Annotated in this window: 57 protein-coding genes (2 of these 57 only partly in view); 22 read left to right on the top strand and 35 right to left on the bottom strand. The window is 71.8% G+C overall.

Annotation, left to right across the window (positions count from 1 at the left end; genetic code table 11):
• The 5 genes from BXA11_RS13290 to BXA11_RS13270 all read right to left on the bottom strand — a co-directional run.
• Positions 1 to 240, bottom strand: partial view of a ThuA domain-containing protein gene (locus tag BXA11_RS13290; RefSeq protein WP_076434752.1) — the 5' end (the start) only. 549 nt of this gene lie to the left of the window's left edge; 240 of the gene's 789 nt are visible here — the first part of the coding sequence; it begins with the start codon at positions 238 to 240; its stop codon lies beyond the left edge, outside the window.
• A gap of 270 nt (positions 241 to 510) precedes the next feature.
• Entirely contained in the window at positions 511 to 1761 is a 1251-nt protein-coding gene (locus tag BXA11_RS13285; protein ID WP_076434751.1) for an epoxide hydrolase family protein, read from the bottom strand.
• Between the two features lie 3 nt (positions 1762 to 1764).
• Positions 1765 to 2280, bottom strand: coding sequence for a MarR family winged helix-turn-helix transcriptional regulator (locus BXA11_RS13280; RefSeq protein WP_239104975.1), 516 nt, complete (start codon positions 2278 to 2280; stop codon positions 1765 to 1767).
• A gap of 122 nt (positions 2281 to 2402) precedes the next feature.
• On the bottom strand, positions 2403 to 5372 hold the full coding sequence (locus BXA11_RS13275) for an AAA family ATPase (RefSeq protein ID WP_076434750.1): 2970 nt from the start codon (positions 5370 to 5372) through the stop codon (positions 2403 to 2405).
• Positions 5373 to 5385: 13 nt separating this feature from the next.
• Entirely contained in the window at positions 5386 to 6054 is a 669-nt protein-coding gene (locus BXA11_RS13270; protein WP_143734232.1) for a hypothetical protein, read from the bottom strand.
• 515 nt (positions 6055 to 6569) lie between these two features.
• On the opposite strand from BXA11_RS13270, the gene BXA11_RS13265 reads away from it, so the two are divergent.
• Positions 6570 to 6896: a carboxymuconolactone decarboxylase family protein gene (locus BXA11_RS13265; protein WP_051761129.1), complete on the top strand. Its 327-nt coding sequence runs from the start codon at positions 6570 to 6572 to the stop codon at positions 6894 to 6896.
• Between the two features lie 76 nt (positions 6897 to 6972).
• The gene (locus BXA11_RS13260) at positions 6973 to 7722 is read left to right on the top strand and encodes an SDR family NAD(P)-dependent oxidoreductase (protein ID WP_076434748.1); all 750 of its coding nucleotides are present in this window, start codon (positions 6973 to 6975) and stop codon (positions 7720 to 7722) included.
• Position 7723: 1 nt separating this feature from the next.
• Here the strand turns inward: BXA11_RS13260 and BXA11_RS13255 are convergent, their stop codons facing one another.
• Entirely contained in the window at positions 7724 to 8971 is a 1248-nt protein-coding gene (locus BXA11_RS13255; RefSeq protein ID WP_076434747.1) for a nucleotide sugar dehydrogenase, read from the bottom strand.
• A gap of 166 nt (positions 8972 to 9137) precedes the next feature.
• Here BXA11_RS13255 and BXA11_RS13250 point away from each other — a divergent pair, with 166 nt between their 5' ends.
• The gene (locus BXA11_RS13250) at positions 9138 to 10307 is read left to right on the top strand and encodes a glycosyltransferase (protein ID WP_076434746.1); all 1170 of its coding nucleotides are present in this window, start codon (positions 9138 to 9140) and stop codon (positions 10305 to 10307) included.
• Positions 10304 to 11398, top strand: a complete 1095-nt coding sequence (locus BXA11_RS13245; protein WP_076434745.1) for an MraY family glycosyltransferase — start codon at positions 10304 to 10306, stop codon at positions 11396 to 11398. Before BXA11_RS13250 ends, BXA11_RS13245 begins: the two co-directional genes overlap by 4 nt.
• A gap of 6 nt (positions 11399 to 11404) precedes the next feature.
• Here BXA11_RS13245 and BXA11_RS13240 read toward each other — a convergent pair whose 3' ends face one another.
• Complete coding sequence (locus BXA11_RS13240) at positions 11405 to 12625, bottom strand: ABC transporter ATP-binding protein (RefSeq protein WP_030505322.1); 1221 nt, start codon at positions 12623 to 12625, stop codon at positions 11405 to 11407.
• 124 nt (positions 12626 to 12749) lie between these two features.
• Between BXA11_RS13240 and BXA11_RS13235 the strand changes: the two genes are divergently transcribed.
• Positions 12750 to 13754: a LacI family DNA-binding transcriptional regulator gene (locus tag BXA11_RS13235; RefSeq protein WP_030505323.1), complete on the top strand. Its 1005-nt coding sequence runs from the start codon at positions 12750 to 12752 to the stop codon at positions 13752 to 13754.
• Here BXA11_RS13235 and BXA11_RS13230 read toward each other — a convergent pair.
• Positions 13744 to 14232 carry a glutathione peroxidase gene (locus BXA11_RS13230; RefSeq protein WP_030505324.1) on the bottom strand — a complete coding sequence of 163 codons (489 nt, stop codon included), beginning with the start codon at positions 14230 to 14232 and terminating at the stop codon, positions 13744 to 13746. The two genes, BXA11_RS13235 and BXA11_RS13230, sit on opposite strands and share 11 nt — an antisense overlap.
• Positions 14233 to 14551: 319 nt before the next feature.
• Here BXA11_RS13230 and BXA11_RS13225 point away from each other — a divergent pair, with 319 nt between their 5' ends.
• Positions 14552 to 15073, top strand: coding sequence for an aggregation-promoting factor C-terminal-like domain-containing protein (locus BXA11_RS13225; RefSeq protein ID WP_076434744.1), 522 nt, complete (start codon positions 14552 to 14554; stop codon positions 15071 to 15073).
• 23 nt (positions 15074 to 15096) lie between these two features.
• On the opposite strand, the gene BXA11_RS13220 is transcribed toward BXA11_RS13225, so the two are convergent.
• Entirely contained in the window at positions 15097 to 15789 is a 693-nt protein-coding gene (locus tag BXA11_RS13220) for a TetR/AcrR family transcriptional regulator (protein ID WP_051761130.1), read from the bottom strand.
• A gap of 105 nt (positions 15790 to 15894) precedes the next feature.
• Here BXA11_RS13220 and BXA11_RS13215 point away from each other — a divergent pair, with 105 nt between their 5' ends.
• From BXA11_RS13215 to BXA11_RS13205, 3 genes are all read left to right on the top strand, one after another.
• On the top strand, positions 15895 to 17007 hold the full coding sequence (locus tag BXA11_RS13215) for a ferritin-like domain-containing protein (RefSeq protein WP_030505327.1): 1113 nt from the start codon (positions 15895 to 15897) through the stop codon (positions 17005 to 17007).
• Positions 17008 to 17124: 117 nt separating this feature from the next.
• Positions 17125 to 17688, top strand: a complete 564-nt coding sequence (locus BXA11_RS13210; RefSeq protein WP_143734230.1) for a hypothetical protein — start codon at positions 17125 to 17127, stop codon at positions 17686 to 17688.
• Entirely contained in the window at positions 17688 to 18542 is an 855-nt protein-coding gene (locus BXA11_RS13205) for a hypothetical protein (protein ID WP_076434743.1), read from the top strand. Before BXA11_RS13210 ends, BXA11_RS13205 begins: the two co-directional genes overlap by 1 nt.
• Positions 18543 to 18658: 116 nt before the next feature.
• Here the strand turns inward: BXA11_RS13205 and BXA11_RS13200 are convergent, their stop codons facing one another.
• The 4 genes from BXA11_RS13200 to BXA11_RS13185 all read right to left on the bottom strand — a co-directional run bounded on the left by BXA11_RS13200 (position 18659) and on the right by BXA11_RS13185 (position 20648).
• The gene (locus BXA11_RS13200; protein ID WP_076434742.1) at positions 18659 to 18985 is read right to left on the bottom strand and encodes a DUF202 domain-containing protein; all 327 of its coding nucleotides are present in this window, start codon (positions 18983 to 18985) and stop codon (positions 18659 to 18661) included.
• A complete protein-coding gene (locus BXA11_RS13195; RefSeq protein WP_076434741.1) occupies positions 18982 to 19317 on the bottom strand; it encodes a YidH family protein in 336 nt (111 codons plus the stop codon). The genes BXA11_RS13200 and BXA11_RS13195 overlap by 4 nt, the downstream gene beginning before the upstream one ends.
• Positions 19318 to 19418: 101 nt before the next feature.
• Positions 19419 to 19784 carry a hypothetical protein gene (locus BXA11_RS13190; RefSeq protein WP_030505332.1) on the bottom strand — a complete coding sequence of 122 codons (366 nt, stop codon included), beginning with the start codon at positions 19782 to 19784 and terminating at the stop codon, positions 19419 to 19421.
• A gap of 150 nt (positions 19785 to 19934) precedes the next feature.
• Entirely contained in the window at positions 19935 to 20648 is a 714-nt protein-coding gene (locus BXA11_RS13185; RefSeq protein WP_076434740.1) for a ferritin-like domain-containing protein, read from the bottom strand.
• 124 nt (positions 20649 to 20772) lie between these two features.
• Here BXA11_RS13185 and BXA11_RS13180 point away from each other — a divergent pair, with 124 nt between their 5' ends.
• Positions 20773 to 21033, top strand: a complete 261-nt coding sequence (locus BXA11_RS13180; RefSeq protein WP_030505334.1) for a ubiquitin carboxyl-terminal hydrolase 14 — start codon at positions 20773 to 20775, stop codon at positions 21031 to 21033.
• An 18-nt stretch (positions 21034 to 21051) separates the two neighbouring features.
• On the opposite strand, the gene BXA11_RS13175 is transcribed toward BXA11_RS13180, so the two are convergent.
• Both BXA11_RS13175 and BXA11_RS13170 read right to left on the bottom strand, forming a co-directional pair.
• The gene (locus BXA11_RS13175) at positions 21052 to 22641 is read right to left on the bottom strand and encodes a Na+/H+ antiporter (RefSeq protein WP_076434739.1); all 1590 of its coding nucleotides are present in this window, start codon (positions 22639 to 22641) and stop codon (positions 21052 to 21054) included.
• A 50-nt stretch (positions 22642 to 22691) separates the two neighbouring features.
• Positions 22692 to 23966, bottom strand: a complete 1275-nt coding sequence (locus BXA11_RS13170; protein WP_076434738.1) for a hypothetical protein — start codon at positions 23964 to 23966, stop codon at positions 22692 to 22694.
• 225 nt (positions 23967 to 24191) lie between these two features.
• Between BXA11_RS13170 and BXA11_RS13165 the strand changes: the two genes are divergently transcribed.
• On the top strand, positions 24192 to 26288 hold the full coding sequence (locus BXA11_RS13165; protein ID WP_076434737.1) for an ATP-dependent DNA helicase: 2097 nt from the start codon (positions 24192 to 24194) through the stop codon (positions 26286 to 26288).
• Between the two features lie 159 nt (positions 26289 to 26447).
• Here BXA11_RS13165 and BXA11_RS13160 read toward each other — a convergent pair whose 3' ends face one another.
• Complete coding sequence (locus BXA11_RS13160; RefSeq protein WP_076434785.1) at positions 26448 to 27185, bottom strand: hypothetical protein; 738 nt, start codon at positions 27183 to 27185, stop codon at positions 26448 to 26450.
• A gap of 238 nt (positions 27186 to 27423) precedes the next feature.
• On the opposite strand from BXA11_RS13160, the gene BXA11_RS13155 reads away from it, so the two are divergent.
• Entirely contained in the window at positions 27424 to 27915 is a 492-nt protein-coding gene (locus BXA11_RS13155; protein ID WP_076434736.1) for an NUDIX hydrolase, read from the top strand.
• Positions 27916 to 28011: 96 nt separating this feature from the next.
• On the opposite strand, the gene BXA11_RS13150 is transcribed toward BXA11_RS13155, so the two are convergent.
• The 9 genes from BXA11_RS13150 to BXA11_RS13110 form a co-directional block, all read right to left on the bottom strand.
• A complete protein-coding gene (locus tag BXA11_RS13150) occupies positions 28012 to 28806 on the bottom strand; it encodes an SGNH/GDSL hydrolase family protein (protein ID WP_076434735.1) in 795 nt (264 codons plus the stop codon).
• A gap of 14 nt (positions 28807 to 28820) precedes the next feature.
• Positions 28821 to 29255 carry a type II 3-dehydroquinate dehydratase gene (gene aroQ, locus BXA11_RS13145; RefSeq protein WP_030505341.1) on the bottom strand — a complete coding sequence of 145 codons (435 nt, stop codon included), beginning with the start codon at positions 29253 to 29255 and terminating at the stop codon, positions 28821 to 28823.
• Positions 29252 to 30328 (bottom strand): 3-dehydroquinate synthase, encoded by a 1077-nt coding sequence (gene aroB, locus BXA11_RS13140; protein WP_076434734.1) that lies wholly within the window; start codon positions 30326 to 30328, stop codon positions 29252 to 29254. Before aroB ends, aroQ begins: the two co-directional genes overlap by 4 nt.
• Positions 30325 to 30837 carry a shikimate kinase gene (locus BXA11_RS13135; protein ID WP_076434784.1) on the bottom strand — a complete coding sequence of 171 codons (513 nt, stop codon included), beginning with the start codon at positions 30835 to 30837 and terminating at the stop codon, positions 30325 to 30327. Before BXA11_RS13135 ends, aroB begins: the two co-directional genes overlap by 4 nt.
• A 14-nt stretch (positions 30838 to 30851) precedes the next feature.
• Positions 30852 to 32030, bottom strand: coding sequence for a chorismate synthase (gene aroC, locus BXA11_RS13130; RefSeq protein ID WP_076434733.1), 1179 nt, complete (start codon positions 32028 to 32030; stop codon positions 30852 to 30854).
• Positions 32031 to 32122: 92 nt separating this feature from the next.
• Entirely contained in the window at positions 32123 to 32821 is a 699-nt protein-coding gene (locus BXA11_RS13125) for a prepilin peptidase (protein WP_083744197.1), read from the bottom strand.
• A 189-nt stretch (positions 32822 to 33010) separates the two neighbouring features.
• Positions 33011 to 33580: an SseB family protein gene (locus BXA11_RS13120; RefSeq protein ID WP_076434732.1), complete on the bottom strand. Its 570-nt coding sequence runs from the start codon at positions 33578 to 33580 to the stop codon at positions 33011 to 33013.
• 151 nt (positions 33581 to 33731) lie between these two features.
• Positions 33732 to 34838 carry a barbiturase gene (gene bar, locus BXA11_RS13115; protein WP_076434731.1) on the bottom strand — a complete coding sequence of 369 codons (1107 nt, stop codon included), beginning with the start codon at positions 34836 to 34838 and terminating at the stop codon, positions 33732 to 33734.
• Complete coding sequence (locus BXA11_RS13110; protein WP_076434730.1) at positions 34838 to 35773, bottom strand: carbamate kinase; 936 nt, start codon at positions 35771 to 35773, stop codon at positions 34838 to 34840. The genes bar and BXA11_RS13110 overlap by 1 nt, the downstream gene beginning before the upstream one ends.
• Positions 35774 to 35999: 226 nt before the next feature.
• Between BXA11_RS13110 and BXA11_RS13105 the strand changes: the two genes are divergently transcribed.
• Positions 36000 to 36641, top strand: coding sequence for a TMEM175 family protein (locus BXA11_RS13105; protein WP_051761134.1), 642 nt, complete (start codon positions 36000 to 36002; stop codon positions 36639 to 36641).
• Here BXA11_RS13105 and BXA11_RS13100 read toward each other — a convergent pair.
• From BXA11_RS13100 to BXA11_RS13090, 3 genes are all read right to left on the bottom strand, one after another.
• On the bottom strand, positions 36625 to 37005 hold the full coding sequence (locus BXA11_RS13100) for a type II toxin-antitoxin system death-on-curing family toxin (protein ID WP_076434729.1): 381 nt from the start codon (positions 37003 to 37005) through the stop codon (positions 36625 to 36627). The genes BXA11_RS13105 and BXA11_RS13100 overlap by 17 nt on opposite strands.
• On the bottom strand, positions 37002 to 37205 hold the full coding sequence (locus BXA11_RS13095; protein WP_076434728.1) for a ribbon-helix-helix protein, CopG family: 204 nt from the start codon (positions 37203 to 37205) through the stop codon (positions 37002 to 37004). The genes BXA11_RS13100 and BXA11_RS13095 overlap by 4 nt, the downstream gene beginning before the upstream one ends.
• A gap of 71 nt (positions 37206 to 37276) precedes the next feature.
• Positions 37277 to 38452: a pyridoxal phosphate-dependent aminotransferase gene (locus BXA11_RS13090; protein ID WP_076434727.1), complete on the bottom strand. Its 1176-nt coding sequence runs from the start codon at positions 38450 to 38452 to the stop codon at positions 37277 to 37279.
• A gap of 1139 nt (positions 38453 to 39591) precedes the next feature.
• Here BXA11_RS13090 and BXA11_RS13080 point away from each other — a divergent pair.
• The 6 genes from BXA11_RS13080 to BXA11_RS13055 are packed head-to-tail and all read left to right on the top strand — an operon-like array spanning position 39592 to position 44478.
• Complete coding sequence (locus BXA11_RS13080; RefSeq protein ID WP_076434725.1) at positions 39592 to 41277, top strand: RyR domain-containing protein; 1686 nt, start codon at positions 39592 to 39594, stop codon at positions 41275 to 41277.
• Between the two features lie 13 nt (positions 41278 to 41290).
• Positions 41291 to 41767 (top strand): hypothetical protein, encoded by a 477-nt coding sequence (locus BXA11_RS13075; protein ID WP_076434724.1) that lies wholly within the window; start codon positions 41291 to 41293, stop codon positions 41765 to 41767.
• A gap of 16 nt (positions 41768 to 41783) precedes the next feature.
• A complete protein-coding gene (locus BXA11_RS13070; protein ID WP_076434723.1) occupies positions 41784 to 42839 on the top strand; it encodes a DUF418 domain-containing protein in 1056 nt (351 codons plus the stop codon).
• Positions 42769 to 43560 (top strand): carbon-nitrogen hydrolase family protein, encoded by a 792-nt coding sequence (locus tag BXA11_RS13065; RefSeq protein ID WP_076434722.1) that lies wholly within the window; start codon positions 42769 to 42771, stop codon positions 43558 to 43560. The genes BXA11_RS13070 and BXA11_RS13065 overlap by 71 nt, the downstream gene beginning before the upstream one ends.
• A 10-nt stretch (positions 43561 to 43570) precedes the next feature.
• Positions 43571 to 44029 carry a hypothetical protein gene (locus BXA11_RS13060; protein ID WP_076434721.1) on the top strand — a complete coding sequence of 153 codons (459 nt, stop codon included), beginning with the start codon at positions 43571 to 43573 and terminating at the stop codon, positions 44027 to 44029.
• On the top strand, positions 44026 to 44478 hold the full coding sequence (locus BXA11_RS13055) for a hypothetical protein (protein ID WP_030505359.1): 453 nt from the start codon (positions 44026 to 44028) through the stop codon (positions 44476 to 44478). The genes BXA11_RS13060 and BXA11_RS13055 overlap by 4 nt, the downstream gene beginning before the upstream one ends.
• Here the strand turns inward: BXA11_RS13055 and BXA11_RS13050 are convergent.
• The 6 genes from BXA11_RS13050 to BXA11_RS13030 all read right to left on the bottom strand — a co-directional run bounded on the left by BXA11_RS13050 (position 44457) and on the right by BXA11_RS13030 (position 52211).
• A complete protein-coding gene (locus tag BXA11_RS13050; protein ID WP_076434720.1) occupies positions 44457 to 45959 on the bottom strand; it encodes a carboxyl transferase domain-containing protein in 1503 nt (500 codons plus the stop codon). The two genes, BXA11_RS13055 and BXA11_RS13050, sit on opposite strands and share 22 nt — an antisense overlap.
• Positions 45956 to 47137: a CaiB/BaiF CoA transferase family protein gene (locus tag BXA11_RS13045; protein ID WP_076434719.1), complete on the bottom strand. Its 1182-nt coding sequence runs from the start codon at positions 47135 to 47137 to the stop codon at positions 45956 to 45958. The genes BXA11_RS13050 and BXA11_RS13045 overlap by 4 nt, the downstream gene beginning before the upstream one ends.
• 156 nt (positions 47138 to 47293) lie before the next feature.
• Entirely contained in the window at positions 47294 to 47449 is a 156-nt protein-coding gene (locus tag BXA11_RS43100) for a hypothetical protein (protein WP_156080693.1), read from the bottom strand.
• A gap of 122 nt (positions 47450 to 47571) precedes the next feature.
• Positions 47572 to 49419, bottom strand: a complete 1848-nt coding sequence (locus tag BXA11_RS13040; protein WP_076434718.1) for a hydantoinase B/oxoprolinase family protein — start codon at positions 49417 to 49419, stop codon at positions 47572 to 47574.
• A complete protein-coding gene (locus tag BXA11_RS13035; protein WP_076434717.1) occupies positions 49409 to 51454 on the bottom strand; it encodes a hydantoinase/oxoprolinase family protein in 2046 nt (681 codons plus the stop codon). The genes BXA11_RS13040 and BXA11_RS13035 overlap by 11 nt, the downstream gene beginning before the upstream one ends.
• A 94-nt stretch (positions 51455 to 51548) precedes the next feature.
• Positions 51549 to 52211, bottom strand: coding sequence for a DsbA family oxidoreductase (locus BXA11_RS13030; RefSeq protein WP_076434716.1), 663 nt, complete (start codon positions 52209 to 52211; stop codon positions 51549 to 51551).
• A gap of 127 nt (positions 52212 to 52338) precedes the next feature.
• Between BXA11_RS13030 and BXA11_RS13025 the strand changes: the two genes are divergently transcribed.
• Both BXA11_RS13025 and BXA11_RS13020 read left to right on the top strand, forming a co-directional pair.
• On the top strand, positions 52339 to 52986 hold the full coding sequence (locus BXA11_RS13025; protein ID WP_076434715.1) for a PadR family transcriptional regulator: 648 nt from the start codon (positions 52339 to 52341) through the stop codon (positions 52984 to 52986).
• A 139-nt stretch (positions 52987 to 53125) separates the two neighbouring features.
• Positions 53126 to 54304, top strand: coding sequence for an FAD-dependent oxidoreductase (locus BXA11_RS13020; RefSeq protein WP_076434714.1), 1179 nt, complete (start codon positions 53126 to 53128; stop codon positions 54302 to 54304).
• A 133-nt stretch (positions 54305 to 54437) separates the two neighbouring features.
• Here the strand turns inward: BXA11_RS13020 and BXA11_RS13015 are convergent, their stop codons facing one another.
• Positions 54438 to 55142 carry an SRPBCC family protein gene (locus tag BXA11_RS13015; RefSeq protein WP_076434713.1) on the bottom strand — a complete coding sequence of 235 codons (705 nt, stop codon included), beginning with the start codon at positions 55140 to 55142 and terminating at the stop codon, positions 54438 to 54440.
• Positions 55143 to 55638: 496 nt separating this feature from the next.
• Here BXA11_RS13015 and BXA11_RS13010 point away from each other — a divergent pair, with 496 nt between their 5' ends.
• Positions 55639 to 56072: the 5' end (the start) of a cytochrome ubiquinol oxidase subunit I gene (locus tag BXA11_RS13010; RefSeq protein ID WP_076434712.1), read on the top strand. The gene runs 1036 nt beyond the window's last position; 434 of the gene's 1470 nt are visible here — the first part of the coding sequence; its start codon is at positions 55639 to 55641; the stop codon falls past the right edge of the window.

Below are 56072 nucleotides of genomic sequence, written 5' to 3'. Positions count from 1 at the left end.
CTCGTCGGTGAACTGGGCCGCATCCTCCGTCACGTCCACCGCGAAGCCGTTCTCCTGGCCGAGCTTCTGGATCGCCGCCTCACCTGCGGGGATCGAGTCGTGCCGGAAGGCGGTGGTCTTGCCGAAGACGAGCACACGGAACTCGGGGTCCGCGGGAGCCGCGAGGGCGCTGGTGCCGGCGAAGGCCGACGCAATGATCGCGGACAGCGCCGCCAGAGCGAGCAGTCGCTTACGAGACATGCCGACAGTCCTCCAACTCATGCGTCATGGAGGTCGGCCCACTGGGGGGCGGTGGGCCGGCCTCCATGACGGAAGACAGGGCCGAGCACCGCCGAAACGGTTTTCACGGCCTCAAGTGGGCGCCAAGTTACCCTCTTTGGTCATGAGTTGGAAGAAGTTAAATCAAAGTTTCTACGACTTTCGTTTGTGGTAGGACAAAGTCGTGCGCGACCCAGAAGTATTGCCGGACAGTCCGTTCGCCCAGGTCCCAGCCACGACCGTACGGACTGGTCAGCGCCGGCCGCGGAAGGTGCGCCGCAGGTCGTCCACCCACTCGCCGGGGATCTCCCAGGGGATGAAGTGACCGCCGCGGTCGTGGGCGTTGAGGTTGACGAGGTTGTACCAGCCGGCGCGGTCGCTATCGAGGAAGTGCCGCACCCGATCGTCCGTGCTCACGCCGGGCGGGTTCTCGTAGCCGACGAAGGTGAGGCCGGTGGGGGCCTCGACGACCGGCTGCCGGTCGTGGGACGGCGTCCAGGGGTAGCGGTTGTTGTTGGCGTAGGTCCGCATCGAGGTGCCGATCGAGTTGGTCGCCCAGAAGATCATGGCGTGCGTGAGCAGGTCGTCCTTGGTGAAGACGGTCTCGACGTCGCCGCCGTTGTCGCTCCAGTTGACCCAGCGCTCCAGCACCCAGGCGAGCATCCCGGCGGGTGAGTCCGACAGCCCGTGGGCGAGCGTGCTCGGGGCGAGCACATGCGCGGCGAGGTGGACGGCGAACCGCCTGTCCATCGCGACGACCTGGGCGTGGACGTCAGCGGGCAGGCCCTCCGGGATGGGCTTGCCGCCACTGAGGTCCCAGCCGCGGTCGCCGTTGAACAACGTGAGCTTCTGGCCCGACCCGATATGGATGGCGTGCAGCTCGCCGGCGTACTTGTGGCCGAGCTGCCCGGTCACCAGGGCGCCGGCGTCGCAGCCCGCCGCGCCGTACCTCTCGTAGCCGAGCGTTTCGGTCATCAGGGTGTGCCAGAGGTCGGCGACCTTCCAATAGTTCATGTCGGGATGGTCCGGTAGCGGGGTGGAGAACCCGAAGCCGGGGAACGAGGGCACGATCACCTCGAACGCCTCGGCCGGGTCGCCACCGTACGCGCCGGGGTCGGCCAGCGGATCGACGACCTTGGACCAGTGCCAGAACGTCCAGGGCCAGCCGTGGGTGAGAATGAGCGGCGTGGGGTCGGGACCCACGCCGGGCCTGCGCATGAAGTGGACCGGCACGCCCTCGATCTCGATGCGGTAGTGCTCGTAGGCGTTGATGGCGGCCTCGGCCGCCCGCCAGTCGTACCCGTCGCGCCAGTAGTCGACGAGCTCCCGCAGGTAGGCGGCGTTCACACCGTAGCGCCAGTCGTCGTTGCCCGCGTCGTCGGGCAGGCGGGTCAGTTCCAGGCGCCGCCGCAGGTCGGTGAGCACCTCGTCGGGCACGTGAATCGGCGCGGGCTCCAGCGGGAACGGCCGGGGTGTGGCGGACGGGGTGATGGTGGGGCGCATCGTTCATCTCCTCGCACTGTCGCGCGGTGTGTCCATGCCGGAGTCGCCCTCGCCGTCTCCCCGTTCGATCGGCGGGTCCCCGATCGCGGCGGAGTGCAGTTCGACCATGCGGGCCAGCGCGGGCAGCGCCAGCGCGATGGCCGCCCGCTCCGGCTCCGTGAGCCGGTCGGCGAGGTCGGTGAGCCGGGCCACGCGCTCGGCGCGCCGTCCGTCCACGATCGCGGCGCCCGCGGCCGTGACCTGGACGAGGACCGCCCGGCCATCCGACGGATCCGGGTGACGCTCGACCAGGCCCTCGCGCTCCAGCTTGGTCACCATCTGGGTGATCGCCGACTGCGTGACCTGTTCGCTGCCCGCGAGTTCAGTGAGCCGCTTGGGGCCGTCGCCCGCCAGTGTGTGGAGCACGGACAGGGTCGTGAAGCTCAGCCGCCGCCCCGCAGGCAGCCGGATGTGCATCCGGGTGAAGTCTTCGAGCACGCGGGTCAGGGCGGCGATGCTCAGCTCGCTGATCTCAGGCACGGCCGAACTGTATCAGTAACTTAATTAAGTTTCTAATGAGTCTTATCGCCCGGGAAAACGCCGATCCCCGGCGGACGCCGCCCGCCGGGGATCGGATCGAAGGGCCGGATGGCGAAGACGCCTCAGGCCTCCGGTCCTCGCCTGCCGTCGTATCCCAGCAGCCGCATCGCGACCTCGGGGTCCATGGCCGCCGCGAGCAACTGCGCTCGTTCGGCCGCCTGGTCTCTGGCCTCCTCGGCCCGCCGCCGCCCCGCCTGGTGGGAGCGGACCAGCAGGACCGCGACCGCGATGCCGCCGATCACCGCGACCAGCGCGACGGCCAGCAGGACGGCCGTGCCCGCGGGCACGCCCCCGACAGCGGCGCCCGCGGCGCCGGCCGCGCCCCGCGGCGAGGCGAAGAGCAGCACCCCCAGGAGCGTGAGCAGCACCACCGCCACGACGACGCCGACGACCGCCCACAGCGCGCCGTACGACGTGCGGGCAGGCTTCGCCGCCGACAGTCCGAGCGGCGGAGCCGGGGCGACCGGTGGCGGCGAGCCGGTCCACGGCACGAAGTCCGGCTGGGCGGGCGCGACCGATTGCACCGCGGGGATGTGCCCGTTGCCGCCGGCCAGGCCGTTCGGCGGCGGGGCGACCAGCACCGGCGCGGCGCCGCCCGAGGACGCAGGCACGACCGACGCCTCGATCACCCGGGTCCGGGGCAGCGGGAGCTCGACCGGGACCTCGCTGTGCGCCTTGTGGGCCGCCACCGCGGCGGTGTGGTAGGTCTCGATCTCCTCGTAGAACTCATCAGAGGTGTAGGCAGTGCCGTCGATCAGCGGGCCCATCCTGCACTCGATGACCGCGACCACGTCGTCGCCGTTCAGCGTCTTGTGCTGCTCCAGCGCGTGCGCGACCGACAGCACCTCGCGGCGGTTCTCGCGCAGCAGCTCGGCCGTCTTCTCCAGCAGCCTGCTGAGGTTGAACTCGATCCGCTCGGGGAGCATGTCGGGCACCATCTCGTCGCGCCGGCCCGCCGGAGTGCCGGTGAAGCCGATGCCGCCGCCCCCCGGCTGCGGCTGGGCCGCCTTGCCCTCGCGCAGGCCGAGCTCCTGCAGCGCCGGCAGCGAGGCCACCCCGATGCCCATGCCCCAGTGGGCCTCCATCAGCCCGGTGATCGCGGTCGCGCTCTGCAGGTCGCCGGAGACACCGGAGGAGTTGTCCTCGCCGAAGAACATCCGCTCCCCCGCCAGCGAGGCGAGCGACACCATGATGTCGGCCTCGTACTCCGACTTCCACCGGGTGAACTGGTCCTCCGGCTTGATGCTGGCCACCATGCCGAGGTAGTCGGCGCCCTTCTCGATCGTCGCCAGGTCGATTTCCAGGTGGTGGCGGGTGCGGTAGGCGGCGACCGCGTGGCAGGCCTCGTGCACCGCGACCGCGTGCCGCTCACGCTCGATGTACTCGACGTCCTCGGGCGGCCCGAGCTGCTTGAGCCGCTTGGCCCGCATGACGTCCGACCAGGTGATGGTCTCCCGGCCGTCGCGGATCGCGGTGATCAGCGACTCGTTGACCAGGTCCTTGATCGTCGCACCGGTGGCGTACGGCGTGATCGTGGCGAGTTTGTCGACCTGCTCGTCGGTGAGCTGGTGGCTGACCTTGTCGAAGTAGCCCTTGTAGGTGCGGATCCGGCCCGCCTTCGAGGGATAGCCGACCTTGTAGATGCGGTCGATGCGGCCGGGCCGCAGCAGCGCCTCGTCCAGGGCCTCGGGCAGGTTGGTGGCCATCATGATGAGGATGCGGTACTTCGGCGGCGGCTTGGGCCGCATGCCGAGCAGCCTGCGCACGTAGCGGTTGACGAAGCCGCGCGGCTTCTTCAGACCGGAGATCTCGGTGAGCAGCGCCTCCAGCGTGCCCATGCCGCCACCGCCGCCACCCATGCCCGCGCCGTACACCACACGGTTGACGAAGGCGCCGGTGCGCGGCATCCGCGGCGGTGCGGCCTCGGCGGCCGGGCCCGCGGCGTGACGGCCGAGCACGGTGCGGGTGTGCGGGTCGAGGTAGGCGAAGCCGTTGCAGCCGGAGTCCTCGAACGGCGCCGGGACCGACCTGCCCCAGCCGCCGGGTCCGCCCTGCGCCAGCGCGCCGCGGTTGCCGAGCGAGTCGGCCTCGTCGAAGAACACGATGACGCCGCCGTACCGCAGGGCCAGCTTGCGCAGCTTGCGGAACAGCGACTTGACCTTGAGGACGCCGACGCCGAAGAACATGTTGATGAACGCGCCCGGGTCGACGAACACGTACGGCTTGCCGGTCGAGCCGGCGACCGCCTCGGCCATCAGCGTCTTGCCGGTGCCGGGCGGGCCCCACAGCAGGATGCCGCTGGGCACGTAACCGCCCCTGGCCTCGATCTCGTCCGGCTTCTCCAGGAAGACGATGTTCTCCTTGACCCGCTCGACCACGTGGTCCTGGCCCCAGACGTCGGAGAAGCGCGTCTTGATGTCGTCGGGGTAGTAGACGTCGACGCCGCCCCGCGACAGGAACCAGAAGATGGCGACGAACTGCCCCACGGCCACCACCATGATCAGCATGAGCTGCAGGACCATGGGAAGGAAGCCCCACACGGTGGCCGGCACGCTGTACAGCGCCTCGAGCGGCGAGACCTGCTGCACCTTGCCCAGCACCAGCGCGATGACCGCGATCCAGACGACCCACTTGATCGCACGGGAGATGCGGTAGCGGTTCCAGTCGGTGAACCTGCGGTGGGACCAGCGGTTCCAGCCACCGAAGATCTTCTGCGTCCAGAACCGGTGGTAGCCGGCCGAGCGCTCGCTGATGAGGAAGTGGATCTGCCGGAGCACCTCGACGCCCGCCAGCCACAGAACCCACGACGCGTTCCGGACGGTCATCACGGCGGCGTCATACGGGGAGATGATGCCCTCGTACGTCGCGATCTCGTTCCAGAACAGCACGCCGAACGCGACGGCGAGCAGGATCAGGAACTTCGTCCGGTCCCACAGCGGCAGACGTTTCCTGGTGAGAGGGTCGCGGTCCACCGGACCCGACCCCGGCTCGCGAAGCCCCTCGTGGTGCTTCGGTGGGAGGGCCGTGCTCATATGAGGGGCTCCTTCACGGGTTGATGAGGTGCTTGACCTTGAAGGACTTGACGACGGTGCCGATCTCCGCGGCCCGCTGGCGGTAGCACGCGGGCGAGCAGCGGATGAGAAGGGTGGATGCCGTCGTCCCGTCGGCCGACAGGTAGGCGGTCCTGTCGAACGTCTGCACCGCGTTTCCCACCCGGTAGTTGTAGACGGTATGGATGCCGCGGACGCCGTCCGCGATAGGCAGCACCTCATCGGCCAGCAGCTCGAACCCCGTCAGGCCGCTCGCCTCGAACTCCTTCTGCTGCTCCTCCGTCAGCGGCACCGGCATCGGAGGGGAGACACGCAGCAGATTGAGCGACGCCGCGTTCTGCTCGTCCTCGCTGAGCTTCTGCACCTTCGCGAACACGAAAGGTCTGTCGTCGGTGCCCGCGGAGCCCCGGACAAGATGCAGGAGGGACGGTTCCTCGTAGGCGTCGAACGCCGCCGTCCACACCAGCTGTTTCACCACCTGCGCGGTGGCGGAGTCCGTGTCGCCGAAGAGTTCCTCGTCGAGCGTCTTCTGGTCGATTTGCCGCCACGACGCGGGGACCTTGAAGTAGGTGCCGCCCGTATCGTCGCGTACGTAGGTGTAATCGGGGCCGGCACAGCCGGACAGCACAGAGGCGGCCACCGCCGCCCCCACGACCGTTCGCACCACCCCGGTACTTACCCGCGGTCTTTCCACCAGGGCCCAACCTCCGCTTTGCGGGTCTACGAGGTAGTAGTGCCCGTTTTCCAACTGTCCTTCTCAACGGTAAGTCTGCGATGCGCCGGAAAACTAGACCGAATCTTTCTCGGATCTTGGCTCCTCCTGTTACCAGAAGGCCGCTCACATCACCGGCATCGCCCGGCCCCGGGGCGCCTCCTCCTCGACTTCCTGGGCCCGTCGAGTACGCCCCCCCCCGGAACGCACGTCATGGACGGCCGCGGACTCACCTCTGATCCCGATACCCAAAGGACGAGCGGCGAAAGCGGGCTCCGGCACATCGAACAGCCACGACCCCGGCCGGCCCGACGACCCACCCGTTCCACACCGGACATGACGCACGGAAGACCCGCGCCGTGAGATCGGCCGGGGCCGGATGAGCAGATCGATGTAACACCTGACTGCCTCGAACACGACATCTGGATGCATGACGTCAGGAATCACCGTGGGGAGGGCTGGCGCACATGAAGCAGGTCTACGAAGAGGACGGCACCGGCGAGGGGCCGGACGGCTTCTTCGGAGTGACGGCGGAGCGCATGTTCTCCGAGGTGTGGTCCCGGCAGGTCCTCACGGTCAGGGAACGGCGGTTGCTGCTGCTCGGCCTGCTCGTCGGCCAGGACATGGACGACATGCTCGAGCTGCACCTCGAGACCGCCCTGCGCTCGGGGGAGCTGAGCCCGGCCGAACTGCGCGAGACGGTCGTGTTCCTCACCCTGTACGCCGGGTGGCCCCGCGCCGCCCGGCTCAGCGCGAAGGTGGAGGAGCTCATCCGCCGCACCATCGAGATGTGACCGCCGTTCCGGGGCCGGACGAGGGGCCGGAGGAGAGGCCGGACGAGGGGCCTCCCGCGGTGGGTACGCTGCCGTCATGCCCACCGCACTCATCACCGGCGCGACTGCAGGGATCGGCGCCGCCTTCGCGCGCCGCCTGGCCGCCGACGGATTCTCCCTGGTCCTGGTGGCCCGCGACGAGGAGCGGCTCGCCGCCTCCGCCGAGGCCCTGCACAAGCGGTACGGCGTGCCGGTCGAGCCGCTGTGCGCCGACCTGACCACCGAGGAGGGGACGGCGGCGGCCGAGGAGCGGCTGCGCTCCGGCATCGACCTCCTGGTCAACAACGCCGGGTTCGGGCACCACGGCGGCTTCCTGGACACCCCCGTGGAGGAAGAGGTCCGGATGCTGCGGCTGCACTGTGAGGCGGTGCTGCGGCTGACCCGGGCGGCCCTGCCGTACATGATCTCCAAGGGGCGGGGCGGGGTGATCAACGTGGCCTCGGTCGCGGCGTTCCTCCCCGGCGGCACCTACAGCGCCACGAAGTCATGGGTGGTGAGCTACAGCGCCTCGGCGGCCAACATGGTCAACAAGCACGGCGTGCGGGTGATGGCGCTGTGCCCGGGGTTCGTGCGCACCGAGTTCCACGACCGGGCCAAGCTCGACATGTCCGGGCTGCCGCCCTTCGCGTGGCTGTCGGCCGACCGCGTCGCCGCCGACGCGATGCGCGACCTCGCCCGCGGGGCCTGGGTGAGCGTACCGTCGGCCCGCTACAAGGCGGTCGCGGCGCTCGCCAGGCTCCTGCCGCTCAACCTGGTCGGCCGCCTGGCGAGGCTGCGCTACCGCTGAGTCACAGCCGCTCGACGTTCGGGCCGCGGCAGCGGCCCCGGGTGTCGAACACGAACCGGCTGGCCCGCTGGACCAGGTCGTAGTCGTAGCAGTCCTGCCCCCCGAGCACGACGACCGCGTCCGCCCTGGCCAGCTCCGCGGCGTCCGGCTCGACCACCTCGACCCCGGCGGGGACGACGAAATCGTCCGCGCAGTCCTCGGCACGGGGATCCGCGGCCCGCACCCGGGCCCCGAGCCGGCACAGCGTCTTGGCGACCTCGACCGGCGACAGCCCCAGCAGCAGGATCCTGCTGCCCCTGATCGAGCGGCACCTCCGGTTCAGCGCGAGGCAGAGCCGGTCGACCACGTGGGCGGGCATGTGCGCGTTGACGTCGTTGGCCGCCTCGACCAGCCGGAAGCCCCGCCCGACGCCGCGCCGGATCCCCCACGGCAGGTACGTCACGTCGAGCGGCAGGCAGGGGTCCTCGATCCCGGGGCAGGGTGCCGCGGCGGCATGTCCGAAGGGCGTGGTGGCGGCGGCCTCGACCGCCTCCCACACGTCGACGCCGAGGTGCGCGGCGAAAATCGACAGCTCGTTCGCCAGCGCTGCGCCGACCTGCGCGCGGGCGCTTTCCATGAGCGCGCACAGCTCCGACACCCGGGGCGAGGAGACCGGGACGGTCTCCCGCACCAGCCTGCCGTAGAAGTCGGTCACCGCCCGCAGCGAGGCCGCGTCGACGCCCGAGACGACCTTGGGCGTGTTGCCGAGCCGCCAGCGCGGGTTGCCAGGCTCGGCCCGGTGCGGGCTGTGGCCGAGGTGGAAGTCGTCCCCCGCGCGCAGCCCCGACCCCTGTTCGAGCAGCGGCCGTACGAACTCCTCGGTGGTGCCGGGATAGGCGGTGCCCTCCAGCACCACGGTCGCCCCCGGCCGCAGGAACGGGGCGATCCGGCGGGCGGCCGAGCCGAGCGGGCCGAGGTCGGGCGCGCCGTTCCGCATCCGCACGGGCGGGGTGAGCACGCAGACGTCGAACCCGGAGGCGTCGGCCGCGTCGGCGCTGGCCGCGTACCGGCCGGAGGCGTGCGCGGCGGCCAGCGCACCCGCGCCGACGCCCGCGCCGACTCCCTCGGCGCACGGCTCCCCCGCGTTGAGCCGCTTGACCCGCCACCCGTCCTCGTCGAGGCCGACGACGCGGAACCCCGCCTCCACGGCGCGCATCGCCAGGGGCAGCCCGGCCGGGCCCTGGCCCACGACCACCAGCTTCTCCGCCACGCTACGACTGTAGGAGCGACCCCGCCGCCGCCCCCGGGATTGGCGGACGGGACGGCTGTAAGGCTTGGGTACGGATAGGGAAAAGTCTCTTCCGGCGGCGTCCGGGCACCCCGTCGGCGGTGGGACCGCGGACTAGCTTCTCCGACATGATCAGGGAGGAGCCAGCATGAAACCGGACGACCGGATTCGTGTCATGGAGATAATCGCCCGGATGAACGTGAGCGGTCCCGCCACCCAGGTCACCGGGTTGTGCGAGCGGCTCAGCCCGGTAGAGTTCGACCACCGCCTCTACACCGGGTACGTCGACGGCGGCGAAGGCGACCACCTGCAGCTTCGCGACGCGACGATCCCGGTCCACCGGGTGCCGGGCCTCGGCCGCGCGATCAAACCGGCCGACGACTACCGGGCCCTGTTCCGGCTGACGAACGCGATGCGCGAGTTCAGGCCACACATCGTGCACACCAGGACCACCAAGGCGGGCGCGCTCGGCCGCCTCGCGATGCGGCTGTCGGGGGTCGGGGCGGCCCTGGTGCACAGCTACCACGGCCACCTCCTCGACGGGCAGCTCTCCCGCCTGCGGCGGACCGTCTACGTCCGCACCGAGCGCCGGCTGGCCAGGATGACCGACCGCCTCGTCACGGTCGGCGCCCGGGTGCGCGACGACCTCCTCGCGACCGGGATCGGCCGGCCCGAGCAGTACGTCGTCATCCCGCCCGGCGTCCGGCTCGCCCCGCTGCCCGAGCGTGCCCGGGCCCGCGCCGCGCTGGGCGTCCCGCTGGACGCGCCGGTCGTGGCGTACGTCGGCAGGCTGAAGAAGGCCAAACGGCCCGACCGGCTCGCGGAGGTCGCCAGTGCGGTCCTGGCCCGGCTGCCCGGCGCCCGGTTCCTCGTCTGCGGCAGCGGCGAGCTGAAGGAGGAGGTGGAGCGGGCCGTCATGCCGATGTGGGAGTCCTTCCGGCTGCTCGGCTGGCGGCGCGACGTCGAGACCGTGTACGCCGCGGCCGACGTGGTGCTGCTCACCTCCGACAGCGAGGGCACGCCGCTGGCGCTCGTCGAGGCCGGCATGGCGGGCCTGCCGGTGGTGGCCACACGCGTCGGCAGCGTTCCCGAGGTGGTCATGGACCGCCGCACGGGATTCCTGACCGAGCCCGACCCGGACGAGATGGCCGACCACGTCGTACGGCTGCTGGTGGATCCGGGCCTGGCGCGGCGGATGGGCGAGTCGGCCCGGACGTGGACCGGGCGGGCGTTCTGCGTGGACCGGCTGGTGGCCGACACCGAGGCCCTCTACCGGGCGCTGCGCGGCGCGACGCGGTCGGAGGTGGGCAGCCGATGACGCAGCTTCCGGCTCTGGCGCCCGCGCTCGCGGGAGCGGTCGCCTGCCTGCTCGCCGCCGCCGGCCTGCGCCCGGTGCGGCGCACGGTTCCCTACCTGACCGGCGTGACGCTGGCGGTGGCCACGGCGGGCGCCGTGGTGGCGCTTTGCGGCGCGCCGGACCGGTGGGTGAGCGCGATCCTGCTGGCCGCCGCGGCGGTGGCGCTGCTCGCGCTCATCGACGACGTGGGCGCGCTGTCGCTCGTCACGCGGCTCATGGTGGAGACGGTGGCGGCGGGCGGGGTCGTGCTGTGCGGCGTCCAGGTGACGCTGACGGGCGACTGGCTGGACGGCCCGGTCAGCGTGATGTGGATCGTCGCGATGACCAACGCGTACGGGCTGCTCGACCGGCTCGGCGGCGCGCTGGCCGCGGTCGCCGCCGTCACCGGCGCGTTCCTCGCCGGGACTGCGCTCGTGCTGGGCGACACGTCCCTCGCGGTGCTCGCGGCCGCCCTGGCCGGGGCGTGCCTCGGCGCCCTCCCGTACGGCAGGGCGCGGGGCAGGGTCCGGCTCGGACCGGCCGGTTCGCTGTTCGCCGGGTCCGTCCTGACCTGCACGGCCGCAGGACTGACGGCCGGGCGCGGCACGGCCGTGGTCTCTGCAGGGCTGCTGCTCCCGGCGCTGGCCGCCATCGTGGGGGCCGGGGCGTACGCCGTCCGCCGGCCCCGGCGGGCGAGCCGATCGGCCGGACCTGCGCGAAAGGCGGCGCCCGCGCTGTGCGGCGTCTCGGCCGGCTCCGGGACGGCCGGGCTCGCGGTCGCGCTCGGCTGGGTGCCCGCGGGCGCCGCGGCCACGGTCACCGCCGCGACCGCCGCCGCGCTGCTCTGCTGCGCGCCTGTCCGGCGCGGCGTCTTCGCGCGCCTCCGGCACAGTTATTTCTCCGCGCACCCCCGGCACGATTCTTCTTCTGCGCGCCCCCGGCACGACGACTTCTCCGCGCGCCCGAGGCGGACGTCGTCGCGGATGCCGGCCGGCGACGACCGGCCGCGCGGGCGCGTGCCGCGCCCGCGCTCCGCCGGAAACCCCCCGCCGCCCTTCGTGCGGCGGGGGTGACCGGACTCAGCGGCCGATGTTGGCCTCGTGGCCGATGGACAGGCCCGAGTCGACGTCGAAGAAGTGCAGGTTGTGCGTGTCGACGACCAGCTCGATCTCCTGACCGGGACGGACGTGGCTGCGGGCGTTGACGCGCGCGGTCCACAGCGACTTGTCGCCGGTCAGCGGCAGCGTCGTCTCCTCGTCGTCGCCGTCGTGGGCGGCGGCCACGGTGTCCTTGTGCTCGACCGGCGGGGCGTCGATCGTGAACAGGACGTTGATCTCCGAGCCCAGCTCCTCGGTGACGTTGGCGCGGACCGGGACGCGCACCCAGCCGGCGCTGTTGCCGCTGGCCGAACCGGCGTCCTCGAAGTCGGAGGGCCGGATGCCGAGGATGATCTTGCGGCCGATGTAGCGGTCGAGGCCCGGCTTCTCGGCGAAGGTCGAGTCGGGGACGGGGAGGCGGTAGCCGGCGAAGGCCACGGCCGCGCCGCCGTTGTCGCGGACCAGCTCGGCGTAGGTGAAGTTCATGGCCGGGGAGCCCATGAAGCCGGCGACGAACAGGTTGACCGGGTCGTCGAACAGGTTCTGCGGGGTGTCCACCTGCTGGAGCACGCCGTCGCGCAGGACGCAGACGCGGTCGCCGAGGGTCATGGCCTCGACCTGGTCGTGGGTGACGTACACCGTGGTGACGCCCAGGCGCTCGTGGAGCTGGTTCAGCGAGGCGCGCATGGAGACGCGGAGCTTGGCGTCCAGGTTGGACAGCGGCTCGTCCATGAGGAAGGCCTGGGGCTCGCGGACGATGGCGCGGCCCATGGCGACACGCTGGCGCTGACCACCGGACAGGGCGGCCGGCTTGCGCTTGAGGTACTGCTCCAGGCCGAGCATGCGGGCGGCGTCGTTGACCCGCTTCTGGATCTCCGGCTTCGACATCTTGCGCAGCTTGAGGCCGAAGGCGAGGTTCTCCTCGACCGTCATGTGCGGGTACAGCGCGTAGTTCTGGAAGACCATGGCGATGTCGCGGTCCTTCGGGGGAAGGTGGTTCACGACACGGTCACCGATGACGATCTCGCCGCCGCTGATGTCCTCCAGGCCGGCGATCATCCGCAGGGCGGTGGACTTGCCACAGCCCGACGGGCCGACCAGCACCATGAACTCGCCGTCCTTGATCTCCAGGTTGAGGCCGTTCACGGCCTTCACCCCGCCCGCGTAGATCTTGTCGACGTTGTTCAGAACGATTGAAGCCATCCCCAGTCCTTCGCGTTCCCGAGCCAAGATGATGTGGATACGTTTTCATGACTCTCCCCTGAAATAGCGCCTATTGTCAAGATTTCGGTGGCACGACCCATGGAACTCTGATGGAATCGTTTCCATGAGCGGTCCAGCGCAGCGGCGGATAACCATCAAGGAAGTGGCGGAGGCGGCCGGGGTCGGGGTGGCCACGGTGTCCCGGGTCCTGTCCGGCGGCTCGGCGAGCGCGGAGACCCGCGAGAAGGTGCTCGCCGCGGCGGCACGGCTCGACTACCGGCCGAGCGCACTGGGACGCAACCTGAGGCGCCGGCGGACGGGCGGCATCGGACTGCTGGTCCCCGACATCACCGACAGCTTCTACGCGCGGCTGACCGACGGCGTGCTGTCCTGCGCCCGCTCGTACGGCGAGCCCGTCACGGTGGGGGTCACCGGCGACGACCCCGAGCGGGAGGCCGAGCTGATCGGCGCGCTCATCGAGGAGAGCATGGACCGGCTCATCGCGGTGCCGTCCGGGGACGGCGAGATGTGGGCGCCCGCGCTGCGCTCGGGGCTGAACGTCGTGTTCGCCGACCGGCGGGTGCGCGCGGACGTGCCCAGCGTGGTGCCCGACGACCGGGCCGGGGTGCTGACGGCCGTGGAGTACCTGGCCGGGCTGGGCCACCGGAAGATCGCCTACCTCGGCAGGCACGGGCAGTCGCAGCGGGTCGCCGCGTTCAACTCCGCGATCGCCTCGCTGGGCCTGCCCGCCGACCGGGATCTGGTCGTGCACGCCCGGTCGAGCCGCGACTCCGCCTACGCGGCCGCCGCGGGCCTGCTGCAGCACCGCGCCGACGTCACCGCGGTCATCGCAGGCGGCAACGTGCTCGGTGAGGCGGCCGTGCTGGCCGCCCGCGAGCTGGACGTGCGCATCCCCAGGGACGTGTCGCTCATCATGTTCGACGACGTGCCCTGGGCCGAGCTGTGCTCCCCGCCGCTGACGGTGATCGCCCAACCGGCCCAGGACATCGGCTATCGCGCCGCCGAGCTGGTGCTGCGGCAGGGCAGGCGTCCTCCGGCCGTCACGCTGCCCACCCAGCTCGTCGTGCGGGCGAGCTGCGGGCCCAGGGTCTCGGCGCCTAGGAGATGACCTTCTCGATCGCCTCGGCGATCTCCGGGGCCTCGGGGACGACACGGGGGCGGAACCGGGCGACCACCTGGCCGTCGGCGGCGACGAGGAACTTCTCGAAGTTCCACTGGATGTCGCCCGCCTCGCCCTCCGCGTCGGGGGTCTCGGTCAGCTCGCCGTAGAGAGGATGCCGCTCCGGGCCGTTGACCTCGGTCTTCTCCAGCAGGGGGAAGTCCACGCCGTAGGTCGTGGAGCAGAACTCCTTGATCTCCTCCGCCGAGCCGGGCTCCTGGCCCATGAACTGGTTGCAGGGCACGCCGACGACGGTGAACCCCCTGCCGGCGTACGCCCGCTGGAGGGCGACCAGGCCCTCGTACTGCGGGGTCAGCCCACACCTGGACGCCACGTTGACCACCAGGGCGGCCCCGCCGCCGAGCAGGTCGCCGAGGGTCGTGCTCTCGCCGTCGATCGTGGTCACCGGAATCTTGAGAACGCTCATGTCCGCACCCTAAACGAGCGTCGCGTCCGGTCTGGCCGCAGGGCGCGCCGTGCCGCGCACGGTAAGCCGCGCCCCCGGGAAGCGTCGGCGTTGGGGGGCGGATCGGCAAAGATCCGTCATCGGCGTGCCGCAGATGCCGTCCGGGAGGCGGGCGGCCGTATTTCAATCCGCGTGAGGACCCGTCGCGGTGCCCGCCGGAAGCTTGTGGTGATCCGGTGCGGGCCGAGCGGACGGCGGCGCCCACGCCATGGGCGCGCGGCCGCGCGGCGGGCGCCATGCGCGCCCGCCTTCCGCACGCGACCCGACGACAAGGACCGATTTGGACAGCAACAGCGTTCTACGCAACACAGTCGCCGCCGTCATCGCGGCCACCGTGGCCGGTGGCGGAAGCGGAGCGGCCTGGGCCGGCGATTGGGCCGCCCAGGGAGGCACCGGGGAGACGGAGCGGACCGCAGAGAGCATGCGGCCCGTCACCCACGTCGGAGTGTGGACGACGCGGGCGGCGGCACAGCCGCCCCGGTCCCGCCGGGCACCGGCGAAGCTCCGCAGCAAGGCGTACGCCTTCCGGCTCGTCACCCGCCAGACCTGGTCGGGTGAGCAGTTCCAGTGCCTGGACAGCCTCTGGACCAGGGAGAGCAACTGGGATCATCGGGCCTACAACCCGGGCTCGGGCGCCTACGGCATCCCGCAGGCGCTGCCCGGTCACAAGATGGGCTACGCCGGCAACGACTGGCGGTTCAACCCGCAGACCCAGATCAGGTGGGGGCTGCGGTACATCAAGGGCCGATACGGCTCGCCGTGCGGCGCCTGGGGCCACTTCCGGTCCCACAACTGGTACTGACCCGGGCGGAGGCGCCCGGCGGCCTACTGCCGGGCGCCTCCACGACCGGCCCGCTCGCCGCCGCGCCCGCCCTCCTCGCGGCCGGCCTGGGCCTCCGCCCGCGCCGCGGCCCGTACGGCCATCGCCTGGACCAGCAGTTCCAGGCCGAACTCGAACTCCTCGTCGTGGTCGCAGGAGTCCAGATGCGGCCGCAGCTCGCTCAACACGGGAAACAGCGCCGGATCCGCCTCGGCGACGACCGCGTCGGCCCGTACGGGGGCGAACGTGGGGGTCACCCCCACCTCGCGCAGCAGCGAGCCGACGACGTACGCGATGAACATCCGCAGCATCCGGACGGCCTCCTGGCCGTCGAAGCCCGCCTCGCGCAGGGTCGCCAGGGCGCGCTCCACCGGGAGAAGGCCCGCCGTCGAGCTCAGCTGCCTGCTCACCACGACCATCGTGCAACGGGGATAGTGGTGGGCGATGCGCCGGAAGGCCCGCGCCTGGATGCGGACCCGCTCGGTCCAGTGGGCGGACGGGTCGTCGGCGAAGCCGATCCGCGACAGCACGTCCTCGGCGACGGCGTCGAGCAGCGCGGCCTTGCTGGGCACGTGGTTGTACAGCGACATGACGCCGACGCCCAGTTCGGCGGCGATCCTGCGCATCGAGACGGCGTCGGCGCCCTCTCTCTCGATGAGCTCCACGGCGGCGGTCACGATGCGGTTCCGGTTGAGCATGACCGAATCCTCTCGCCGCCGCGCGTTCTCCGTCCATTGACGCACGTACAGCGTACGTGACACGCTCGCAGGGATACGTACGGTGTACGTCAAGGGAGGTCCCCCGTGTCGACCCACGAGCTCTACACCATCCCCGCCGAGCTGTCCACGTGGGACGTGGAGATGACCGGAGCGGCCCGGTTCACCTGGGAGTACGACGACGGCAGGGACCGGATGCTCGCCCTCTACCAGAAGGGCAAGGACAAGCAGTGGGACTCCGTCAAGCGGATCGACTGGGACCTCGATGTCGACCCCTGCGACGTCCTCGGCGTCCCCGACACCACGCTCGCCATCTACGGCTCCCCGCTGTGGGACCGCATGGACCGCCGGCAGCGCGACGAGGTGCGCAGGCACAACGCCGCCTGGCAGTTCTCCCAGTTCCTCCACGGCGAGCAGGGCGCGATGATCTGCTCGGCCCGGATCGTGGAGTCGGTGCCCGACCTCGACTCCAAGTTCTACGCCGCCACCCAGACGATGGACGAGGCGCGGCACGCCGAGACGTACGCGCGGTTCCTGCAGGAGAAGATCGGGCTCGCCTACCCCATCAACCAGCACCTCAAGGCGCTGCTGGACAGCACGCTGAACGACTCGCGGTGGGACATGCCCTACCTCGGCATGCAGGTGCTGATCGAGGGCCTGGCCCTGGCCGCGTTCGGCGTGATGCGCGACATCACCACCAAGCCGCTGCCCAAGCAGATCCTCGCGTACGTGATGCAGGACGAGGCCAGGCACGTGGCGTTCGGCCGGATGGCGCTGCGCGACTACTACCGGAACCTGTCCGACGCCGAGTTGCGCGAGCGCGAGGACTTCGTGATCGAGGGCTGCCACCTCATGCGCGACCGGCTGCGCGGCGAGGAGATCTGGGAGACCATCGGCCTGTCGCGGCAGGAGTCCGCCGAGGCCATGGAGTGCGTGGACCGGTCGGAATACCTGCGGCTGTTCCGTTCGCTGCTGTTCAGCCGGATCGTGCCGTGCGTGAAGGACATCGGCCTGTGGAGCCCCCGCCTCCAGAAGGCGTACGCCGACATGGGCGTGCTCGACATGGCCGGGCAGAGCCTCGACGCGCTGATGCGGCAGGACGAGGAGATCGCCGACCGGCTCGACGCCGAGCGCTTCGCCCGCGAGGAGGAGGAACGAGCGGAGGAGGTCGCCGAGACCATCGCAGCCGGGGACGACTGACCGCGGCGCACCTGTTCGGCACAGCGCGATCGCCACGACCGCGGACGCCGCCGGTCGATCGGCCAGATTCGCGAGCCTTGTCCCCTGTGTGGGGAATCCTTGCCATACTCCGTCTTCGTGACTGTGGAGCTGACGCAGAGTGGCCGCGGGTCTCGCCGCGTCGTGGTCGGGGTGATCGGTCTGGTCCTCTTCCTGCTCGCCGGCGTGGGCGCGTACGCCGTCGCGTCCGGCTATCGCGAACAGGACACGAAATACTGCGGCCACGACTGCATCCCCGGACTCAAGATCGGCACCGTGGTCGAGGCGCTGCAGGGCCAGGGGCACGCCTGCGCCGACAAGCGGCAGTTCTGGTCCTGTCAGCTGAGGATCGGCAAGGTGCGGTTCGAAGCGGACCTCTTCCGGGTCCCCGACGTCGCGGACTTCTACGAGTACATCGGCAAGGTCGAGGCCAGGATCGTCAACCCGGACAGCACCACGGCGGCGGCCGGGCTGGACTACATGTCGTGGTTCGCGACGCTGCCGCACCGCGACGATCCCTCGACGGTCAAGAAACTCGGCGGCTGGCTGGCCGAGCAGATCACGGGCGACGGGGATGTGACCTTCGTTCTCGACTGGGAGTACGCGCTGGAGCGGAAGGCGAACACCCGGTCCGTCGAGCTCACGATGAAGAGGAGATATTGATGGCGGCTCCCCCCGGCTGGCCGTACTCCCCCGACGGCAGGTTCTGGTGGGACGGCACCGCCTGGCACCCGGTGCAGGCCCCGCCTCCCGGCCCTCCCGCGCAGCCCGGCCTCACCGTGCCCCCGCCTCCCGGTTTCGACGCGGGTCATCCGTCCGTGAGCTCGCCCTGGCCGCGGACGCCCCCGCCCCAGAGGGCCGAGCCGTACGCCGCCGGGCAGCAGACGCCGCCACCGGCGTACGGCCCCCCGGGACCGCCCGGCCTAAACCCGCCGCGCCGCCGGGGAACGGCGGTGTTCGCGCTGGTCACGGCCGGCACGCTGATCGCGGCGCTGGCGCTGGGCGGGATCGCGGGCGCCGCCGTGGGCCTCGCGACCACCGAGCCGGTGACCGACGACCGCGCGCCGTCCTTCCCCGGGAGGTTCCCCTCGGGAAAGCAGCGTTACCTGCCCAAGGTGACGGTCAACATGGTCGCGGTGAACTGGCTGCAGGCGGCCAACGCGTGGAGATGCGCGAAGTCCGCGGCGCCCGACCCGGTGACCGGCGCCACGATGGGCATGATCTGCCGGCCGGGAGACGCCGCCAGGCTCCACATGTCCGTCTACATCTGGTACGACGAGCCGGACAAGGTCCTGTCCGTGAAGGCCCGCTGCGATCTCGGCGTGGGATCGAAGGCGTGCACGAGCCTTTTCGGCATGATGGCGGACACGCTGCTGTCTCCCGACCGGACTCTGCGCGAGCGGGCGGAGGGCTGGGCGAAGAAGAACGCGGGCAAGGAGGCGATGACGTCCCTCGGCGGCATCCGGCTGCAGACCGCCCTGCACCCGCACAGCATGGAGGCCGTGCCGGCGATCTGAGCTCTCACTCCGCGATCGCCGTCACAGAATCCCGCACCGACGACGGCTCGGCCCGCCTCTGTCTCGTGGCGGACCGAGCCGTCCGGTCTTACCTGCCTGTGCGGGACGTGCGGTGTTCACAGGGCCAGCGTGAGCACCATGACCAGCGCCGCGGCGGCGACGGCGAGCGCGCCGGCCCAGGCGACGCCGGTGTCCAACCGGTCGTCGAGCGGGCGCCGCTGCCGCAGCGCCCGTTCCAGGCGTCGGTGGCGAGTCCCGGTGCGCAGGAGCAGGACCGCCCCGGCAAGCGCGGCCGCCGCGAAGGGGACGGCGAGCGCGACCAGATCCTGGCGCACCGAGATCCCGGCCGCTCCGATGCCGGCACCGGCCATCGTCACGGCCGTGCGGACCCAGGCCAGCCGGGTCCGCTCGCTGTGCAGCCCCGGCCTCGGCTCGCCGCTCACCGTTCCACGAGGATGAGGAGCAGGGCCAGGACGGCCACCCCGGCCACGCCGTACCCGAACAGGGGGGCCAGGGCGGGCGGCGGGAGCGCGCGGTCCTGCCGGAGCGCCCGGTCGATGCGCCGCCAGCGGGGATAGGACGAGCCCGCGGCAACGGCGGACAGCAGCACGAGCACTACGGCGAGCAGCGTGCGCACCCACGGCACGAAGACGCCCTCGGGGACGACCGCGATGGCGATGCCCCCGGCGCTCAGCGCGAGGGACGTGCTGATCCAGGTGAGGAACGTGCGCTCGTTGGCGAGGACGAAGCGGGGGTCTGGTTCGTTCTCTTCCATGCGATAACGCTATTTCTGCCCCTTTTCCCCTAGATTTGCCGGGTTGGCCGCTTTCACCGGCCGTCGTGGGCGGGCGCCGGGATGGAGCGGCGACGGCCGGATCAGAGGCAGGCCTTGCTGACCTCGCGCAGGTAGGTCGCGCCGTCGGTGGCGACCTTCTGCGCCGCGTCCACCGCCGCGTTGGCGTCGTCGACATCGAGCTTCTGGAGGCTGTCGGCGAGCCCCTGGAGGGCATCCCTGAGCGTGGTGTCGGCGGCCTTGTTCGCCATGTCCTCCAGGTCGGCGGCGCCGTCCTGGATCTTCTCGCGCATGGCGGCGGGGTCGTTCACGACCGCGCCGATCTCGCTGATGGTCTGGCTGACCAGTCGCGTCGCCTCGGCGCACGTCTGCGCCTTGTCCGCGCTCGCGCAGCCGGAGGCGAGCAGGACGGCGGCCGCGCAGGCGGCGGCGAACGGGAGGAGTCGCATGCCGATCACCCTACCCAACGGCGGCCCGCCCGCCGCGGAGCCGAAGCCGGCCCTTCGGGCCCCTCCGAGCTCACCCCCTCGTCATCCCGCCTTCACCCTGTCGTCATCCCGACTTCACTCCCTCATCATCTCGGCATCGCCCCGCCTTCATCACGTCATCACCTCGGCGGCGATTTCGCGGAAATACCCCACGACCTCGCGGGCGAAGGCGGTCCTGGACACTCCGGCCCCGCGCAGGGCCTCACCGTGATCGATGGCGACCACGGCCAGCACTCCCGCCAGCAGCGACCACCACAGGGCCGCGGCGATCACCCGCGACAGCCGGGAGGATCTCCGGAAGGACATCCGCAGCCGATCGCGGTGGAAGGGCACGTGGCGCAGCTCGTCGGCGAGGATCCGGCCCGCGACCTCCGAGGCGAGCAGGTCCCGGACGCCGTCGCGCACCGCGCGGTAGTAGCCGAGCGCGACCACCTCGGCGAGCATCAGCACCATCAGCTCCGTGCGCAGGCCGAGGAGCCGCCGCAGCCGGACGAAGACCGCGTCGGTCCAGTGGCCGGCGATCGTCGCCCCACCCGCCGCCTCCAGGAGCCGGGCAAGCAGCCGGGCGTGCTCGCTCTCCTCGGCCACGAACAGGCGCACCGCCTCCGCGTACACGGGGTCGCCCGCCTGGCGGGCCTTGTCCATGAGCCGGGCGCCGTCGCCGTCCTCGCCCACCTGGAACCGCTGGAGGCTGCGTACGAGGGCGGGCTCCAGCAGGGCTCCCGCGCTCCAGTCGGGGTCGCCCCAGGTGCGCCGCAGCAGCGCCGCGCCCTGGAAGTCGCGTAACCAGGCGGTGAAGTCGCCCGTGTCGACCGTCGTCGTCATGGCCCACGAACCTACGGAAGCGATGTGCAGATCCCGAGGGGGAGTTTGTGGAGGTTCGGCGCACACGGCCCCCGGCCGGGGAGGGGGCGCCGGGTACCCGACCGCGCGCCGTAGCATCGGCGGCATGGGGAATTGCGAACACCTGCTCGTTACGGCCGACCCGGATCCGCTCACGCCCGAAGGCTGCCAGGAGTGCCTGGAGGACGGCATGCGATGGGTCCACCTGCGCAAGTGCCTGGAGTGCGGCCACATCGGCTGCTGCGACTCCTCTCCCGGCAAGCACGCCACCGCCCACTACAAGGAGACCGGCCACCCGGTGATCCGCTCGTTCGAGCGAGGGGAGGACTGGCGCTGGTGCTTCGTGGACCAGCGCCTGAGCCAGTAGACGGCGCCCTGGGCCCGCTCAGCTGCGTTCGAGCGTCGCCTCCTCGAAGTCGAGCTCCTGCATGACCCGGTGGAGGACCTCGTCGTCGATGCGCCGCTCGTCGCGCAGCCGCACGAACACCTCACGTTCCGCGGCGAGCATCTCGCGGCGCAGCCGCCGGTAGAGCGCGGCGGGCGTCTCCTCTCCCTCGGGGCCGGTGCCGCCGCCGAGCCGCTCCCAGGCGTGCATGGCCCGGCGCTCGGAGCGGGTGCGCAACTGGTCGACGACCTCTTCGTGGACGTCCAGCACGCCGTCGGAGGTGAGCTCCTCCAGCCGCGCCAGGGCGGCGGCCGCGGCGGCCTGCTGGGCACCCGCCTCCGCGAGGTCGTCGCCGTACCGCTCCCGGGCGGTGGAGACGCCCATCCGCCTGATCAGCCAGGGGAACGACAGCCCGTGGACGATCAGCGTGCCCACGACGACCGCGAACGTCAGGAACAGCAACAGGTTGCGCTGGGGGAAGTGCTCGGGGAGGGCGAAGGCCGCGGCCAGCGACACCACCCCTCGCATGCCCGCCCAGCTCGTCAGCACCATGTTCTGCCACGACGGCGTCTTGGGCTCCCGGGCGCGCACCCGCTTCGACAGCATCCGCGGCAGGCAGGCGCTGGCCGGCACCCACACGAACCGCACGAGGACGACCAGCAGGAACAGCACGAGCGCGTACGTCGCCAGCTCGCCGGGCCGCTGGCCGTCCAGCCCGGCGATGATCGGGCGCAGCTGCAGGCCGATCAGGGCGAACACGATCGACTCGAGCACCAGGTCGGCGACCTTCCAGACCGCGTCCGACAACAGGCGTGTGCCGTACGTCGTCCGGCTGAGCTCGTGGCCCAGGTAGATGCCGACGATCACGACGGCGATCACGCCGGAGGCGTGCACGGCCTCGGCCGCGAGGTAGGCGGCGTACGGCACGAGCAGCGAGACCCCGTTGGCGATCAGCGCGTCGCCGAGCCGCCGCAGCACGAACCCGGAGAGGTAGGCGATGGCGAGGCCGATCACCACGCCGAGCCCGGCGGCCAGGAGGAACTGCCCGCCGATGTCGAGCAGGCCGGCGGCGGCGCCGGTCACCGCGCCGACCGCGACCCGGTAGGCGGTCAGCGCGGTGGCGTCGTTGAACAGGCTCTCGCCCACGAGGATTGTCAGCGCGCGTCGCGGCAGGCCGAGCCTGCGCCCGATCGCGACCGCCGACACGGCGTCGGGAGGGGCGACGATCGCCCCGAGCGCGAACGCCGCGGCGAGCGGGAGATCGGGGACGATCGCGTGCACGACGAAGCCGACCACCACGGTCGTCGCCAGGACGAGCCCGACGGCCAGGAGGCCGACGGGCCTGGCGGCGTCGCGCAGCCGCAGATATGAGCTGTCCAGTGCCGCCGAGTAGAGCATCGGCGGCAGGAAGACCACCAGGACGATGTGCGGATCGAGGCTGTAGTCGGGGACCCCGGGCACGTAGGACGCGGCGAGGCCGGCCACCACCAGGAGCAGTGGAGCCGACCAGCCACGCCACCGTGCCAGGGCGGCGACGCCGAGAGCGCCGGCCGGGAGCAGGAGGAACTGCAGTGCTGTTGCTGTTTCCATCAGACGATGAGGTTACTTACAGCTGGAACTCCCGCCGAACGTGACCCTCATCACCACCCCCGCGACGTGTCCCAGCCCTCTCCATCCTCGTCCGACCACGGAATCGGGGAGTCCCCGGAGGGCTGCCCGCCGCGCCGCCCCCCGCGGCGCTCGTGTTCGGCGTGCTGGTCCGGGGCCTGACCCGCCGGCCACTGGTCCGGCCGCAGGCGCTCGCCCGTGGTGTAGAGCGGCGGCTCGCCCGCGTACTGCTCGTTGACGTAGGGCCGGACCGGGCCGAGGCCGAGGGGGTCGCTCGGGTCGACCGCCCCGGGCTGCTGACCCGCGGGCTGTCCCGTCGGCTGCGGGGCCTGGGGTTGAGGGGCATGGGGGCGCGGGGCCTGGCGGGGTTGCGGGGCCGGGCGGTAGGCCGGCTGGGGGCCGGTCTGGGCCGAGGACGCCACGAGGCGGTCCTGGGAGGGCGTGCCCCGGGCGACGAGCACGTCGTTCGGGCCCAACGCGGCGGGCGCCGGGTAGGCCTCGGGGGCCGGGGCGGGCGGCGGCACCGGCGGACGGGCGTACTGCCCTGTGCCCGGATAGTCGGGGCCTGGATAGTCGGGGCCTGGATAGTCGGCGCCCGGGTAGTCGGGGTACTCGTAGTCGGACGGGGCCGGCTCGGGGAACCCGGCGTCGCGCGACGCGCGGCGGTCCCGCGCTGCGTAGCCGTTCTCGTCCTGCGCGTATCCGTCGCGGGCCCTGCCGTACCCGTCCGGGGCCTGGCCGTAGCCGTCGGGCGCGGCGGGGTGGCCCTCGTCGGCGGCGTACCCGTCCCGGGCCTGGCCGTACGGGACCTGAGGCAGCTTGTGCGGCCCGGTCTGGGGCGCGCCGTAGAGGTCCTGCGCCGCGTATCCGTCGCCGGGCTGCCCCACGTACCCGTCGGGAACGGCGTAGGCGTCCTGGCCCCGCGTCGCGTACGCGTCCGGGGACTCGGCCGCGTACGGGTCGTGGACCTGGGTCGCGTAGGGGTCCTGCCCCTGGTCCTGCGGGTGCGCGGAGTACGACGCCTCCTGGGGGGCGTAGCCGTCCTGGCCCGGCGTCCCCTGGCGTGGGAACGGTCCCGTCCCCGCGTCCTGCTCCTCGCCGCCCGCCTCGGCGAAACCCTCGTCGAGGGTGTCGATCAGCCGTCCCACGTCGTCCATGGGCATGCGGAAACTGGCCGTGCACATCTCGCCCCGCCACAGGCTCAGCACCAGCGTGCCGTCGTGCCACGTGACCCGGAGCACACGGTCCTGGCCACGAGCGTCGAAGAACACCTCGCCGAACGATGGCAGTGGGACAACTTCCGACATGGCAGACATAGTGCCTTTACCTGCCCTTTTCCGTCCACTCGATCTCGGGAACCCTCACGAAACTTCCGTTGCTTCCCTTTTCGACCTCACTGGGTAGATCGCCGTTGACCTTGAGAGCACTGACATCTCAGTGTGCCATGCGCGCCGGGAGGGAGTTCCTGGAACGCCAGGATGTGGTGGGACGGACACGCACAGGATGTCGGTGGCACCGGGTAGCGTTCTTCCGTGCCCAAGGACCGTTCCGAGCTTCCGCCCGTCGAAGAACTCCTCACCGCCGCGGTGACCGGACTGGGCGGAGTCGAGCGCCCGGGGCAGGTCAAGATGGCGCAGGCGGTGGGCGACGCCATCGAGAGCGAGGAGCACCTCGCGGTGCAGGCCGGCACCGGCACCGGCAAGTCCCTGGCCTACCTCGTGCCCGCGATCAGGCACGCGGCCGAAAGCGGCGACGCCGTGGTGGTCTCCACCGCCACGATCGCGCTGCAACGCCAGCTGGTCGACCGCGACCTGCCCCGGCTGGCCGACGCGCTGGAGAGCCTGCTGCCGCACCGCCCCGAGTTCGCGATCCTCAAGGGCCGCCGCAACTACCTGTGCCGCCACAAGATGGCCGCCGGGATGCCCGAGGACGAGGACGACCAGCTCTTCGACCCGCGTGAGGTCAGCGCCACCGGCCGGATGGTCCAGCGCATCCAGGACTGGGCCAACGAGACCGAGACCGGCGACCGCGACGAGATCGTGCCCGGCGTGAGCGACCAGGCCTGGCGGCAGTTCTCCGTGACGGCCCGGGAGTGCCTGGGGGCCCAGCGGTGCCCCAGCGGCGCCGACTGCTTCGCCGAGCTCGCCCGCGAGCGCGCGGGCGAGGCCGACGTCGTGGTGACCAACCACGCGCTGCTGGCCATCGACGCCATGGAGGACTTCGCGGTCCTGCCCGAGCACGACGTGGTCGTGGTGGACGAGGCGCACGAGCTGGTCGACCGGGTGACCTCCGTGGTCACCGGAGAGCTGTCGGAGAGCACGGTGAGCCTCGCCGTCCGCCGGGCCGGGCGGCTCATCGAGCAGGGGGTGGCCGACCGGCTCCAGGAGGCGGGTGAGGACCTGCGCGCCCTGCTGGCCGTCGCCCCGCCCGGCCGCGTCGACACGCTGCCGCAGTCGCTCGGGATGACGCTCGCGCTGGTGCGCGACGCCGCCTTCGCCTGCATCACCGCCCTCGGGCCGCGTAACAAGGACAAGGACGACCCCGAGAACGCCGGGCTGCGCAAGGCCGCGTTCACGGCGCTGGACGAAGTGCACGACACCGCCCAGCGGATGCTCGACGCCTTCGGCCCGGCGTCCGGCGGTGACGGGGCCGGAGACGACGAGGACATGGATTCCCCGGGCTCCCCGGATTCGGCGAGCGCCCGGGATTCGGCGAGCTCCGGCGGCGCGAACGGCGGGGGCACGGACGTCCGGTCCGAGGAGGTCCACCGGGCGGAGGTCGTCTGGCTGGAGGAGGGGCGCGGGCGCATTCCCCCCACCCTGCGGGTGGCGCCGCTGTCGGTCGGCGGCATGCTGCGCGACAAGCTGTTCGGCGACCGCACCGTCGTCCTCACCAGCGCCACGCTGGCGCTCGGCGGCACGTTCGACAGCCTGTCCCGCCAATGGGGCCTGCGGGCCGGGGAGTGGACCGGCCTCGACGTCGGCTCGCCGTTCGATCACCCGCGCCGGGGCATCCTCTACGTCGCCACGCATCTCCCCCAGCCCGGCCGCGACGGCCTGCCCGAGGCGTACGTCGACGAGATCGCCGAGCTGATCGAGGCGGCCGGCGGCCGCACGCTCGGCCTGTTCTCCTCCATGCGGGCCGCGAAGGCCGCCACGGAGGCGCTGCGCGAGCGGCTCGACGTGCCGCTGCTCTGCCAGGGCGACGACTCGACCTCGCAGCTCGTCAAGCAGTTCGCGGGCGACCCCGCCACCTGCCTGTTCGGCACGCTGTCCCTGTGGCAGGGCGTCGACGTGCCGGGCCCGTCGCTGACCCTGGTGATCATCGACAGGATCCCGTTTCCGCGTCCCGACGACCCGCTCGCCTCGGCCCGGCAGCGGCACGTGGCGGCCACGGGGGGCAACGGCTTCATGGCGGTGGCGGCCACCCACGCCGCGCTGCTGCTGGCGCAGGGCGCGGGCCGGCTGCTGCGGTCGATGGACGACCGCGGCGTCGTCGCCGTTCTCGATCCGAGGCTCGCCACCGCCCGTTACAGCGGGTTCCTGCTCAACTCGCTGCCGCCCTTCTGGCGTACCACCGACCCCGCGAAGGTCCGCGACGCCCTGCGCCGCCTCACCGCCGACGCCTGACCCGCGCCGCCGGGCGAGGCTCAGGCCGCCTGGCGGAGCTCCGGCCACGCAGCCCGCCCCGGTGTCCCGCCTGTGCCTGCGCGGGGGCGCTGCCGCGCCCCCGTTCGCCTCGGCGTCTCGCCTCACCTATCCGGGAAAACGCTGCCGCGCCGGCTCTGGTCACATCTTCGTGACCGCGCCGAGCGTCTCCCCCGCGTTCAGGCGCCGGACGAGGTCGAGCACCGCATGCGGCCCGCCGTTGGCGGTGATCCACCGGCTCACCCGGCACGCCGCCTTCGCGTAGGTGCGCACGTCCGTGCCGGCCGCGCGCAGCCAGGCGTCCAGCGTCACCGGCAGCACGGCGTCCGTGCTCACCAGGCAGCGGTCGGCCGCCGTCTCCGCCGCGAGGTAGCGCGGGTCGCCGGAGACCACAACGGCCAGGCCCTCGTCGAACCACTGCGGCACCGCATCATCCGTGACCAGGCGGGCGTGCAGTTCGACGTGCGACATCTCGTGGGAGGCGATGACCGGATCCACGCCCTCGGGCGACAACATCACCGCGCGGTTCAGCACCGCGACGCCCCGTTCCCCTCCGCCGCCGATCCGGCCGTAACAGCGGTCGCTGAGGCACGCGAGGATCCGGGGAGAGCCCTGCCTGCCGCTGTAGAAGTCGCGGACGCGCCGCTCCGCCTCCTCCACGGTGGAGACCACCTGCCGCCTCCGGTCCGGCGGCAGGCCCGACTCCGCGTAGACGCCCGGAGCCAGCCGCTCCAGCCCGTAACACCCGGGACAAATCGTGGCGGCGACCGAAGGAAAGGCAATCGCCACGACGGCGGCCGTCGCGATCGGCAGGGCCGCGAGCACGACGAGCAGCCACAGCCGTCCGCGCCGGCACACGCGCCACCGTCTCCACGCCATCGTCACTCCCCTTGCTTCAATCCGGCATCGGCGTCCCCTGCGCCGGTGGCCGTGAAGAAGGATCTTCGCGCGATCTCCGCCTGTCTCGCATCGGACCGTGGTAGGACCTCCGCCGGTCTGAGGCGGCGTCCGCGCCGTCCGGGCTGCCGGCGGCGCCGCGTGCCACAGCCCGGACGACGCCATCGTCCGGGCCTCGGCAGGGCGTGAGGCCCCGCAGCCGCGCGTAGAGTGCGTGGGCATGAGCGCTGACGCCCCTGTCACGTCGGTGTGCTGCACCCGGGGCGGCCGACCGGCCTTCGTCGTGAACGTCGAGGTCTTCCTGGAACGAGACGGCCGGTGGCTGCTCATCCGGCGTGGCAGGCAGGAGGCTCACGCACCCGGCACGCTCGCCGGCGTGGGCGGCAAGGTCGAGGCCGACGGCGCGGGACTCGACGTGCTCGAGGAGACGGCACGACGTGAGGTCGCCGAGGAGATCGGGGTCGACATCACGGGAGCCCGGCTCTCCTACGTGGAGAGCGGGTTCTTCGTGACCGACGACGGCGACCCGGTCGTCAACGTGGTCTTCCGCGCGACGATGCCGGCGCACGCCCAGCCCGTGACCGCCTCGGCGACGGAGGTGGAGGATGTCCTCTGGCTCACCGCCGCTCAGGCCGAAGGCGATCCGGACTGCCCACCCTGGACATCACGGAGCCTGCGCCGCGCGGCGGCGCAGTCCGGCATGCCGGAGTAGTCGCCGGATCGGCGCGTGTCCCGGATCAGCCGGAGGGGGCAGGCCTAGGAAGCAAGGTCACGGAGCAGGCTCAGGGAGCAGAGTTAGAGAGCAGAGTTAGAGAGCAGGGGGCAGCGGGCCGAGCTCGGGCCGCTTGGGGGCGAGACCGTCGCCGGAGGACGTGCCGCGAAGGCGCCGCCCGATCCACGGCCCGAAGTGCTCCCTGAGCCACTGCACGTCCTCGCGGCGCTTGGCCCTCGGGTCCACCGTCTCCCGGGGCGGCCACGTCTTGCGCCAGTCGTCCTCGCCGGGCACGCCGAGCACGTGCAGGACCCGGGCCGCGACCAGGCGGTGGCCCTCGGCGTTCATGTGCAGCCGGTCGCCGCTCCAGGCCCGCCAGTCCCGCAGTCCCTGCATCGACCACATGTCCACCAGGTGGCAGCCGTACAGGTCGGCGATCGAGCGGACGTGCATGAAGAAGATCGCGAACTTGCCGCGCAGCTGCCGCATGATCGGGGTGTCCCGTGGGTCGGTCCCGGTGAACAGCACGACGTCGGCGCCGGTGGCCCGCAGGTCGCGTACGGCGGCGGCGAGCTTCTTGGCCATCTGGTCGGGATCGGCGCCGGGGCGGATGAGGTCGTTGCCGCCCGCGCAGAAGCTGATGAGGTCGGGCTTCAGCCGGACGGCCTCGGGCACCTGGTCGGCGACGATCTGGTCGATCAGCTTCCCCCGCACCGCGAGGTTGGCGTAGCGGAAGTCGGGTTCGAGTAAGGCGAGCCGCTCGGCGACCCGGTCGGCCCAGCCCCGGTAGCGGACCACCTCCCCCGGCGCCGGAGAGGGCGCGTCCGGGAGGGGGTCGTTGAGCCCCTCGGTGAAGCTGTCTCCGACCGCCACGTACGACCGGTAGCCCATGGTCCCTTCTTTCGTCACTCGCCCATGTCCGCGATCGCGCGCAGCGCGAGCTCGTACGATCGCATGCCGAACCCCGCGATCGTCCCGGTGGCCACCGCCGCCACGACCGAGGTGTGGCGGAACTCCTCCCGTGCGTTCGGGTTGGAGATGTGCACCTCGACCAGCGGGGCCGTACGCTGCGCGATCGCGTCGCGCAACGCGTACGAATAGTGGGTGAAGGCGGCGGGGTTGAGGACCACGGGGGTCCTGCTGTCGGCCGCCTCGTGGATCCAGCTCACCAGCTCGGCCTCGTCGTCGGTCTGCCTGACCTCCACCGACAGGCCCAGCTCGCGGCCGCTCTCGCGGCACAGGGCCGCCAGGTCGTCGAAGGTCTGCGCGCCGTAGACGTCGGGCTCCCGGCTGCCGAGACGGCCCAGGTTGGGCCCGTTCAGCACGAGCACCTGCCTCATCGGGCGACCTCCCGGTACGCGGCTTCGAGCAGTTCCTCCGACGGGTTCTCCAGGCGGGCGGGCCTGCCGATGCCGTCGAGCACGACGAACCGCAGCACCGCTCCCCTGGCCTTCTTGTCCACCCGCATGTGCTCGCGGAGCCGCGGCCATGCGTCGGCGCGGTAGGAGGTGGGCAGCCCGACCGACTCCAGGATCGAGCGCGTGCGGTCCACGACGTCGCGGCCGATCCGGCCGTCCAGCCGGGACAGCTCCGCCGCGTAGACCAGCCCGATGGCCACCGCCTCGCCGTGCCTGATGCGGTAGTCCTCGACCCGCTCGATCGCGTGAGCGAGGGTGTGGCCGTAGTTGAGGATCTCCCGCAGGCCGCTTTCGCGCAGGTCCGCCCCGACGACGTCGGCCTTGACCCGGATCTTGCGCTCGACCAGCTCGCGGGTGTGCTCGCCTTCGGGGGCGCGCGCGGCGGCGGGGTCGTCCTCGATCAGCATGAGGATCGTGGGGTCGGCGATGAAGCCGCCCTTGATGATCTCGGCGAGGCCGGCGACGTAGTCCTCACGCGGCACGCTCGTCAGGGTGGCCAGGTCGCACAGCACGCCCTTCGGCGGATAGAAGGACCCGACCAGGTTCTTGCCCTCCGGGGTGTTGATGCCGGTCTTGCCGCCGACCGCCGCGTCCACCATGGCCAGCAGCGTGGTCGGCACCTGCACGACCTGGACGCCCCGCAGCCACGTCGCGGCCGCGAACCCGGCCAGGTCGGTGGTCGCCCCGCCGCCGACGCCGACGACCGCGTCGGAACGCGTGATGCCGTACCGGCCGAACGCCGACCACAGCTCGGCCGCGACGTGGACGGACTTGGCCTCCTCGCCGTCGGGCACGGGCAGGGCGACGACCTCGAACCCGGCGCCCTCCAGGGTCTCGCGCACCGGCCTGGCGATCTCAGGCAGCCCGGCGGGGTGGATCACGGCGACCGTGCGCACCTTCGCGTCCAGCAGGCCCGGCAGCTCCGTCAGCACGTCGGTGCCGACGACCACGTCGTACGGGGTCTCGCCCCGCACGGTGATGCGTGTCGCGGTCACAGCGCCGCCTCGATCTCGGTCACGACGTCCTCGGGCTCGCGGCCGTCGGTGGCGACGGTGATCGCTGCGAGGCCCTCGTAGATCGGCCGGCGCTGCTCCATCAACTGCCTGAGCCGGCTGCGCGGGTTCAGCACCAGCAACGGGCGGGCCGAGGCGAGGCCGACCCGCTTGACCGCCTGGTCGAGCCCGACCTGGAGGTAGACGACCCGGTGGCCGGACAGCAGCTTCTGGGTGTGCTCGTGCAGGATCGCGCCGCCGCCGAGCGCGAGCACGCCGGGGTGCGTCTCCAGCGCCTCGCGCACGGCCTGCGCCTCCAGCTCGCGGAACCTCTCCTCGCCGTCCTCCACGAACACGTCGCTGACGCTCTTGCCGGCGACGGCCTCGACGTCGGCGTCGGTGTCGCGGAACGGCAGGCCGAGGCGGTCCGCGAGGAGCCGCCCGACCGTGGACTTACCCGAGCCGGGCGGGCCGATGAGGACCGCGGCGGGGCCTTGGGACGCCGATTGCATGATCACAAACCTTATTACTTGATGACCAGGGACGACAGGTAGCCCGACAGGTTGCGCGCGACCTCTTCCACGGAGTCGCCGCCGAACTTCTCGACGGCCGCGTCCGCGAGCACCAGCGCCACCATCGCCTCGGCGACGATCGCGGCGGCCGGGACCGCGCAGACGTCCGAGCGCTCGTGGTGCGCCTTGGCCGCCTCGCCGGTCAGCACGTCGACCGTGGCGAGCGCGCGGGGCACGGTGGAGATCGGCTTCATCGCGGCGCTGACCCGCAGCGGCTCGCCGTTGGTCATGCCGCCCTCGACGCCGCCGGCCCGGTTGGTCATCCGGCGCACGCCCTCGGGGGTGTTCTCGATCTCGTCGTGGGCCCGGGAGCCGGGGCGGCGGGCGGTCTCGAAGCCGTCGCCGACCCCGACCCCCTTGATCGCCTGGATGCCCATGAGCGCCCCGGCGAGACGGGAGTCGAGACGGCGGTCCCAGTGGGTGTAGCTGCCGAGGCCCGGCGGCAGGCCGTAGACGACGACCTCGACCACGCCGCCGAGGGTGTCGCCGTCCTTGTGCGCCTTGTCGATCTCGGCGACCATCGCCGCGCTCGCGGCCGGGTCGACGCAGCGCACCGGGTCGGCGTCCACCGCCTCCATGTCGCCGGGGCCGGGAAGCACGTCGGGGGGCGCGCTCGCCTCGCCGATGGAGACCACGTGGCTGACGATGTCGACGCCGAGGGCCTGCTTGAGGAAGGCGCGGGCGACCTGCCCGAGCGCCACCCGGGCGGCGGTCTCCCGCGCGCTGGCCCTGTCGAGCACCGGCCGCGCGTCGTCGAAGCCGTACTTCTGCATGCCGGCGAGGTCCGCGTGGCCGGGGCGGGGGCGCGAGCGCGGCGCGTTGCGCGCCTGGCCCTCCAGCACCGCCGGGTCCACCGGGTCGGCGGCCATCACGGTCTCCCACTTCGGCCACTCGGTGTTGCCGATGCGGATCGCGACGGGCGAGCCGAGCGTGCGGCCGTGCCGTACGCCGCCGGAGATCGTCACCTCGTCCTGCTCGAACTTCATCCGCGCTCCGCGGCCGTATCCGAGACGGCGGCGGCGCAGCGCCTCGGCGAGGTCGGCGGTGGTCACCTCCACCCCGGCGGGCAGGCCTTCCAGGATCGCGAGAAGCTCGGGGCCGTGTGACTCCCCGGCAGTCAACCAGCGCAGCATGGGGACAAGTCTTCCATGTGCACCCGACTGCGACGTCCCCCTGACACCCCCATGACCGTACGCGGATCCCCCCAGAACGGAAACCGCACGTGCTACCCGCCGGGGGAAGCCCCGGGTAGAGCCCCGGCCAGGGCCACCGCGACGAGCGCCCCCGCGAGCATGAACGGGCCGAACGGGAACTCGGTCGTGCGGGTGGCCCTGCGGGCCAGGAGCAGCCCCACGGCGTACAGCGCGCCGAGGACCTGACCCGCCATCCCGGCGACGACCGTGGCCTGCACGCCGAGCGCGCCGGTGAGCAGTCCGATCAGCCCCGCCAGCTTCACGTCGCCGAGCCCGAGGCCCGTGGGGCGGACGAACCACAGCACGGCGTAGACGGCGCCGAGCGCGCAGCCCGACGCCACCGCGGGCAGCAGGCGGCCCGACGGCGCGAGCAGGGCCAGCAGGATCGGGTACGACGGCAGCGTGATCGCGTCGGGCAGCCGCCAGGTCCTCCTGTCGACCTCCGCGAGCACGGCCCCCGCGGCCACCGCGTACAGCCACGCGGTGAGCACCCAGCCGTCGTGGACGCGCCAGGTCACCAGCGCCGCGGCCAGCGCGGTCGCGCCCTCGACCGCGTACGGCGGGCGCGGCAGCGGCACGGTGCGGGCCGCCGCCGCGAGGGCGGTCCGCATCTCTCCGCGGCGGCTCTCGCGTGAGCCGTCCGGCTCCGGGCCGAAGCCGTCGGCGGCCGCACGCGCGTACGCTCCGGCGATCAGGCCGAGGACGGCGGCGGCGAGGACGACGAGGGACACGCGGCCGACACTAACGCCCGCACGCCGCCCGGGGCCGGGGTGCGGGCTGCCCTGTGGACAACCGAGTCCCTGTGGACGGCCGCGTTTCGGTCAGCCGCCGCGTTCCTGTTCACCCACGCGTTCCTGCCGAACCACCGCGTTGCTGTCCAGCGACCGCGTCCGCGTGGACGACCAGGCCGCCGAGGCGGCTCAGGCGCGGCGGCGGCTCCACCAGCGGCCGCGGCGCTTCTCCTCAGCGGCCCCCAGACGGGCCACCGTGGCGCCCGGCACCTCGCGCGCGAGGCGGTCCACGGCGGAGACGTCCCTCTTGGCCTCCTCCACCGTGGCGAGGGCCTGCAGCATGCCGCCCTCGATCACGAACGGGACCGGCCCGGCCACGTCCACCACCACGGCCGCGGCGCTCTCGTGCCGCGCCGCCTGGCAGACCTGCGGGGCCGTCGCCTGCACCGGCCGGGCGTCCGCACGCCACCTGCGCATCGACTCGGTCCCGGTGAAGGCGAGCACGGCCTCGCGACCGTCCTTGCCGACCAGTTTCGGAAGGGCCATCTCGCTCTCCTTCTCCTGGCGCAGGCCGTGCTCCCCCACTTCCGACTCGGTGAGCAGCGCGACCACGGGCACCAGCAGCCTCGTCCCGGCGAGCACCGCCAGGACGTCGGCCGCCGTCGCCGTACCGGTCTGGAACGCCGACAGCGCCGCGGCGACGGGCGCGTCGGTGCCGCCGTCGTCGTCGGGGCGCAGGGGCTGCGGAATGACCGGCATGTCTGCGACCCTACCGCCAGCGGAGGCCGCCTCCGGACTGCAAGGTCACGGAGGACATCGCCGCAGGCGGGGGCGCGTACGCCCGGATTTCTGCATGATCACCAAGGCTTCACGCGCAGGCCGGGCGGCACCGACGCGACAAACTACAAGATCACGCGAGGTCGGCGATGGCGATCACCGGGCCTCCGCCGGACGGACCCTGGTGGACCGCCGCCACGGAGACGAACACGGCCGGGTCGCCGGTCACGCCGGCCGCCACCCCGCCGACGGTCGCCTTGATCTGGCGGTGCCAGTGGACATCGGAGTCGTCGAGCATGATGTTGCGCCGCCCGCGTACGCGACCGGACGGGTCGGCCTCGCACTTGATGAACAGGTTGACCAGCCGGTCGCCGAGGTCGTCCGGGTGCGGCCGCTCCGGCAGGTCGACGCCCGCGCCGCGGATGGCCTCCCAGATCCCGTCGGTGTCCAGGGCGTCCTTCATGACCGAGTGGCCGGCGCGGTAGCGCCCGCCGATCCCGCGCACGTTGCCCACCACGACGATCTGGGCCCGGTCGAGCTCGACGCCGCTGGAGCACGAGGCGACCGACGAGTAGAGCGACAGGTCCTTGTGGATCTGCTCGGCCGAGGGCGTCTCGATCTCCCCGAGCGCGACGGCGATGCCGAGCGCCGTGGTGGAGTTGGAGATGTCCATCGACTTCAGCGTGTCCTCGGTGACGACGGTCTGGCCGCGCTCCTTGGCCTCGGTGATCGTGGACAGTGTGAGCAGCGGCGTCTTGGTCTGCACGTAGTGGACGTCGGCCGGGTCGTCGATACCGGCGATCTTCATCGCCTCGCGCACTCCCGCGGCCACCTTCTCGACCATGGCGGGCCTGCCGATGTCCTCGGGGAGGATCACCTCGCTCATCGCCACGCCGACGCTCACCCGCGGCTCGTCGGTCCGGACGGCCGTGGCCGGATCGACGGTCGCGAAGATCGTCGCGTGTGGGCTGAGCACGCCGTCGGTGCCGCCGGACCACACGAGGGGCACCTGCGCGACCTCCTCGGCGGTGCGGGTGCCCTTGGCCACGAGCACCTCGCGGAAAGCCCGGTCGGCCAGGATCCGCGTGTAGTCGTTCACGCCGCCGTTGCCCTCGGTCTTGCCGATCACGGCCAGCACGCGGTCGGCCTCGATCACGCCGTCGTCGATCAGTTTCGCCAGCCCGGAGGCGTCGGTGACGCTCTCGATGGGGACCTTCCGTACCTCGATCGGATCCGGCACTATCTCTCCACCCCTCTGTACACCCTCGTACCGATATTTCCTGACAGCGCGGCACCGATGTGGTGCAGCGAGGTGATCACGGCCCGTCCCCCGGTCTCCTCGGCGAAGCACACGGCGGCCTCGACCTTGGGTCCCATGCTGCCTCCGGCGAAGTGACCGGCCGCCTGCAACTCACGCAGGGCGGCCACGTCGATCTCTTCGATCGGGCGGGCGCGTGGCGTGCCGAAGTCCACGGCGGCGTTCGGCACGTCGGTCGCGATCACGAGGTCGGTGGCGCCGACGGCGACCGCCAGCGCGGCGGCGGCGAGATCCTTGTCGATCACGGCCTCGATCCCGGTCAGCGCGCCGTCCTCCCGCCGTACGACCGGCACTCCCCCGCCTCCGGCCGCGACGACGGTGAATCCGGCGTCGATGAGCGCGACGGCGGCGGAGGCGTCCAGGATCTCCACGGGCCGCGGCGAGGCGACCACCCGCCGCCATCCGCGGTCGAACCGCCGCCAGACCTGGCCGTGCCCCTCGAAGCGGCGCGCCTCGTCCTCCCCGAAGTACCGCCCGATCGGCTTGACGGGGTCCTGGAACGCCGGATCCGCCGGGTCCACGAGCGTGCGGGTGACGATCGCCGCCACCCGGGCGTGCCCCAGCTCGCGCTGCAGGGCGTTCATGATGAGCGTGCCGATCGTGCCCTGGGTCTGGGCCACGCACCAGTCGAGCGGCACGGGCGGCACGACGTGGGCGGCGAGCTGGTTCTTCAGCAGGAGGTTGCCGACCTGGGGGCCGTTGCCGTGGGTGAGCACCACCTCGTGCCCGGCCCTGCTGAGCGCCGCCACGTGGGCCATCGCCTCGCCGATCGCCCGCTGCTGGTCGGCCGGGGACGCGCTCCCGTCGGGAGCCGTCATGGCGTTGCCGCCCAGTGCGATCAGTACGCGTCCGCCCACATCCGGAAACTATCCAGCCTCATCCGGGCCTTCATTGGCGACTCTCGCCCACCCCTGCCGCATCCATGGGCAGATTTCACCAAGCTCGGCAAACCCAGCTCGGAGCCCTGCGGTAAGACCGTTCCCATCGGGTCCGGGCCCATGGCCGTCCCGTCGCCTGCCGCCTCCCGTCCGAGGCGGCTTCTGCCAGAATGCTCCCCACTGCCCCCCTCTCATGGAGATCCGCATGGCCACGCCTCAGGTGCGTCCCGGGCTCACACACGAACGCGTCGGCGTCTTCACCGACGCGATCTTCGCGATCGCCATCACGCTGCTCGCCCTGGAACTCCCCCGTCCGGAGGGCGAGGACTTCCAGCGACTGGGGGCGTTCTTCGGCGACCATTTCGGCTCCTTCATGGCCTTCGCCATCGCCTTTCTCATGCTCTGGTTCGCCTGGCGGGCCCATCACACCCTGTTCGACCAGATCGAGCGGGTGTCCCAGTCGATGCTCCTGCTGCACATCCCGCTGCTGTTCTTCGTGGCCGTCCTGCCGTACACGACGTCGCTCTTCGGCGAGACCAACGCCAGCCACCTGCCGGCCGAGGCGGACGGCAGGGCCCTGGCGACCGGCCTGTTCGCCGGCAACGAAGCCATCCTGCTGCTCGCCCAGGGGGCGCTGTTCACCATGGTGCTGGCGCAGCGCCTGCACCAGCCGGACGCCGACCTGCGACGTCTGCGCGGCAACGCCAGGATCTACGTGGCCATCGGGATCTACTGGCTGCTGACCGCCGCGGTGAGCGCGTGGGCGGTCGCCGCGGTGCCCTTCCTGTGGCTGGCGACCCCGCTCGTCGCCGCCGGCACGCTCCGGGTGCTCAGGATGAGGCGGTGAAGCCGCGCAAGACGTCCGCGATCTCGTCGACCTCGGTGAGCTTTCCCGACGCCACCGCGATCACCAGGTCGTAGGCCGAGTCGTCGTCCGTGTCCACCTCCACGCCGTTGTAGGCGAGGAAGACCACGGTGGAGACCCAGGCCACCCGCTTGTTCCCGTCGATGAGGGGGTGGTTGATCGCCAGTGAGTGCAGCAGCGCGGCTGCCTTCGCCAGAAGGCCGGGGTATGCCTCCTGGTCGAACATTCTCGCCTGCGGCCGGTGGACGGCCGAGTCGAGCAGGCCGAGATCCCGGAATCGGGGTGTGCCCTCAACGGCCAGTTCGGCCAGATCCAGAACCTGCTCGACCGAGAGGTGGCCGGTCACTGGGCGAGGCGGTCGAGCACCGGCTTCCAGCGTCGCACCGCCTCGACACCGAGGCGGTGCACCTCCTCGTCGGCGGTGTGCCGGGCGAGGTACTCCTCCACCGCGGCGACGACGATCTGCTGCATGCTCCGGCCTTCCTTCTCGGCGCGCCGCCGGAGGGCCTCGGTCTGCTCGTCGGTCAGGCGAAGCGTCATGGCCATGCCTCCATCCTATGGTCTGGTATCACGCTGGTACCATCCGCCGGAAGCAGGCGGGCGATGACGCTGGGTGATCAAACCCGATCGCCGCTGAGGCGGCGCAGACGGGTCACCGCCTCCTCGATGACCTCGTCCCGCTTGCAGAAGGCGAACCGCAGGTAGTGACGGCCCCGTTCGGGGTGGTCGTAGAAGACCTGGGTCGGGATGGCCACCACCCCCGCCAGCTCGGGCAGCCGCCGGGCCAGCTCCAGACCGTCGTCGAAGCCGAGCGGCCGTATGTCGGTCTGCACGAAATAGGTGCCCGCCGACCTGAGCACGTCGAAGCCGGCCTCCGCCAGGCCCGTCACGAGGCGGTCCCGCTTGGCCTGCAGGGCCGCCCGCTGGGCCGCGACCCACTCCATCTCCTCACGCAGGGCGTACGCGACCGCGGTCTGCCAGGGAGCGTTCGCGGTGAAGGTGAGGAACTGCTTGACCGCCTGCACCGCGCCCGCGAGCGGCGCCGGAGCGCACACCCAGCCGGTCTTCCAGCCGGTGACGCTGAAGGTCTTGCCCGCGGAGGAGATCATGACCGTTCGCTCGCGCATGCCGGGCAGCGTGGCGAGCGGCACGTGCTCGACGCCGTCGAAGGCGAGATGCTCGTAGACCTCGTCGGTCACCGCGATCAGGTCGTGCTCCAGACAGACCCGGGCGACGCACTCAAGCTCCTCGCGGGTGAACACGGTCCCGGTCGGGTTGTGCGGCGAGTTGACCAGGATCACCCGGGTGCGGGGCGTGATCGCGGCCTCCAGCTCGGCCGGGTCGAAGGTGAACCGCCCCGCGTCGACGCGCAGCGTGACCGCCCTGCGCACAGCCCCCGCGAGCGCGACGGCCGCGGCGTACGAGTCGTAGTAGGGCTCGAAGACGACCACCTCGTCGCCCGGTTCGCAGAGCGCGAGGATCGCCGCGGCGATGGCCTCGGTGGCGCCGACGGTGACGAGGACCTCCCCGTCGGGGTCGTAGGCGAGGCCGTACCACTGCTTGCGGTGCTCGGCGACCGCCTGCCTCAGCTCGGGAAGGCCCGGTCCCGGCGGATACTGGTTGAGGCCGCTCCGCACGGCGTCGACCGCACGCTCCAGCATGCGCTCCGGCCCGTCCGTGTCGGGGAAACCCTGGCCCAGGTTTATCGAGCCCGTGTCCACGGCCAGCTTCGTCATCGTGGCGAACACGGTCGTGCCGAACTCCCGCATCCGCCGCACCAGCGGCTCTCTCACATCGTCAGCCTATCTGAAACCTTCTATATGTAAGTCCCGCAATCCTTGACAGCAGAATGCAGTCGTCAGGGCGACCGCCTTCCGGTCCGCATGGTGACTCACCAGAGCGTTAGCCATACACGGAATCCCGCCCCCGCGCCTTCCCGCCGCGGGTGGCCAAGAACTGCGCCAACATGTCGTTGAAGGAGCTGCCGGAGGCCGACGAGACGAGCAATTCATTCGCATCTTCATTTGATCCGACTATTTGACTTGCCCCCTATCGCCGGAGGCCGGCTCCGCGCTCCGCCGCCGGCGCCACAGGATTTATAGACTTTCGCATCCCCGTCGACGTGGTCACAGACGCTTCCTGCGAGTGGTGTGTCAAGCAGGCGGTGGAACCGCCTCGAAGAGAGCGTCCGAAGGAGCCGGTCCTGCCACGTCGCCGGACCTCTTGGGTTCTGACTACATCGGTCATCGCTGTCGTCCTGCTGCCGACGACGACCAACGTCGCCTCAAACGCTCTTCCCGATTCGTGGCGATCGAGCCTTGGCCGGCATGGCCCATCTGCATACTTCTTGCGATTCCCGTTCTGGTGATGGAGCTGCGCACTCGACATGAAGCTTCTACCGACATGCATCTTTTCGGGTGAACGCTCAGACATGGAATATTCCGGCACCCGTCAAGGAATTCAGCAACCGCAGGGCGGAGTTTCACAGGATCGGCACGACAGTGATGCGAGGAAGCGGTCGAGCGATTGTATGAACGCAGCTCGCCCTCGCTTACGCGAACCGCCGGCGCTCGTCCCTCTCTTTTGGGTAACGGGTGGCCGATAGAGCAGACCTTCACGTGGAAGGGGGCCGATCCGGCTGCCGGGCGTCCCGTGGAGCAGGAACACCGGTCTGCCTCCATGGATCTTTCCCCGCTGCGCGACCGCGAGGCGCCGCTCGCGATCCGCCGACCACACCCCGTCCGTCAACGCCGGGCCCTCCGTGTCGATCGTCGAAGGATCTCAGGCCCACGATCCTCCGAACCGTTGTGGTGCGAAAGGGCCCGGCGGCCTCGGAACGGCAGCACCTGTCACCGGGCGGCCCCTGGAGCGCTCCCTTTTGGCGGGTTATTTTCGATAAAGGCACGTGCCACCCAGCGAAGGACGAGGATTTATGGCCTTTCCCGCGAGCTACGTGGTGCGTGCGGTATTCGCGGGCCTTGCGGTGGCCGCACTGGTGACCGGATATATAGGCCTGCACACATATGCGAAAACGCTGGATCTGCCGTCCGCTCCCCTCGACCTCCTCTACTGGGACCTGCAACTGTTCGTATTCGACTCCGCGCCGCTCGACGAGCCGAAACCGCTTCCGGCCATGCTGGAGTTCGCCCGTTTCGCCGCACCCGGCGTGACGATCTACACCCTCGTCGACGGAGCCCGCCTGCTTTTCGCCGCCGAACTGCGCCGGTTCCGGGCGCGCAGGTCGAAGGAGCACGTGGTCGTGTGCGGCACGGGGTCGCCGGCCCTGGCCCTGGTGGAACGGCTGCGCGCGACGAGCACGCGGATCGTGATGATCGGCTCGGCTCCGGTGGCCACCGCCGGCGATCGCCGGGTGCTCTACATCAGGGGCGACGCGCGCAGCCCCGGCACCCTCCGGGCCGCCGGTATCCATCGGGCCGCCGTCCTGTACGCCTGCGAGCCGGACAGCTCGGTCAACACGGCGATCGCCCTGGCGGCGCACGGCGTGGCCAGAGCCGGCGGCAGGCGGCCCCTGTCGGCGTACGCGCTGATCTCCGATCCCGACCTGTGCGCCGCCCTGCGGGCCCGCCGGCTGAGTCTTCCCGGCAGGCCCCGGCTGCGCCTCGACTTCTTCAATCTGGACGAGCTCGCCGCCCGGGTGCTCCTGGACCGGCACCCGATCGTGAACGAGCAGCCCGTCGTCGTCATCGGGCTCGACGCCTTCGGCCGCAGCCTGCTGGTCGAGATGGCGCGCAGGCGGCGGCTGATCCCCGCGCCGTACCCGCTGCCCGTGACGGTCATCGACGCCGACGCCGCGCGGACCGTCGAGGCCGTGTGCCGCAGATTCGAGTTCGTGACCGAGGTGTGCGCGCTGACCACGCACGACGCGCCGCCCGGCGACCTGCCGCTGGGAGAGCTGCTGCCGTCCGAGCCGCCCCAGCGGGTGTTCGTGTGCCATGGTGACCAGGACCTCGCGCTCAAGACCGCGCTCACCTCGCTGCGCCTGTGGAACTGCGGGCCGGGGTCGCTCGTGGTGCGGGTCGAGGAGGCCGGCACCTTCAGCCGGGCCTTCGAGGACGTCCACCTCCTGGAGGGGCTGTCCGGCGCCCTGCGCGTCTTCGCGGTCAACGAGGAGGCCGGCGATCCGCGGCTCATCGGGGAGGACCTGGTGGAGACGCTCGCCCGGGCGATCCACGAGAGCTACGTCGCGGAGAACACCGCGCGCCGCCACGTGCGGGCGACCAACCCGTCGCTGGTGCCGTGGGAGAGCCTGCCGTCACATCTGCGGGCGGCGAACCGGCGGCAGGCCGAGGACATCGGCCGCAAGCTGACGAGCATCGGCTGCGCCCTCGCTCCCCGTGTGGAGCCCGAGCTGCATTTCGCCTTCAAGGACTACGAGATCGAGCAACTTGCGATGATGGAGCACGAACGGTGGCTGCGGGACCTGGTCGCCGACGAATGGACCCGCGGCCCGGTCCGCGACGACGAGAACAGGAGACACCCCGACCTGGACAGCTGGGACAACATCTCGGACGCCGCGAAGGAGAAGGACCGCGACACCGTGCGCAACCTGCCGCGCATCCTGGCCACCGCCGGTTTCCAGATCGTGCGGGTCGGTTGAGCGAGTGAGGGGGGTGCCCACGATCGCGTTCACCGGCCACCGGGGCCTGCCCAGGGACACGGCGGTCCGGGTCCGCCGCGCCCTGCGTGCCGTCCTCGCCGGCCGGGATCGGCCGCTGGTGGGCCTGTCCTGCCTGGCCGAGGGGGCGGACCAGCTCTTCGCCCGGGAGGTGCTGCGGGCCGGCGGCGAGCTGGACGTGATCGTGCCCGCCGCCGGATATCGGGAGAGCCTGCCGCGTGCGGCCCGGGCGGGATACGACGACCTGCTGACGCTGGCGCGGCACGTGCACAGGATGCCGTTCGAACGGCCGGAGCCGGTGGCGTACATGGCCGCCTCGGTCTTCATGCTGGAGCGGGCGGACGAGTTGCTCGCCGTCTGGGACGGGTTGCCGGCACGCGGGTTCGGCGGCACGGCCGACGTCGTCGCGCACGCCCGCGAGCAGGAGATGCGGGTGCTGGTGCTCTGGCCGCCCGGCTCTCGAAGGGACTGACGGGAAGGGACTGCGGGTGAACGTCACGGGGGGCAGGATCCGGCGGGTCGACGCGCTGCGCGGGTTCGCGGTGTGCGGGATCATGCTGGTCAACGCCTGGCAGCAGAGGGTGCGGCACGGGCCGACCTCGCTGGACTGGGTGATGGTGAACCTGTTCCAGAGCCGCTTCTACCCGATGTTCGCGTTCCTGTTCGGGTTGTCCTTCGCGCTGTTCCTGCGCTCGGCACGGCTGCGCACGCGGCGTCCGCGCCTCGTCATGCTGCGGCGCCTGGCCGTGCTCGCGGCGCTGGGCGCGGCGCACATCCTGATCGACCCCGGCGAGGTGCTGCTGCCGTACGCGCTGCTGGGGGTGGCCGTCCTGCTTCCGGCGAGCCTGCTGCCCCGGGCGGCCGTGCTGCTGGTGGGCTGCGGCGTCCTGGTCGCCTCCGTGCTCGACCCCCATCCGTACGTGCTGATCACCGCGCTGTTCCTGCTCGGCCTGGCGGCCGCCCCGGATGCGGAGGCGAGGAGGGCGACCGGGCGTCTTGCCGGGGCCGACGGCCTGGGCAGCGGGCCGTTACTCGGCGCCGTGTGCGCGACGGCGGCCCTGCTCGCGGCCGGGCTGACCTGGTGGTGGAACCACGCGCCGCCCGGCGGCGGGGTCTACCAGGCGGCGGCGCTGTGCGGCGCGGCGGCGTACGCGACGGCGTTCCTGCTGGTGGCCCGTCATACGACGGTGTTCGAGGCGCTGGGCCGGATGACGCTGACCAACTACGTGACGGGCACGACGGTGATCGTGGTGGCGATGCCGCTTCTGGAGGCCGACCGGACGGGGGCCGCCGTCGTGGTGCTCGCCGTCGTCACCGTCGCCGCGCAGGCGGTCTTCTGCAGGTGGTGGCTCGCCCGGCACCGGTACGGCCCGCTGGAGTGGGTGTGGCGCACGCTCACGTGGTGGGGCACCTCCCGGGGCACCTGGTGGGGCACCTGGTCGGGCATGCCGGCGACCGGGCAGACTGTGATCCGTGACCCGTGTAGCGCTGTGCCAGATCCCCGTCGCCCACGACCCGGAGACCAACCTCTCGACAGTCCGTGACGCCCTCGCACGGGCGCGGGGGGCGGATCTCGCCGTGTTTCCCGAGGCGACGCTCTCCCGGTTCGGTCCGGGGATCCTCGAGACGGCCCAGCCCCTCGACGGTCCGTTCGTCACCGGCCTGGCCGAGGCCGCGCGCGAGCACGGCACGGCCGTCATCGCCGGTGTCTTCGAGCCCGCCGCGGACGGCAGGGTCTGGAACACGGCCGTCGCCCTGCGGGAGGACGGCTCGCTCGCCGCGGCCTACCGCAAGATTCACCTGTTCGACTCCTTCGGCGCGAAGGAGTCGAAGCTGGTCGCGCCGGGGGACGCGCCGGAGGTCGTGGAGCTGGCCGGGCTCAGGATCGGCCTGATCACCTGTTACGACGTCCGCTTCCCCGAACTGGCCCGCGCGCTTGTCGACCGAGGCGCGGACACCTTCGCCGTGATCGCCGCCTGGGGCTCGGGCCCGCTGAAGGAGGACCATTGGACGACCCTGGTCAGGGCCAGGGCCATCGAGAACACCACCTGGACCATCGCGGTCGGTCAAGCACCTAATCCCGCCATACCGGACGGGTTCGGTGTCGGGCGCAGCATGCTCGTCGACCCGATGGGCGTCGCCCGGCATGACCTGGGCACGGGCCCCGGCGTGCTGATCGCGGAGATCGACACGGCGTGGACCGAGACCGCGCGCGCCACCCTCCCCTCGCTCGAACACCGCCGGCTCGGAGTCGGCAGATCGTAAACTTGGCCCCATGAGCGAGCCGGGACGCAGGACGCGGATGCAGAAGGTGGTTCCGCCGCGGCTGCTCGTGCCGTACCTGTCGGGGCGTCGCACGATCATCTCCGGTTACGTCTACCGGGTGCAGGACTGCGACCGTCTCACCACTCCCGCCGCGCTCGTCGAGGCCCTCGACCTGTGCTTCGACGGATCGGAGCTGACGCCGGACGTGCCCGAGCTGTACATCATGCGCTGGGACGCGCGGGACATCGACACCTACGTCGTCCCGTACGGCCCGCACATGGGCGGTGATTGGAGCGATGCACCGCCCTTCACGGGGAACGGCTTCACCGCCTCGCGCGAGCAGGTGGTGCCGCAGTTCCACACGATGCCCATGCCGATCCCCGCGGGCGCGGAGATCGTCCATCTCACCGGGGGCGGGGAGCGTCCGTTCGCCGGGTACGACGGCCTGACCTGGCGGCCGGCGCGATGAGCGAGATCGAGCCGGTCGGCCTGGGATTCGTCGCCCGCTACCGCGAGCGGGACTACGCCGCCGCGGTCGGGCCCGGCGGCGACGACGTGGTGCTGTTCAGCGAGACGCCGCAGGAGGGGTTCACCGCCGCGGGCGGCTACTGGCGGCTGCGGGTGAGCCGGGCCGTGCTGGATCGGCTGACCCTGCTGCGTACGGTCGGGGCGTTCGGCGGCGAGCCGTGCCTCGTGCTGGACGAGGACGACGGCGGCGACGGCGGGGAGGGCGGCCTGCACATCGCCTACACCGGCCACGACGGCCTGAAGGCCGAGGCGCTCGGCTACTGGCTGGTGGACCACGGCGCCTACGAGGTGGTCGTGCCCCGCGACGAGGTCCACGCGATCCGGGTGGAGCGCGTGCCGGTACCGCTCACCGCTGACCGGCCGGACGGTCACGAGCCGAGCGACCGGTAGCGGGCGAGGCGGGCCGCCGTCCGCTCCGCCGCCGGGCGGTCCAGCAGGCACGCGATCTCGTGTTCGAGCGTGCGGCCGACCCTGCGGCAGAACTCCTCCGGCTCGTACGCCGCGTCCGGCCGTTCCGGCACGATCCTGTCCACGATGCCGTTCCGCCGCAGGTCGGCGGCGCGTACGCCCTGGGCGGCGGCGATCTCCGGGGCGAAGTCGACGGTCCGGTAGAGCAACGCCGACGCGCCCTCCGGTGGGAGCGGCGACAGCCAGGCGTGCTGCGCGCAGACGACCCGGTCGGCCGGCAGCAGGGCCAGCGCGCCACCGCCCGCGCCCTCCCCCAGCAGCACGCACACGGTCGGCGCGTCGAGCATGACGAGGTCGGCCAGGCAGCGGGCGATCTCGGCGGCCAGGCCGCCTTCCTCGGCCGCCTTCGACAACTCCGCCCCGCGAGTGTCGACGACCGTGACCAGCGGCAGGCGCAGTTCGGCGGCAAGGCGCATGCCACGCCTGGCGACCCGCAGCCCGGCCGGGCCGAGCGTGCTGCCCGCCCGCTCGCGCCGCCGGTCCTGGCCGAGGACCACGGCGGGCGCGGCGCCGAATCTGGCCAGCGCCAGCAGCAGGCGGGAATCGCGCTGCCCCGTGCCGGTGCCCTGCAGCGGAGTCACGTCCCGTGCGCCGAATTCGAGCAGGTCGCGCACTCCGGGGCGATCGTCGCGGCGCGAGCGGGTGATGGCCTCCCACGCCGGTACGGGTTCGGCCGCCTCCTCGGGTTCCCGGCCCGGCTCCAGCCCCTCGCGCGGGGCGCAGAGCACATCCAGCGCCCGGATGGCCATCGTCCGCGCGTCCTCGGCCGAGACCACGGCGTCGACCAGCCCGTGGGCGTACAGGTTCTCCGCGACCTGGACTCCCTGGGGGAACGGGTAGCCGTGCAGCGACTCGAACACCCGTGGCCCGAGGAAGCCGATGAGCGCGCCGGGCTCCGCGGCCGTCACGTGCCCGAGCGAGCCCCACGAAGCAAGCACCCCGCCCGTCGTGGGATGGCGCAGGTAGACGACGTACGGCAGTCCGGCGGCGCGGTGGGTGGCGACCGCCGCGGTGATCTTCACCATCTGGGTGAAGGCCAGCGCGCCCTCCTGCATGCGGGTGCCGCCGCTGGCGGGGGCGGCGAGCAGCGGCAGGCGCTCGGCGGTGGCCCGCTCGACGGCCCGGACGAGCCGCTCGGTCGCCGCCACCCCGATCGAGCCGGCCAGGAAGGAGAACTCGCAGGCGACGACGGCCACCCGGCGTCCGTCCAGCGTGCCCTCGCCGGTGACGACCGACTCGTCGTAGCCCGTTGTGGCCCGGACGCGGGCGAGTTCGGCGGCGTACGCCGACCCTGGCTCGGCCCGGTCCCGCGGGGGCTCGTCCCACGACTTCCACGAGTGCGGGTCGAGCATCCGCGCGATCAGCGACCGCGCGTCCGGCCTGGCCGCGTCGCCTTCGTTCATGGCGACCGCCGCTCCCGTTCGGCCAGCCAGTCGAGCACGGCGTCGTTGTCCTGGCCCAGGGCGGGGGGCGCCGCGTGCCCCTCGCCGGTCGCCGATGTCCCCGGCTGATCGCCGCGGTCGAAGCGGAGCGCCGGGCCGGGCAGTTCGATAGGGCCGAGCACGGGATGGTCGACGGTGACGATCAGGCCCTGCGACCGGACCTGCTCCCAGGCGTACACCTCGTCGATCGACCGGATCGCGCCCGCGGGCACGCCGATCTCCCGCAGCGCCGCCAGCCAGTGCTCGCGGTCGTGTGCCGCCAGCGCCTTCTCCATCTCGGCGATCAGCTCTTCCCGATGAGCGAACCTATGCCTGTTTGTCGCATATTTCGGCATTTCGGGATCAATGTCCAGTAGCTGGGCGACCTTGCGCCACTGCCCGTCGTTGGCGACCGCGATCTGGATCATGCCGTCGGCGCAACGGAAGGCGCCGTACGGGGCGATGGAGGCGTGATGGTTGCCGCCCGCCTTCGGCACCGTGCCGCCGACGGTCCAGGCGGTGCCGTGGTAGGAGTGCACACCGACCACCGACGCCAGCAGGGACGTCCTGACGACCGTCCCGCGACCCGTGCGCTCGCGCTCGTACAGGGCCGCGACCACACCGTACGCGCCGTGGATGCCCGCGAGCAGGTCGGCGATCGAGGCCCCGACCCGGTAGGGCTCGTCGGGCGAGGGCCCGGTCAGCGACATCAGCCCGGCCTCCCCCTGGGCGATCTGGTCGTATCCCGGCCGTCCGCCCTCGGGACCGTCGTGGCCGAACCCGGTGATGGACAGGATCACCAGTCGGGGGTTGAGCGCGTGCAGGCGCTGGATGGAGAATCCGAGGCGGTCGAGCACGCCGGTGCGGAAGTTCTCCACCAGCACGTCGCTCTGCCGTACGAGCCGCTCGATCAGGTCGCGGCCCTCCGCGGACTTCATGTCCACCGTGATCGACCGCTTGTTGCGGTTGGCCGCGAGGAAGTACGTGGATATGTCGTGCTCCGGGCCGACGAAGGTGCCCCATCCGCGCGACTCGTCTCCCGACGGGTGCTCCACCTTGATCACATGGGCGCCCAGGTCGCCGAGCATCTGCGCGCAGTGCGGCCCGGCGAGGGCCCGGGACAGATCAAGGACGACGATGCCGCTGAGAGGTCCCTGCACGGCCAGCCTCCACGGGGGTCGCTAAGGAGAACGTCCTTCGGTCTCCACTGGCAAGCCTGCCAAATCACCCCGCCGGAGTGACAGCCCGATCCGCGCTCCCGGCCGCCCGTACGGCACGGCCCCTCCGAACCGGGAACGCCGGGTAGATCCGCCGCGTCAGTGGTGCGTGCGGTGGCCGCGCCACTGGTCCATCAGCCGGCGCAGCCGCTGCCGGTTCTCCGGGTCGCGCGCCATGGTCTTGGCCTTGTCGACGTTCTCGCGACCCTTGGGAGTCTGCAGGTATTCCCTGATGCGCTGGACGATAGATGCCATTTGTAACTCACCATCCCGTTTGTGCCATTACTGAACGGCTACCCGCGCACGCCGCCGCCAATCACCGCACCGGTGGCGGAGCGCCGGGGCCGCGACACGGTGAAGCCGGGACGAGCGGCGCGTCAGAGGGTGTCCACCTCCGCGTGCGAGAGGCCGCCGGAGAGTGCGGGGTATCCCGGGCCGCGGTCGAAGAAGGCGGCGGGACGTGTCTCCCGCAGGCGCCCCCGCAGGCGCTCGGTCGCCTCCACGTCGACGACGACCTCGTCGGCCGCCCCGGCCTCGTGTGACACGGACAGCACGACGCCGTAGTCCTCACGCGCGCCCTCGGGCGAGACCTTCCCGTCGCGGACGTCGGCGGCCACCTTCTCGGCCGGCCGGTCGTACGGCGAGCCCCAGCCGCCCCCGCCGGTCGTGCGGATGCGGATGACCTGCCCGGCGCGTACGGGGAAGTCGTCGACCAGGCCCTCCATCTCCACCCCGTCCACGGTGACCTGGAAGCGACGGCCCGCCCGGCCGCCGTTGACTCCCCAGCACGACAGGATCGAGCGGTCGGCGATCGACATGAAGGAGGCGTCCCGCAGCATCCGGATGTGCTTGTCGTAGCCGAGGCCCCCGCGGAACTCCCCCGGCCCGCCGCTGTCCACGGCCAGGCCCAGCCGCTCGACCCGGAACGGCCAGCGTGCCTCGGCGAACTCCACCGGGATGTTGCGGCTGTCGGGCACCACGTGGATGGTGTCCTCCCCGTCGGCGTACCAGCGCCCGCCCGAGCCGCCGCCGAGCACCTCTCGCATGAGGTAGGGCCCGTCGTCCGACTCGCCGTACACGCCGGTGTAGCGGATGGTCTCCTGGTCGGCGGGCATGCGGCCGCCGGTCGCCTTGGCCAGCACGCCCGCCAGCACGCCGAGCAGGCGCAGGATCACGAACGTACGGGCGTTGGTGGGCGCGGGGAAGATCGGCGTCAGCAGGGTGCCCTTCTCCGGGAAGACCATCTTGATCAGCGGGACGACGCCCTCGTTGACGTCGAGCTCGGCCATCCGCTCGGGGGTGTCGGCGAGGTTGCGCAGGATCGGCGCCAGCCACTTCTTCAGGAAGACGCCGTCGGCGTAGTCGCCGGCGTGGTTGATCGGCCCCTTGGCCTGCGGCGAGGTCCCGGTGAAGTCGATGGTCAGGGGCGTGTCCGCCGCGTGGTCGACGGTGAGCGTGATCCGCTGGGTGTGCAGGCGCGGCTCGTCCACGCCGTCGTGCTCGGCGTAGTCCTCCCAGACGTGCACACCCTCGGGGATCTTCGCGAGCAGCTCGCGGCGGAACGTCTCGGTCGTCTTGCCGATGATCGCGTCGAAGCACGCCTCGACCGCCTCCCGGCCGTACCGGTCGAACAGCTCGCCGAGCCGCCGGGCGCCCATGAGGCAGGCCGAGCACTCCGCGTCGAGGTCCCCGGCCAGCGAGTCGGGCATCCGGGAGTTGCGCGTCATGATGGTGAGCGCGGCGCGGTTGGGCACGCCCTGGTCCCACAGCTTGATCGGCGGGACCATCAGGCCCTCTTCGAACGCGCTGCGCGCGTGCGACGGCATCGAGCCCGGCACGGCGCCGCCGATGTCGTCGTGGTGGCCGAACGCCTGGACGAACGCGACGACGTCTCCGTCGTGGAAGACCGGCACCGTCACGCAGAGGTCGGGCAGGTGGCCGATGCCCCCCTCGGACAGGTAGACGTCGTTGTGGAAGAACACGTCGCCCGGGCGCATCGCGTCCACCGGGAAGTCGCGGACGACCGGCTGCACCAGCGCCGAGTAGGACCGCCCGGTCAGCTTGCGCAGCCGCACGTCGTGGATGCCCGCACGGAAGTCATGGGCGTCGCGGATCATCGGCGAGCGGGCGGTGCGGGCGATCGCGGTCTCCACCTCCATCTCCACGGAGGCGAGCGTTCCCTCCACGATCTCCACGAGCACGGGGTCGACGGTCCTATCGGTCATCGCTCACCACCACGAGGTTGCCGTAGTCGTCCATGGTCGCCGTGAAGCCGGGATGCACCGGCAGGGTCGAGCCGTACTCCTCGATCACGGCCGGGCCGCGCACCACGGCCCCCGCGCCGAGGTCGGCCCTGCGGTAGATCACGGTCCGGCCCCACCGCTCGTAGTAGACGTCGCGGGTGGCGACCGGGCTCGGCTCGTCCTCCTGGAGGGGCCTGCGCGCGATCTTCGGCCGGGTGATCGGGCCGATGCCCGACACCCGGAGGTTGACCCACTCGACGGCGTGGCGGTGGTCGTCGCGGTAGCCGTACCCGTAGAGCCTCTCGTGCTCGGCGTGGAACCGCTCGGCGACCACGGCGAGCCACTCCGCGTCCACCGGGCCGTCGGGGGCGGGCACCCGCACCTCGTACGCCTGGCCGTAGTAGCGCAGGTCGGCGCTGCGCGCGTACACGTGCCGGGCGAATCCCTCCCGGTCGAGCGCGGCGGCGGCCTGAGCCTCCAGATCGGCGAGGATCCCGGCGACCACCTCGGGCGAGGGGTCGCGGGCGACGTGCGTGCGGACGTAGTCGTTCTTCACGTCCACGGTGAGCAGGCCGAACGCGGACACGTTCCCGGGGTCGGGCGGGACGATCGCGGCCGGCAGCCCGAGGATGTCGATGAGACGGCAGGCCAGCAGCGGCCCCGAGCCGCCGAAGGCGACCATCGGGAAGTCCCGCACGTCGAGGCCGCGCTGGACCGTGATCTGCCTGATCGCGTTCGACTGGTTGAACGCGCTGATCTCCAGGATCCCGGTGGCGCAGCGTTCCGGGCTCAGCTCCAGACGGTTCGCCAGCGCCTCGACGCCCGCCCGCGCGGCGGCGACGTCGAGGGGGATCTCGCCGCCGAGCAGATGCGGGGGCACCCGGCCGAGGAAGACGTGCGCGTCGGTCACCGTCACCTCGGTGCCGCCCCTGCCGTAGCAGATCGGCCCGGGGTCCGCGCCCGCCGACTTCGGGCCGACCTTCAGCGTCCCCTCGGGGGACGTCCAGGCGATCGACCCGCCGCCCGCCCCGACCGTGACGATGTCGATCATCGGGATCTTGCACGGGTAGCGGCCGATGCTGCCCTCGGTCGTCAGCGACGGCTCCCCGTCCACCACGACGGCCACGTCGGTCGAGGTGCCGCCGCCGTCGAGGGTGATGACGCTCGGGTGCCCGGCGGTGCCCGCGATCAGCGCCGCGCCGAGCGCCCCCGCCGCCGGACCGGACAGCACGGTCGTGATCGGCTGGTGCACCACCTCGGCCGCCGACAGCACCCCGCCGTTGCTCTTCATGACCGAGAACGGCCGGCCCAGCCGCTCCGACAGGTTGTCGATGTACCGCCGCATGATCGGCTTGACCGCCGCGTCCACCAGCGTGGTCACCGACCGCTCGTACTCCCGGTATTCCCGCAGCACGTCGCTCGACAGCGACACGACCGCCTCGGGGTGCTCGCGCTCCAGCACCTCGCGCATCCGCCGTTCGTGCTCCGGATTGGCGTAGGAGTGCAGGAAACACACCCCGATCGCGGTGACGCCCCGCACCCTGAACCACCGCGCGGCGTCCGCGGCCCGCTCCTCGTCGAACGGCCGGACCTCACGGCCGAGGTGGTCGAGCCGTCCCCCGACGGTCCGCACCCGGTGGACGGGCACGATCCGCGGCGGCTTGACCCAGAAGTAGGAGTTGCCGTACCCGTCCGGCACGCTCTGCCGGGCGATCTCCAGGACGAACTCGAAGCCCTCCGTGGTGATGAAGCCCAGGTGCGACGTGCCGTCCGGGCGGTCCTCCAGCAACTGGTTGGTGGCGACGGTGGTGCCGTGGACGAGTGCCGACACGGCGTCGAGGGCGCGGGACCCCGCGTGGGCCTCGAGCACCTTGTGAACGCCTGCCATGAACCCGTCGGCCGGGTTGGCAGGAGTCGAGGGAGTCTTGGTCGTGACGATCTGGCCGGACTCCTCGTCGACGAGCACGACGTCGGTGAAGGTGCCGCCTGTGTCGACCCCGATGCGGACGCTGGACATGCTCCGTGTTTACCGATCGCCGCCGATCGGAAGAACCGGCGCACTCTGCCGAAGAATCGCCGTCCTGTCGTCAGACCCTGCCCGGACCGGCGGCTTACACGGCGCAGGTGCCGTCGCCGCAGTCCTCGCCGTCCGGCACGCGTACGGCCCTCTCCTGGGCCGTGCGCTCCTCGACCTCCCGCAGGGCGGCCACGAGCGTCTCGACGGGCTGCGCGCCCGAGACGGCGAACTTCTCCTCGAACAGGAACAGCGGTACGGCCTGGACGCCGAGCGCGCGGGCGCGGGCCAGCTCGGCGCGCACCTCCTCCGCTCCCTCACCCGTGTCCTCGACCCCCATCTCTTCGGCCAGGGCGGCCAGCGTGGCGGGGTCGCCGACGTCGAGGCCGTCGGTGAAGTGCGCCTGGAAGAGCCGGTCGGCCATGTCCGCCTCGCGCCCCGCGCGGCCGGCCAGCCGGATCAGCCGGTGCGCCTCGAAGGTGTTGGCGGCGATCGCCCGGTCGAAGCGGATCTCCAGCCCGTCCTGCGCCGCCACGCCCGTGACGTGACCGGTCATCTGCGCCACCCGGGCGGCGCCGCCGAACTTGCGCTCCAGCGCTCCCAGCAGCGGCTCACCGCCGGAGACCCCGTCCGGGTCGAGCTGGAACGGGCGATGGGCGACCTCGACGGCCCCCTCATAGAGTCGCACGGCCTGACGGAGACGGTGGTGACCGATGTAGCACCAGGGACACACGACATCGGAGAAGATCTCGACTTTCACGACTTGTCCCAACCAGCGGCACCGACGGCCGATTCCCCCAGGCGCGGGTGGGATCCGCGGTCTTGCGGGTGCGGACTCGCCCACGTATATTCGTGTACGAGTAACCGAGCACAAAGGGTGATCGTCGATGGCGAAGCGGCGCAGGGTGGCGAACCTACTGGGGTTGGCGGTGCTCTCCGCGCTCGCGCATCGGCCGATGCATCCCTACGAGATGGCGGCGGCCCTGCGCGGCTGGAACAAAGAGCACGACATGGGGATCAAGTGGGGAACCCTCTACACGGTCGTCGGAAATCTGGCCAAGCATGGGCTGATCGAGGAACTGGAGAGCAGCCGCCAGGGGCGCCGCCCGGAGCGGACCGTCTACCAGATCACCGAGGCGGGCCGGGAGGAGCTGGTCGACTGGACCCGGGAACTGCTCCGCGTTCCCCACACGGAGTTCCCGTGGTTTCGCGCCGGACTGTCGGTCATGGCGGTGCTCCCGCCGGACGACGTGGCCGTGCTGCTCGCCGACCGGCTCGCGGCGATCAGGAAGGAGATCGCCACACTGCAGGAGCTCCACGACCGTGACAGCCCGCAGGTGCCGCGCCTGTTCCTCATCGAGGCGGAGTACGACCTGGCGATACTCAGGGCGGAAGAGGGCTGGATCGCCGCCCTGCTCGACGAGCTGACCTCCGGCACATTCCCCGGCTTGGCGGAGTGGCGTGCCTTCCACGAGGCCGGCGGGCTGTCAGCCGAGATGAAGGAGCTCGCGGAAGAGAAGATCACCGACATTTAGCTCTGGTGGCGGTGCTGCAACACCGCCACCAGGAAGACCTTCGAACCGGCATGTGGTGGCCCGAAGATGCGACGAATCGAGAGTAACGGGTCTCCTCCCATGACGGTTCGGCGAGCACGTCAATCGACAGGAGGAGAAAATGAAACACGTCGCGATCATCGGCGGCGGCATCGCCGGTCCGGTCACCGCGCTGGCGCTGCGCAAGGCGGGCATGGACGCCACCGTCTACGAGGCGTACCCGACCGGCGCCGACGGCGCCGGCGGATCGCTCGGCCTCGCTCCCAACGGCATGGCGGCGCTGGAAATCGTCGGGGTGGCCGGCGAGGTGCGGGCGGCCGCGCAGCCCATCACGCGCTCGGTGATGACGCTCGCCAATCGCACACGCCTGAAGCTGCCCGGCCTGTTGGAGGCCGGACCGCTGCACATGGTCCGGCGCGCCGACCTCTACCGGGCGCTCCGCGACGAGGCCGTGAAGCAGGGCGTCACGATCGAGTACGGCAAGAGGCTCACCGGGGTCGAGGGCCACACGGCGGTCTTCGGCGACGGCAGCCGGGCCCGGTTCGACGTCCTGGTCGGCGCCGACGGCGTCCACTCCACCGTTCGCCGCCTCATCGACCCGGACGCGCCCGGCCCGAAGTGGACCGGGATGCTCGGCCTGGAGGGCGTGTCGTCGTACGAGGTGCCCGAAGATCCGGAGACGACGGTCTTCGCCTTCGGCAGGCGCGGCTACTACCTCTACTGGCGCAACGCCGCGGGCGGCAGCACCTGGGGCGTCAACCTGCCCTACCACCGGCCCCTGTCCCTCGCCCAGGCCCGCGAGGTGCCGCGCGAGGAGTGGATGCGCGTCCTCCGGGAGACGTACGGCGAGGACGTGCCCGGCGGCGACCTGCTCCGGCACACCCCGGTGACGTCGATGCAGGTGACGGGCGCGCTCTACATCATGCCCAGCGTGCCGCACTGGCACCGCGACCGGATGGTCCTGGTCGGCGACGCCGCCCACGCGCCGTCGAACAGCTCGGGGCAGGGCGCGTCGCTCTCGATCGAGAGCGGCGTCCAGCTCGCCCGCTGCCTGCGGGACATCGACGACGTGCCGCAGGCGTTCGCCACGTACGAGCGGCTCCGCCGCAGCCGGGTGGAGAAGGTGGCGGCACGCGCCTCAAAGGCCAACCACGCCAAGACGCCGGGCCCGGTCATGCAGAAGCTGATGCCGCTGCTCATGCCGCTGCTGCTGAAGACGTTCATGGATCCGGACAAGACCGTGGGCCCCGAGCAGCGCTACCGCATCGACTGGGACGCACCCGTCGGCGCCCTCTCCTAGGTCGCCGGCCCCACCACGACGGGCCGGTTCCGCCCCGGGCGGGACCGGCCCGTCCGCGGAGTCGCGAAATGTCCTCGGTCGCGCGCGCGCCCCACCTGCGGGGCCTGCCTACCGGGCCCTACCTACCCGTGGCCTACCTGCGCCGGCCCTGGCGGCCGAGGAGCCAGCCGATGACGGCGCTGCCGAGCGCCACCCCGGCGCCCGTGCCGAACGCCGCGAGCATCGTCCAGGCCGGCACGCCCCGGCGGGGCGCGGCCACGGCCTCTCGCGTGAACACCCGCGGCGCCGCCTGCCCGGTCACGGCCGCCGTCACCGCCGCACGCTCATCGCCGGCCGCCGCCACCGGCCCCGCCGCGACGACGGCGGTTCCCGGGGACACGGTTCCTGCGGACACGGCGGGCACGGACAGCAGGTGCCGCTCGACGGCGGAGAAGAACTCCCCCGCGGTCTTCTTGGCGACCGAGACGAGCATCCGCTGCCCCACGCCGCCGATCATGCCGCCGACGACGGCCTCGGCGTCGTAGTCGACCCGGGTGCCGCCCCCGGCGTCGCTCAGCCGTACGGCCACGGTCGCCTCGACCGTGCCGGGCGCGCCCTGACCACGCGCGCCGAGCGTGAACCGGTCCGGCTCCTCCTGGTCGCGCAGCGCCACCTCACCCTGGTAGACACCCTTGATCGAGGCGACCCCCGCGGTCACCGTCATCGCGTAGACGTCCTCGCCGATCGTCTCCAAGCGCTCACAGCCGGGGATCGTCCGGACCAGGACGGCAGGGTCCTGGAGGGCGTCCCAGACCCGCTTGCGCTCCGCCGCGACCAGCGCGCTGCCCGAGACCTTCATGAGCCACCTCCGATGCCGAGCACCCTAGAGAATCACCCGTACGGCGAGAACGGCAAGATCTGCCCCGGCACGGCGCCGTGGTCGTGCAGAGTTCACATGCCCGGCCGTACGGCCGGCTACCGGAAGTGTCTCGCCGCCGCTACGCCGACCCGTACGCCCGCCCGCCGATTCGGCCTCCGCACCGTCAACCGCGCGGCGTACGGGTGAATCACCCGCGCGGCGGACGCGGCACTTGTCATCGTTCGTCCACTCTTGATCCCGTGCCTCCCCAGGAGGCGCTCCCGGCGGGGCGGGACCGATGTCCCTGGCGACCGGGACGATCCGACCGCGATGGTCGGCACTGCAGGCAACGGGGATACGGCACCGCGAACGGGGCCCGGGCGGCACCCCGCCCGGCTGTGACGAAGATCGCACATCGCGGAGCCCTAATGCTCTACAGCTTGTAGTACTACTGGAGATAGAACTACGAGCCGTAGAGCTCTGGCGTGAGGGAGACATGGACGCGCTTGACCTGGCACGGTGGCAGTTCGGGGTGACCACCGTCTATCACTTTCTCTTCGTACCCCTGACGATCGGGCTGGGCGTCTACGTCGCCGGACTCCAGACCGCATGGCACCTGACGGGCAAGGAGCACTACCTCCGGCTCACGAAGTTCTTCGGCAAGCTCTTCCTGATCAACTTCGCCATGGGCGTGGTCACGGGCATCGTCCAGGAGTTCCAGTTCGGGATGAACTGGAGCGAGTATTCGACCTTCGTCGGCGACGTGTTCGGCGCGCCGCTGGCGCTGGAGGCGCTGCTCGCGTTCTTCCTCGAGTCGACGTTCCTCGGCCTGTGGATCTTCGGCTGGGACCGGCTGCCCAAGCGGATCCACCTCGCCTGCCTGTGGGCGGCCGTCATCGGCTCCAACCTGTCGGCGTACTTCATCCTCGC

It is taken from the genome of Microbispora rosea, assembly GCF_900156315.1.
In the GTDB taxonomy this organism is placed as follows: Bacteria; Actinomycetota; Actinomycetes; order Streptosporangiales; family Streptosporangiaceae; genus Microbispora; species Microbispora rosea.
This window is presented reverse-complemented; position numbering and strand designations above follow the sequence as displayed.

Coding starts and splice junctions, on each gene's coding strand:
- BXA11_RS13015 (WP_076434713.1), bottom strand. CDS start 55,142: ATGAAGGTCTCGGGCAGCGCGCTGGTCGCGGCGGAGCGCAAGCGGGTC.
- BXA11_RS13040 (WP_076434718.1), bottom strand. CDS start 49,419: ATGACCGATAGGACCGTCGACCCCGTGCTCGTGGAGATCGTGGAGGGA.
- aroC (WP_076434733.1), bottom strand. CDS start 32,030: ATGCTGCGCTGGTTGACTGCCGGGGAGTCACACGGCCCCGAGCTTCTC.
- BXA11_RS13220 (WP_051761130.1), bottom strand. CDS start 15,789: ATGCTCAACCGGAACCGCATCGTGACCGCCGCCGTGGAGCTCATCGAG.
- BXA11_RS13105 (WP_051761134.1), top strand. CDS start 36,000: ATGGCCACGCCTCAGGTGCGTCCCGGGCTCACACACGAACGCGTCGGC.
- BXA11_RS43100 (WP_156080693.1), bottom strand. CDS start 47,449: ATGGCATCTATCGTCCAGCGCATCAGGGAATACCTGCAGACTCCCAAG.
- BXA11_RS13190 (WP_030505332.1), bottom strand. CDS start 19,784: ATGCGACTCCTCCCGTTCGCCGCCGCCTGCGCGGCCGCCGTCCTGCTC.
- BXA11_RS13170 (WP_076434738.1), bottom strand. CDS start 23,966: ATGTCGGAAGTTGTCCCACTGCCATCGTTCGGCGAGGTGTTCTTCGAC.
- BXA11_RS13175 (WP_076434739.1), bottom strand. CDS start 22,641: ATGGAAACAGCAACAGCACTGCAGTTCCTCCTGCTCCCGGCCGGCGCT.
- BXA11_RS13240 (WP_030505322.1), bottom strand. CDS start 12,625: ATGGCTTCAATCGTTCTGAACAACGTCGACAAGATCTACGCGGGCGGG.
- BXA11_RS13150 (WP_076434735.1), bottom strand. CDS start 28,806: ATGGGCTACCGGTCGTACGTGGCGGTCGGAGACAGCTTCACCGAGGGG.
- BXA11_RS13095 (WP_076434728.1), bottom strand. CDS start 37,205: ATGGCCATGACGCTTCGCCTGACCGACGAGCAGACCGAGGCCCTCCGG.
- BXA11_RS13050 (WP_076434720.1), bottom strand. CDS start 45,959: ATGAACGAAGGCGACGCGGCCAGGCCGGACGCGCGGTCGCTGATCGCG.
- BXA11_RS13250 (WP_076434746.1), top strand. CDS start 9,138: ATGAAACCGGACGACCGGATTCGTGTCATGGAGATAATCGCCCGGATG.
- BXA11_RS13260 (WP_076434748.1), top strand. CDS start 6,973: ATGCCCACCGCACTCATCACCGGCGCGACTGCAGGGATCGGCGCCGCC.
- BXA11_RS13055 (WP_030505359.1), top strand. CDS start 44,026: ATGAGCGAGATCGAGCCGGTCGGCCTGGGATTCGTCGCCCGCTACCGC.
- BXA11_RS13230 (WP_030505324.1), bottom strand. CDS start 14,232: ATGAGCGTTCTCAAGATTCCGGTGACCACGATCGACGGCGAGAGCACG.
- BXA11_RS13155 (WP_076434736.1), top strand. CDS start 27,424: ATGAGCGCTGACGCCCCTGTCACGTCGGTGTGCTGCACCCGGGGCGGC.
- BXA11_RS13035 (WP_076434717.1), bottom strand. CDS start 51,454: ATGTCCAGCGTCCGCATCGGGGTCGACACAGGCGGCACCTTCACCGAC.
- BXA11_RS13235 (WP_030505323.1), top strand. CDS start 12,750: ATGAGCGGTCCAGCGCAGCGGCGGATAACCATCAAGGAAGTGGCGGAG.
- BXA11_RS13265 (WP_051761129.1), top strand. CDS start 6,570: ATGAAGCAGGTCTACGAAGAGGACGGCACCGGCGAGGGGCCGGACGGC.
- BXA11_RS13020 (WP_076434714.1), top strand. CDS start 53,126: ATGAAACACGTCGCGATCATCGGCGGCGGCATCGCCGGTCCGGTCACC.
- BXA11_RS13160 (WP_076434785.1), bottom strand. CDS start 27,185: ATGGCGTGGAGACGGTGGCGCGTGTGCCGGCGCGGACGGCTGTGGCTG.
- BXA11_RS13060 (WP_076434721.1), top strand. CDS start 43,571: ATGAGCGAGCCGGGACGCAGGACGCGGATGCAGAAGGTGGTTCCGCCG.
- BXA11_RS13025 (WP_076434715.1), top strand. CDS start 52,339: ATGGCGAAGCGGCGCAGGGTGGCGAACCTACTGGGGTTGGCGGTGCTC.
- BXA11_RS13195 (WP_076434741.1), bottom strand. CDS start 19,317: ATGGAAGAGAACGAACCAGACCCCCGCTTCGTCCTCGCCAACGAGCGC.
- BXA11_RS13245 (WP_076434745.1), top strand. CDS start 10,304: ATGACGCAGCTTCCGGCTCTGGCGCCCGCGCTCGCGGGAGCGGTCGCC.
- aroQ (WP_030505341.1), bottom strand. CDS start 29,255: ATGAGGCAGGTGCTCGTGCTGAACGGGCCCAACCTGGGCCGTCTCGGC.
- BXA11_RS13135 (WP_076434784.1), bottom strand. CDS start 30,837: ATGCAATCGGCGTCCCAAGGCCCCGCCGCGGTCCTCATCGGCCCGCCC.
- BXA11_RS13120 (WP_076434732.1), bottom strand. CDS start 33,580: ATGCCGGTCATTCCGCAGCCCCTGCGCCCCGACGACGACGGCGGCACC.
- BXA11_RS13205 (WP_076434743.1), top strand. CDS start 17,688: ATGGCGGCTCCCCCCGGCTGGCCGTACTCCCCCGACGGCAGGTTCTGG.
- BXA11_RS13080 (WP_076434725.1), top strand. CDS start 39,592: ATGGCCTTTCCCGCGAGCTACGTGGTGCGTGCGGTATTCGCGGGCCTT.
- BXA11_RS13275 (WP_076434750.1), bottom strand. CDS start 5,372: ATGAGCACGGCCCTCCCACCGAAGCACCACGAGGGGCTTCGCGAGCCG.
- BXA11_RS13180 (WP_030505334.1), top strand. CDS start 20,773: ATGGGGAATTGCGAACACCTGCTCGTTACGGCCGACCCGGATCCGCTC.
- BXA11_RS13185 (WP_076434740.1), bottom strand. CDS start 20,648: ATGACGACGACGGTCGACACGGGCGACTTCACCGCCTGGTTACGCGAC.
- BXA11_RS13285 (WP_076434751.1), bottom strand. CDS start 1,761: ATGCGCCCCACCATCACCCCGTCCGCCACACCCCGGCCGTTCCCGCTG.